This is a genomic window from Mesorhizobium sp. PL10 (assembly GCF_053714315.1).
In genome coordinates, this window is the sequence record NZ_JBSKBR010000007.1 from 167,042 (window position 1) to 220,596 (window position 53,555).

At 62.8% G+C, this 53,555-nt stretch carries 60 protein-coding genes, 1 tRNA gene and 2 pseudogenes (2 of these 63 running past the window's edge); 37 read left to right on the forward strand and 26 right to left on the reverse strand.

The annotated features are described in order from the left end of the window. The 4 genes from ACWGTO_RS13790 to ACWGTO_RS13805 form a co-directional block, all read right to left on the reverse strand. Nucleotides 1-600, reverse strand: partial view of a M48 family metallopeptidase gene (locus ACWGTO_RS13790; protein ID WP_454575373.1) — the 5' portion only. It extends 159 nt beyond the left edge of the window; the window shows 600 of its 759 coding nt (coding positions 1-600); its start codon is at nt 598-600; the stop codon falls past the left edge of the window. 118 nt (nt 601-718) lie between these two features. Further along, the gene (locus ACWGTO_RS13795) at nt 719-1,204 is read right to left on the reverse strand and encodes a DUF2852 domain-containing protein (protein ID WP_454575374.1); all 486 of its coding nucleotides are present in this window, start codon (nt 1,202-1,204) and stop codon (nt 719-721) included. A 117-nt stretch (nt 1,205-1,321) separates the two neighbouring features. After that, nucleotides 1,322-2,464, reverse strand: coding sequence for a benzoate/H(+) symporter BenE family transporter (locus ACWGTO_RS13800; protein ID WP_454575375.1), 1,143 nt, complete (start codon nt 2,462-2,464; stop codon nt 1,322-1,324). Between the two features lie 17 nt (nt 2,465-2,481). Then, nucleotides 2,482-3,252, reverse strand: a complete 771-nt coding sequence (locus ACWGTO_RS13805; RefSeq protein ID WP_454575376.1) for an alpha/beta hydrolase — start codon at nt 3,250-3,252, stop codon at nt 2,482-2,484. A gap of 219 nt (nt 3,253-3,471) precedes the next feature. On the opposite strand from ACWGTO_RS13805, the gene infC reads away from it, so the two are divergent. The 8 genes from infC (at nt 3,472) to ACWGTO_RS13845 (ending at nt 10,469) form a co-directional block, all read left to right on the forward strand. Beyond that, a complete protein-coding gene (gene infC, locus ACWGTO_RS13810) occupies nt 3,472-4,008 on the forward strand; it encodes a translation initiation factor IF-3 (protein ID WP_112559872.1) in 537 nt (178 codons plus the stop codon). Nucleotides 4,009-4,180: 172 nt separating this feature from the next. Further along, on the forward strand, nt 4,181-4,810 hold the full coding sequence (locus ACWGTO_RS13815; protein WP_454575377.1) for a methyltransferase family protein: 630 nt from the start codon (nt 4,181-4,183) through the stop codon (nt 4,808-4,810). Nucleotides 4,811-4,992: 182 nt separating this feature from the next. Next, nucleotides 4,993-5,196 (forward strand): 50S ribosomal protein L35, encoded by a 204-nt coding sequence (gene rpmI, locus ACWGTO_RS13820; RefSeq protein ID WP_006201248.1) that lies wholly within the window; start codon nt 4,993-4,995, stop codon nt 5,194-5,196. A gap of 37 nt (nt 5,197-5,233) precedes the next feature. Continuing rightward, nucleotides 5,234-5,635, forward strand: coding sequence for a 50S ribosomal protein L20 (rplT, locus tag ACWGTO_RS13825; RefSeq protein ID WP_027053776.1), 402 nt, complete (start codon nt 5,234-5,236; stop codon nt 5,633-5,635). Between the two features lie 254 nt (nt 5,636-5,889). Then, nucleotides 5,890-6,987: a phenylalanine--tRNA ligase subunit alpha gene (pheS, locus tag ACWGTO_RS13830; protein ID WP_454575378.1), complete on the forward strand. Its 1,098-nt coding sequence runs from the start codon at nt 5,890-5,892 to the stop codon at nt 6,985-6,987. Continuing rightward, complete coding sequence (locus ACWGTO_RS13835; protein ID WP_454575379.1) at nt 6,984-7,418, forward strand: GFA family protein; 435 nt, start codon at nt 6,984-6,986, stop codon at nt 7,416-7,418. The genes pheS and ACWGTO_RS13835 overlap by 4 nt, the downstream gene beginning before the upstream one ends. Continuing rightward, nucleotides 7,418-9,826 carry a phenylalanine--tRNA ligase subunit beta gene (gene pheT / locus ACWGTO_RS13840; protein ID WP_454575380.1) on the forward strand — a complete coding sequence of 803 codons (2,409 nt, stop codon included), beginning with the start codon at nt 7,418-7,420 and terminating at the stop codon, nt 9,824-9,826. Before ACWGTO_RS13835 ends, pheT begins: the two co-directional genes overlap by 1 nt. Nucleotides 9,827-9,866: 40 nt before the next feature. Next, nucleotides 9,867-10,469 (forward strand): nucleotidyltransferase family protein, encoded by a 603-nt coding sequence (locus ACWGTO_RS13845; protein WP_454575381.1) that lies wholly within the window; start codon nt 9,867-9,869, stop codon nt 10,467-10,469. 231 nt (nt 10,470-10,700) lie between these two features. On the opposite strand, the gene ACWGTO_RS13850 is transcribed toward ACWGTO_RS13845, so the two are convergent. Then, nucleotides 10,701-11,696, reverse strand: coding sequence for an aldo/keto reductase (locus ACWGTO_RS13850; protein WP_454575382.1), 996 nt, complete (start codon nt 11,694-11,696; stop codon nt 10,701-10,703). Nucleotides 11,697-11,792: 96 nt separating this feature from the next. Between ACWGTO_RS13850 and ACWGTO_RS13855 the strand changes: the two genes are divergently transcribed. The 4 genes and pseudogenes from ACWGTO_RS13855 (at nt 11,793) to ACWGTO_RS13870 (ending at nt 15,119) form a co-directional block, all read left to right on the forward strand. Beyond that, entirely contained in the window at nt 11,793-12,680 is an 888-nt protein-coding gene (locus ACWGTO_RS13855) for a LysR substrate-binding domain-containing protein (RefSeq protein ID WP_454575383.1), read from the forward strand. Nucleotides 12,681-12,798: 118 nt separating this feature from the next. After that, a complete protein-coding gene (locus ACWGTO_RS13860; protein ID WP_454575384.1) occupies nt 12,799-13,377 on the forward strand; it encodes a cytochrome b in 579 nt (192 codons plus the stop codon). Between the two features lie 67 nt (nt 13,378-13,444). Further along, nucleotides 13,445-14,019, forward strand: a pseudogene (locus ACWGTO_RS13865) (YceI family protein). A 113-nt stretch (nt 14,020-14,132) separates the two neighbouring features. Next, nucleotides 14,133-15,119 (forward strand): Gfo/Idh/MocA family protein, encoded by a 987-nt coding sequence (locus ACWGTO_RS13870; RefSeq protein ID WP_142868665.1) that lies wholly within the window; start codon nt 14,133-14,135, stop codon nt 15,117-15,119. A gap of 188 nt (nt 15,120-15,307) precedes the next feature. Here the strand turns inward: ACWGTO_RS13870 and ACWGTO_RS13875 are convergent, their stop codons facing one another. Continuing rightward, complete coding sequence (locus tag ACWGTO_RS13875; RefSeq protein WP_454575385.1) at nt 15,308-15,673, reverse strand: VOC family protein; 366 nt, start codon at nt 15,671-15,673, stop codon at nt 15,308-15,310. Nucleotides 15,674-15,824: 151 nt separating this feature from the next. Here ACWGTO_RS13875 and ACWGTO_RS13880 point away from each other — a divergent pair, with 151 nt between their 5' ends. Both ACWGTO_RS13880 and ACWGTO_RS13885 read left to right on the forward strand, forming a co-directional pair. Continuing rightward, nucleotides 15,825-16,133, forward strand: coding sequence for a hypothetical protein (locus ACWGTO_RS13880; protein WP_210285023.1), 309 nt, complete (start codon nt 15,825-15,827; stop codon nt 16,131-16,133). 32 nt (nt 16,134-16,165) lie between these two features. Next, complete coding sequence (locus tag ACWGTO_RS13885) at nt 16,166-17,056, forward strand: sigma-70 family RNA polymerase sigma factor (RefSeq protein WP_454575386.1); 891 nt, start codon at nt 16,166-16,168, stop codon at nt 17,054-17,056. 19 nt (nt 17,057-17,075) lie between these two features. Here the strand turns inward: ACWGTO_RS13885 and ACWGTO_RS13890 are convergent, their stop codons facing one another. Then, nucleotides 17,076-17,786, reverse strand: a complete 711-nt coding sequence (locus ACWGTO_RS13890) for a GntR family transcriptional regulator (protein ID WP_454575387.1) — start codon at nt 17,784-17,786, stop codon at nt 17,076-17,078. A gap of 101 nt (nt 17,787-17,887) precedes the next feature. Between ACWGTO_RS13890 and ACWGTO_RS13895 the strand changes: the two genes are divergently transcribed. Further along, nucleotides 17,888-18,439, forward strand: coding sequence for an autotransporter (locus ACWGTO_RS13895; protein ID WP_454575388.1), 552 nt, complete (start codon nt 17,888-17,890; stop codon nt 18,437-18,439). An 87-nt stretch (nt 18,440-18,526) separates the two neighbouring features. Here ACWGTO_RS13895 and ACWGTO_RS13900 read toward each other — a convergent pair whose 3' ends face one another. Further along, complete coding sequence (locus ACWGTO_RS13900) at nt 18,527-19,564, reverse strand: YihY/virulence factor BrkB family protein (protein ID WP_454575389.1); 1,038 nt, start codon at nt 19,562-19,564, stop codon at nt 18,527-18,529. 42 nt (nt 19,565-19,606) lie between these two features. After that, nucleotides 19,607-20,086 carry a pyridoxamine 5'-phosphate oxidase family protein gene (locus ACWGTO_RS13905; protein WP_454575390.1) on the reverse strand — a complete coding sequence of 160 codons (480 nt, stop codon included), beginning with the start codon at nt 20,084-20,086 and terminating at the stop codon, nt 19,607-19,609. Between the two features lie 296 nt (nt 20,087-20,382). Here ACWGTO_RS13905 and ACWGTO_RS13910 point away from each other — a divergent pair. The 4 genes and pseudogenes from ACWGTO_RS13910 to ACWGTO_RS13925 all read left to right on the forward strand — a co-directional run. After that, a pseudogene (locus tag ACWGTO_RS13910) lies at nt 20,383-20,547 on the forward strand (ATP-dependent Clp protease adaptor ClpS); the annotation flags it as partial. A gap of 231 nt (nt 20,548-20,778) precedes the next feature. Continuing rightward, nucleotides 20,779-22,008: an AAA family ATPase gene (locus ACWGTO_RS13915; RefSeq protein WP_454575511.1), complete on the forward strand. Its 1,230-nt coding sequence runs from the start codon at nt 20,779-20,781 to the stop codon at nt 22,006-22,008. Nucleotides 22,009-22,103: 95 nt separating this feature from the next. Further along, a complete protein-coding gene (locus ACWGTO_RS13920) occupies nt 22,104-22,508 on the forward strand; it encodes an ArsR/SmtB family transcription factor (RefSeq protein WP_454575391.1) in 405 nt (134 codons plus the stop codon). After that, complete coding sequence (locus ACWGTO_RS13925) at nt 22,508-23,017, forward strand: SRPBCC family protein (RefSeq protein ID WP_454575392.1); 510 nt, start codon at nt 22,508-22,510, stop codon at nt 23,015-23,017. Before ACWGTO_RS13920 ends, ACWGTO_RS13925 begins: the two co-directional genes overlap by 1 nt. A gap of 69 nt (nt 23,018-23,086) precedes the next feature. Here ACWGTO_RS13925 and ACWGTO_RS13930 read toward each other — a convergent pair. Together ACWGTO_RS13930 and ACWGTO_RS13935 are read right to left on the reverse strand one after the other, a co-directional pair. Then, a tRNA-Arg gene (locus ACWGTO_RS13930) sits at nt 23,087-23,163 on the reverse strand. A 148-nt stretch (nt 23,164-23,311) separates the two neighbouring features. Continuing rightward, nucleotides 23,312-24,829: an ATP-binding protein gene (locus ACWGTO_RS13935; RefSeq protein WP_454575393.1), complete on the reverse strand. Its 1,518-nt coding sequence runs from the start codon at nt 24,827-24,829 to the stop codon at nt 23,312-23,314. Nucleotides 24,830-25,128: 299 nt separating this feature from the next. On the opposite strand from ACWGTO_RS13935, the gene rpmH reads away from it, so the two are divergent. The 6 genes from rpmH to yihA all read left to right on the forward strand — a co-directional run bounded on the left by rpmH (nt 25,129) and on the right by yihA (nt 30,058). Further along, nucleotides 25,129-25,263 (forward strand): 50S ribosomal protein L34, encoded by a 135-nt coding sequence (gene rpmH / locus ACWGTO_RS13940; protein WP_008833937.1) that lies wholly within the window; start codon nt 25,129-25,131, stop codon nt 25,261-25,263. Between the two features lie 16 nt (nt 25,264-25,279). Next, nucleotides 25,280-25,633, forward strand: coding sequence for a ribonuclease P protein component (gene rnpA / locus ACWGTO_RS13945; RefSeq protein ID WP_112392939.1), 354 nt, complete (start codon nt 25,280-25,282; stop codon nt 25,631-25,633). A 14-nt stretch (nt 25,634-25,647) separates the two neighbouring features. Beyond that, nucleotides 25,648-27,468 (forward strand): membrane protein insertase YidC, encoded by a 1,821-nt coding sequence (gene yidC / locus ACWGTO_RS13950; RefSeq protein WP_454575394.1) that lies wholly within the window; start codon nt 25,648-25,650, stop codon nt 27,466-27,468. Between the two features lie 389 nt (nt 27,469-27,857). After that, nucleotides 27,858-28,424, forward strand: a complete 567-nt coding sequence (locus tag ACWGTO_RS13955) for a fasciclin domain-containing protein (RefSeq protein WP_454575395.1) — start codon at nt 27,858-27,860, stop codon at nt 28,422-28,424. 339 nt (nt 28,425-28,763) lie between these two features. Continuing rightward, entirely contained in the window at nt 28,764-29,402 is a 639-nt protein-coding gene (locus tag ACWGTO_RS13960; RefSeq protein ID WP_454575396.1) for a CatB-related O-acetyltransferase, read from the forward strand. Then, nucleotides 29,399-30,058: a ribosome biogenesis GTP-binding protein YihA/YsxC gene (gene yihA, locus ACWGTO_RS13965; protein WP_454575397.1), complete on the forward strand. Its 660-nt coding sequence runs from the start codon at nt 29,399-29,401 to the stop codon at nt 30,056-30,058. The genes ACWGTO_RS13960 and yihA overlap by 4 nt, the downstream gene beginning before the upstream one ends. Before the next feature lie 9 nt (nt 30,059-30,067). Here the strand turns inward: yihA and ACWGTO_RS13970 are convergent, their stop codons facing one another. Next, the gene (locus ACWGTO_RS13970; protein ID WP_454575398.1) at nt 30,068-30,805 is read right to left on the reverse strand and encodes a TetR/AcrR family transcriptional regulator; all 738 of its coding nucleotides are present in this window, start codon (nt 30,803-30,805) and stop codon (nt 30,068-30,070) included. 146 nt (nt 30,806-30,951) lie between these two features. Between ACWGTO_RS13970 and ACWGTO_RS13975 the strand changes: the two genes are divergently transcribed. Next, nucleotides 30,952-32,136, forward strand: coding sequence for an HlyD family secretion protein (locus ACWGTO_RS13975; RefSeq protein WP_454575399.1), 1,185 nt, complete (start codon nt 30,952-30,954; stop codon nt 32,134-32,136). Between the two features lie 22 nt (nt 32,137-32,158). Further along, on the forward strand, nt 32,159-33,760 hold the full coding sequence (locus ACWGTO_RS13980; RefSeq protein WP_454575400.1) for a DHA2 family efflux MFS transporter permease subunit: 1,602 nt from the start codon (nt 32,159-32,161) through the stop codon (nt 33,758-33,760). A gap of 89 nt (nt 33,761-33,849) precedes the next feature. Here the strand turns inward: ACWGTO_RS13980 and ACWGTO_RS13985 are convergent, their stop codons facing one another. From ACWGTO_RS13985 to ACWGTO_RS14005, 5 genes are all read right to left on the reverse strand, one after another. Next, complete coding sequence (locus ACWGTO_RS13985; protein ID WP_454575401.1) at nt 33,850-35,394, reverse strand: FAD-dependent monooxygenase; 1,545 nt, start codon at nt 35,392-35,394, stop codon at nt 33,850-33,852. Nucleotides 35,395-35,548: 154 nt separating this feature from the next. After that, entirely contained in the window at nt 35,549-36,049 is a 501-nt protein-coding gene (msrB, locus tag ACWGTO_RS13990; protein WP_454575402.1) for a peptide-methionine (R)-S-oxide reductase MsrB, read from the reverse strand. A gap of 215 nt (nt 36,050-36,264) precedes the next feature. After that, on the reverse strand, nt 36,265-36,822 hold the full coding sequence (locus tag ACWGTO_RS13995) for a fasciclin domain-containing protein (protein ID WP_454575403.1): 558 nt from the start codon (nt 36,820-36,822) through the stop codon (nt 36,265-36,267). Between the two features lie 221 nt (nt 36,823-37,043). Then, entirely contained in the window at nt 37,044-37,772 is a 729-nt protein-coding gene (locus tag ACWGTO_RS14000) for an anti-sigma factor (protein ID WP_454575404.1), read from the reverse strand. Further along, entirely contained in the window at nt 37,769-38,308 is a 540-nt protein-coding gene (locus ACWGTO_RS14005; RefSeq protein ID WP_454575405.1) for a sigma-70 family RNA polymerase sigma factor, read from the reverse strand. Before ACWGTO_RS14005 ends, ACWGTO_RS14000 begins: the two co-directional genes overlap by 4 nt. A 117-nt stretch (nt 38,309-38,425) precedes the next feature. On the opposite strand from ACWGTO_RS14005, the gene ACWGTO_RS14010 reads away from it, so the two are divergent. Next, nucleotides 38,426-38,644, forward strand: coding sequence for a hypothetical protein (locus ACWGTO_RS14010; RefSeq protein WP_454575406.1), 219 nt, complete (start codon nt 38,426-38,428; stop codon nt 38,642-38,644). A gap of 145 nt (nt 38,645-38,789) precedes the next feature. Further along, nucleotides 38,790-39,683, forward strand: coding sequence for an acetylglutamate kinase (gene argB / locus ACWGTO_RS14015; RefSeq protein ID WP_454575407.1), 894 nt, complete (start codon nt 38,790-38,792; stop codon nt 39,681-39,683). Nucleotides 39,684-39,707: 24 nt separating this feature from the next. Here the strand turns inward: argB and ACWGTO_RS14020 are convergent, their stop codons facing one another. The 3 genes from ACWGTO_RS14020 to ACWGTO_RS14030 form a co-directional block, all read right to left on the reverse strand. Then, a complete protein-coding gene (locus tag ACWGTO_RS14020) occupies nt 39,708-40,106 on the reverse strand; it encodes a RidA family protein (RefSeq protein WP_454575408.1) in 399 nt (132 codons plus the stop codon). A 146-nt stretch (nt 40,107-40,252) separates the two neighbouring features. Beyond that, nucleotides 40,253-41,800 carry a magnesium-protoporphyrin IX monomethyl ester anaerobic oxidative cyclase gene (gene bchE, locus ACWGTO_RS14025; protein WP_454575409.1) on the reverse strand — a complete coding sequence of 516 codons (1,548 nt, stop codon included), beginning with the start codon at nt 41,798-41,800 and terminating at the stop codon, nt 40,253-40,255. Between the two features lie 112 nt (nt 41,801-41,912). Then, nucleotides 41,913-42,389: an Lrp/AsnC family transcriptional regulator gene (locus ACWGTO_RS14030; RefSeq protein ID WP_112392922.1), complete on the reverse strand. Its 477-nt coding sequence runs from the start codon at nt 42,387-42,389 to the stop codon at nt 41,913-41,915. A 138-nt stretch (nt 42,390-42,527) separates the two neighbouring features. On the opposite strand from ACWGTO_RS14030, the gene phhA reads away from it, so the two are divergent. Further along, nucleotides 42,528-43,364 carry a phenylalanine 4-monooxygenase gene (phhA, locus tag ACWGTO_RS14035; RefSeq protein ID WP_454575410.1) on the forward strand — a complete coding sequence of 279 codons (837 nt, stop codon included), beginning with the start codon at nt 42,528-42,530 and terminating at the stop codon, nt 43,362-43,364. Between the two features lie 15 nt (nt 43,365-43,379). On the opposite strand, the gene ACWGTO_RS14040 is transcribed toward phhA, so the two are convergent. Then, complete coding sequence (locus ACWGTO_RS14040; protein ID WP_454575411.1) at nt 43,380-43,868, reverse strand: MarR family winged helix-turn-helix transcriptional regulator; 489 nt, start codon at nt 43,866-43,868, stop codon at nt 43,380-43,382. 93 nt (nt 43,869-43,961) lie between these two features. On the opposite strand from ACWGTO_RS14040, the gene ACWGTO_RS14045 reads away from it, so the two are divergent. Next, the gene (locus tag ACWGTO_RS14045) at nt 43,962-44,129 is read left to right on the forward strand and encodes a hypothetical protein (RefSeq protein WP_185970491.1); all 168 of its coding nucleotides are present in this window, start codon (nt 43,962-43,964) and stop codon (nt 44,127-44,129) included. 199 nt (nt 44,130-44,328) lie between these two features. Here the strand turns inward: ACWGTO_RS14045 and ACWGTO_RS14050 are convergent, their stop codons facing one another. The 3 genes from ACWGTO_RS14050 to ACWGTO_RS14060 all read right to left on the reverse strand — a co-directional run bounded on the left by ACWGTO_RS14050 (nt 44,329) and on the right by ACWGTO_RS14060 (nt 46,873). Then, nucleotides 44,329-45,768 (reverse strand): GMC oxidoreductase, encoded by a 1,440-nt coding sequence (locus tag ACWGTO_RS14050; RefSeq protein WP_454575412.1) that lies wholly within the window; start codon nt 45,766-45,768, stop codon nt 44,329-44,331. Beyond that, on the reverse strand, nt 45,765-45,935 hold the full coding sequence (locus ACWGTO_RS14055) for a hypothetical protein (protein ID WP_454575413.1): 171 nt from the start codon (nt 45,933-45,935) through the stop codon (nt 45,765-45,767). The genes ACWGTO_RS14050 and ACWGTO_RS14055 overlap by 4 nt, the downstream gene beginning before the upstream one ends. Nucleotides 45,936-46,111: 176 nt before the next feature. Continuing rightward, the gene (locus ACWGTO_RS14060) at nt 46,112-46,873 is read right to left on the reverse strand and encodes a GGDEF domain-containing protein (RefSeq protein WP_454575414.1); all 762 of its coding nucleotides are present in this window, start codon (nt 46,871-46,873) and stop codon (nt 46,112-46,114) included. 175 nt (nt 46,874-47,048) lie between these two features. On the opposite strand from ACWGTO_RS14060, the gene ACWGTO_RS14065 reads away from it, so the two are divergent. After that, a complete protein-coding gene (locus tag ACWGTO_RS14065; protein ID WP_454575415.1) occupies nt 47,049-47,756 on the forward strand; it encodes a pyrimidine 5'-nucleotidase in 708 nt (235 codons plus the stop codon). A gap of 31 nt (nt 47,757-47,787) precedes the next feature. Here the strand turns inward: ACWGTO_RS14065 and ACWGTO_RS14070 are convergent, their stop codons facing one another. Then, the gene (locus ACWGTO_RS14070; protein WP_454575416.1) at nt 47,788-48,627 is read right to left on the reverse strand and encodes an LOG family protein; all 840 of its coding nucleotides are present in this window, start codon (nt 48,625-48,627) and stop codon (nt 47,788-47,790) included. Between the two features lie 145 nt (nt 48,628-48,772). Here ACWGTO_RS14070 and dapD point away from each other — a divergent pair, with 145 nt between their 5' ends. From dapD to ACWGTO_RS14090, 4 genes are all read left to right on the forward strand, one after another. Beyond that, the gene (dapD, locus tag ACWGTO_RS14075; RefSeq protein WP_454575417.1) at nt 48,773-49,627 is read left to right on the forward strand and encodes a 2,3,4,5-tetrahydropyridine-2,6-dicarboxylate N-succinyltransferase; all 855 of its coding nucleotides are present in this window, start codon (nt 48,773-48,775) and stop codon (nt 49,625-49,627) included. 72 nt (nt 49,628-49,699) lie between these two features. Beyond that, nucleotides 49,700-50,062, forward strand: a complete 363-nt coding sequence (locus tag ACWGTO_RS14080; protein ID WP_454575418.1) for a DUF805 domain-containing protein — start codon at nt 49,700-49,702, stop codon at nt 50,060-50,062. Next, nucleotides 50,040-50,426, forward strand: coding sequence for a DUF805 domain-containing protein (locus ACWGTO_RS14085; protein ID WP_454575419.1), 387 nt, complete (start codon nt 50,040-50,042; stop codon nt 50,424-50,426). Before ACWGTO_RS14080 ends, ACWGTO_RS14085 begins: the two co-directional genes overlap by 23 nt. A 20-nt stretch (nt 50,427-50,446) precedes the next feature. Further along, nucleotides 50,447-51,217 (forward strand): hypothetical protein, encoded by a 771-nt coding sequence (locus ACWGTO_RS14090; protein WP_454575420.1) that lies wholly within the window; start codon nt 50,447-50,449, stop codon nt 51,215-51,217. 17 nt (nt 51,218-51,234) lie between these two features. On the opposite strand, the gene ACWGTO_RS14095 is transcribed toward ACWGTO_RS14090, so the two are convergent. Beyond that, on the reverse strand, nt 51,235-52,248 hold the full coding sequence (locus tag ACWGTO_RS14095; RefSeq protein ID WP_454575421.1) for a 2-dehydropantoate 2-reductase: 1,014 nt from the start codon (nt 52,246-52,248) through the stop codon (nt 51,235-51,237). Nucleotides 52,249-52,363: 115 nt separating this feature from the next. Here ACWGTO_RS14095 and dapE point away from each other — a divergent pair, with 115 nt between their 5' ends. Continuing rightward, a protein-coding gene (gene dapE / locus ACWGTO_RS14100) for a succinyl-diaminopimelate desuccinylase (RefSeq protein WP_454575422.1) crosses the window boundary here: on the forward strand, nt 52,364-53,555 show its 5' portion. The gene runs 2 nt beyond the window's last position; only the first 1,192 of its 1,194 coding nucleotides appear in the window; its start codon is at nt 52,364-52,366; only part of the stop codon is in view: it crosses the right edge, with 1 base visible at nt 53,555.

Here is a 53,555-nt window from a genome sequence, read left to right on the forward strand (position 1 = left end):
GACAGGCGTCGGCGCCATCATGATGCGCCAGGAAAAGGACAGGTTGCCGTCGGAGGTGCAGGAGCCCCAGCGGCTCGATGTGTCCTTGAAGCGGATCGCCTTGGCGCGCTTGCCGAGCGCCTCGGTGTGTTTGATCACCAGCTTCTCGATCTCCTTCTTGGCCTCGCGCTTGAGGAAATCGGCGATGCGGCGCGGCAGATGAATGCGCTCGCCATGCACGATCAGCAGCGGGCCGCGCTCGTCGCGCGACACGGAAACGGTGCCGCGCTTCGACGGTTCATGGACAATGCGATGCGCCACGCCGCGAATCGGGACCTTGATGCCGGGGCGCACCTGCGGCCGTGTCGGCACCTTGGCCAGCCGCTGCTCCAGCCAGTCCTGGTGGCGGTGCAGGAACTTTTCCACCTCGCCGCGGCGCAGGCCCGGCGGCACGGTGATGCGCAGGCCCTGGCCGCCGGAATCGATGCGAAGTGTGAGCCGCCGTGCCCGGGCGCTCTCGACGATCCTGAGCGGCAGCGTGCGGCCGGCAACGACATGCTCTCGCTCTTTGACAGGCGAGGGCTTGGGCTTGGTCAGGTTGCGAAAGAAGCCGAAGGACATGGCTGAACGATACGCGATTCGAGGAAAACGACCAGTAGAGCGAACGCCAAAAGAGAACAAAAAAGAAACGGCGCCGCTTGCGCGACGCCGTCATCATACCTTGGCCTGTCGCGCGGCCTCAGTCGTCGAGCAGGTTCGAGCCCTTGCGCTTGGGGGTCGCCGGCTTGGTCGATTCAGTTGTTCCGGTTGTGGTCGGAGCAGTCGACTTGTTGCGGTTGGCCATGAAGCGGTCGAACTCGTCCTGGTCCTTGGCACGGCGCAATTCGCGGGCATAGTCGTCGAACTCACTCAGCATCTCGTCGAGCTTGCGGCGCTCCTCGGCGAGGCGCTCGAGTTCCTTCTCGCGCCAGTCGTCGAATGCGACGTTGCCGGTGCGAGCTGAACCATGGCCCCAGCGCGCGGCCTTGTCGGAACTGCGGCGGCAGCCGGCGAAGATGCCATCGGTGGCGCGGTTGACGTCGCGCTTGAAGCCGTCAAGACGGTCGCCCCAGATGATGTAGGCGAGCATGGCGAAGCCGAGCGGCCAGAACACCATGAAGCCGATCACCATCAGCGCGATGGTCGCCGGCGTCCAGGCCGGGCGGATCAATGCGGATGTGTTCATTTTCTCCCAGTCCTTCAGTTGGAGGCAGCCGGGTCCGGCTGCGTGGATTCGAAATGGGATGGGAAAAACGACGATTCAAGACAATACCGGCCAAAACCGGACAAGGGTCTGAAATGATTATTTCTTTTTGAGCGCTTCGAGGAAAAGCACGACCAGCCCGGCGACCAGGCCCCAGAATGCAGCGCCGACACCGAACAGCGTCAACCCTGAAGCGGTGACCACGAAGGTGACCGTGGCGGCCATGCGCTGGTCCTCGTCCTTGAGCGCGATCGACAGCGCGTTGGCGAGCGACCCCATCAGCGCCAGACCGGCGACCAGCACGATAAGGCTCTGCGGCAGCACGGCGAAGATCGCCACCAGCGAGGCGCCGAAAATCGCGAAGACGAGATAGGCGAGCGCATAGAAGGGTCCGGTCTTCCAGCGCTCGGCGGGATCGGGATGGACGTCCGGCCCGGTGCAGATCGCCGCCGAAATCGCAGCCAGATTGGTGGTCGAGCCGCCAAACGGTGCTGACAGCAGCGAGAACAGGCCGGTGACGCCGATCAGCGGGCCGGGTTCGGGGTGGTAGCCGGCGGCGCGCAGCACGGCGAGGCCCGACAGGTTCTGCGAGGCCATGGTGACGAGGTAGAGCGGCAGCGCCAGGCCGATAATGGCGGCGGCGCTGAAATGCGGCGCTATCAGCGTCAGCGTCGACAGTTCCGGCGCCGGCAGGCCGCCGACGCGGCCGGTGAGGAAGGCGGCAGTGCCGCCGCCGATCAGCACCGCCAGCACCGACAGCGCCGGGTTGAACAGGCGGATGACGAAGAAGGCCGCCATCAGCGGCAGGATCAGCCAGGGGTCGACGGGAATGGTCTTGACGGCATTCAGCGCGAAGGTGACGACGATGCCGGCCAGCATGCCGGACGCGACCGACGCCGGTATCCTCGATATCAGTTGGGTCAGAGGCTTGAACAGGCCGGTGGCGATCAGCAGGATGCCGGTGACGATGAAGGCGCCGACCGCATCGGCCATGGTAAAGCCGCTCGACGCCGCCATCAGCGCCAAGCCGGGTGTCGACCAGGCGGTGATGACAGGCATTTTCGTGCGCCAGGACAGCCACAGGCACTCGATCGCCATCGCCAGGCACAGCGCCGTGACCCAGCTCGCGGTCTCGGCCTGGGTGGCGCCAACCGCCTTGGCGGCGGCAATGACGACGGCCAGCGTACCGCCAAAGCCGACGATTGCCGCGACAAAGGCGGATATCGGGATGGAAATGCGCATTCTGCCTAGCTCGCCCCCTACTTTGCCCGCTCGACCATGTCGCCCGCTGCCCTGAGCAGCATGTCGAGGTCCTGCGGCCGCGACAGGCGGTGATCGCCAGCAGGGATGAGCGACAAAGTGACGTCATCGGCCGGCAGCAGGGAGACCAGCTTCAGCGCATGGCTCGCCGGCACGTCGGCGTCGGCCAGCCCCTGCAGGATATGGACGGGGCAATGGGTGTCGATCGGCCCGGTCATGACCCGATTCGCCCTGCCGTCCTCGATCAGCGCGCTTGTGTAGATGTAAGGCTCGGCCGAATAGTCCGATGGCTCCTCAAAAAAGCCCTTCTTCTTGAGGTCGCGCTTCTGTGCCGCGGTCAGCGCCGGCTCCACCAGCTCGGTGGTGAAATCCGGCGCCGGCGCGAGCAGCACCAGGCCAACGACATTGCCGTCGCCGGCCTTGCGCAGCTCCTGTACCATGCGCAGCGCAATCCAGGCTCCCATCGAGGAGCCGACCAGCACCTGCTTTCCCTTGGTGAAACGCCGGAAGACGGCGAGGCTCTCGCCAAGCCATTTCGAGATGGTGCCGTCGGCAAAGGCGCCGCCGGATTCGCCGTGGCCGGAATAGTCATGACGCAGGAAAGCTCGGCCTTCGCGGGCTGCCCAATCAGACAGCGTCTGCGCCTTCGTGCCCAGCATGTCGGATTTGTAGCCGCCGAGCCAGACGATGCCGGGCGTCGCGCCCGAGGAATGGCGCACCGCGATGCTGATTCCCTGGACATCCAGAAGGATTGGGGTGGTCGCGGTCATGGCGGTCTGTCAGTCCTGATTTTGCTGACCGGTCTTTTGGCACAGGCAAAGGCGAAGCGGAAAGTGCCCGCTATATCCTTTGTTTGGTGCAGGCCTGCGTTCAGGGTGATTTTCCGTTAGCGCTGTGCTATTGACTCCGCCCGCGCGCTCACCACATTGGCGCGTCCTGAATATTCTAGATTTGAAACCCTGAACGAAACGGCCAAGGAGACCACGACCATTCGCAGACCTTTCAAAGCAGCGGCGCCCACCAAGGATGGCCCGCGCTCCAACCGTGATATCCGGGTCCCCCGGGTCCAGCTCATCGACGCCGAAGGCCAGAACCGAGGCGATGTCTCCATCAACGACGCATTGCTGCTCGCCGAAGAGGCCGGGCTCGATCTGGTCGAGATATCGCCCAATGCGGTGCCGCCCGTCGTAAAAATCCTCGATCTCGGCAAACTGAAATACGCCAACCAGAAGAAGGCGGCCGAGGCGCGCAAGAACCAGAAGGTCATCGAGATCAAGGAGATCAAGATGCGCCCGAACATCGACAGCCATGACTACGAGACCAAGATGAAGGCCGTGCGGCGCTTCTTCGAGGAAGGCGACAAGGTCAAGCTGACGCTGCGCTTCCGCGGCCGCGAAATGGCGCATATGGAACTCGGCATGCAGCTCCTGAACAAGGTGCGCGAGGAAGTGTCTACCATCGCCAAGGTCGAAGCGGAACCGAAGCTCGAAGGCCGCCAGATGATGATGGTGCTGGCGCCGCGCTAGGTGTCTTTAGGTAATGCGATTATCGGCTCAGGCGTGGTGACAGCGCTTAAATCCGCCTGAATCCAGTTCCAAGGCGTCCCGGTGATCGACGGGACGCCTGTTTTCTTGCCCGGCGGTTCCGCACCGCCAAGGACGTATTTCTTTGCCCCAAACGCCTCGAATGGATTCCGCTATGGCCAACCGTGAAGCCGAAAAGGGCCTTGGCGGCTATCAGCACATGCGCCGCATGGTGCTTGCCGTGCTGGTGGTGGTGCTGTTTGCCGCACTCCTGTTCGGTCAGTCGACCTTTCCACCGGACACCCCGGTGCACGAGACGATCGAGATGGTCGGCGTGCTGTTGATTTTCCTCGGTGTCGTTGGCCGTCTGTGGTCGACCCTTTACATCGGCGGCCGCAAATCCTCCGAAGTGGTGATCGGCGGACCCTATTCGATCACCCGCAACCCGCTCTATGTCTTTTCGACTGTCGCGGCAGCCGGCGTCGGAGCGCAGATCGGCTCGTTCTCCGGCATCATCCTGTTTGCGCTTTTGTGCGCCGGCGCCTTCCACATCGTCATCCTGCGCGAAGAGAAGTACCTCAAGGAACTGCTCGGCGCCCCTTACCAGGCCTATCTGGCGCGGGTGCCGCGTTTCTTTCCCAATCTGTCGCTCTACCAGGAAGGCGATACCGGCAGCTTCAAGCCGCGGCTTTTGCTGACCACCTTGCTCGATGGGCTGGTGTTCCTGGTGGCGTTGCCGGTGTTCGAGTCCATCGACGGCGCCCAGCAATCGGGCATTCTGCCCGTGTTGTTCCGGCTGCCCTGATCCCGGACAGAGCGTCGCAGCCCTTCGGGTGTTGCGCGCGCGCCTGCTTTGACGTATAGGACCGCGTTCCAAAAAACCGCCCGGCAGGGCATGCCGTGGCGGTTTCATTTGCTTTTCGGGCTTTTGGTCCGCCCGAAGTGAACAAGAAGCGCGATTGTGCGCCACCAATACGGAGTAGCAAAATGCCCAAGATGAAGACCAAATCGGCCGCCAAGAAGCGGTTCAAGATCACAGGTACGGGTAAAGTCCTGTCGGCTGCGGCCGGCAAGCGTCACGGCATGATCAAGCGTTCCAACAAGTTCATTCGAAATGCCCGCGGCACGATGGTTCTGGCTGAACCGGATGGCAAGAAGGTCATCAAGAATTTTCTGCCGAACGGCCTCTAAGGCATTCGGTCCGGACACGTTTTAAGGAGATCATGACATGGCACGCGTAAAAAGAGGCGTTACCGCTCACGCCAAGCACAAGAAGGTCCTGAAAGCCGCGAAAGGCTTCTATGGCCGCCGCAAGAACACCATCCGCATCGCCAAGCAGGCGGTGGAAAAGTCGCTGCAGTACGCTTACCGCGACCGCAAGAACCGCAAGCGCTCGTTCCGCGCGCTGTGGATCCAGCGCATCAACGCCGCGACCCACGAACACGGCCTGACCTATGGCCGCTTCATCGACGGCCTCAACAAGGCCGGCATCGAAATCGATCGCAAGATCCTGTCCGACATGGCCATCCATGAGCCGCAGGCGTTCGCCGCGCTGGTGGCCAAGGCCAAGGTCGCGCTCGAATATCTGAAGAACACGACGCCGAATGCTTTTGAAAGCGCTGTCGCCTAGAGCATGATGCCAAAAAGTTTCTGACTTTTTGGACAACATCATGCTCCAGGGGAATTTAGCGAGGAGCGCGATCTTTTCCGAAAAGTCTGCAACTTTTCGGGATCGGGCTCCGAGCCCAGCGCTTCCCAAGCTATTCAATATCTGATTTGGGGAACCCGCGCTGGCACGGCTGGCGCGGGTTTTTCTTATGCCCGCTGTAACCAAAATGGTGACGCACCGAACCACGGTGGCCACCCGACCAAGAGAGTTTCGCCGTGAACGCCACCGCTGGAAATCTTGATGCCCTGGAAGGTTCGTTGCTCGCCGAAATCGCGGCGGCCTCGGATGAAACCGCGATCGAGGCCGTGCGTGTCTCGGCGCTGGGCAAGAAGGGCTCGGTGTCCGAGATGCTGAAGACGCTGGGCGCGATGAGCGCCGAGGAGCGTCAGGTCAAGGGCCCGGCGATCAACGGGCTGAAGAACCGCGTCACCGAGGCGCTGACCCAGCGCAAGGCCGAACTGAAGGACGTGGCGGTCACAGCACGGCTCGCCGCCGAGACGGTCGACGTCACGCTGCCGGTGCGGCAGTCGCCGGCCGAGCGCGGCCGCATCCATCCGATCAGCCAGGTCATCGACGAGATCGCGGCGATCTTCGGCGATCTCGGCTTTGCCATTGCCGAAGGCCCTGACGTCGAGAGCGACTACTACAATTTCACCGCGCTGAATTTCCCTGAAGGGCATCCGGCGCGCGAGATGCACGACACCTTTTTCTTCCAGCCGGACGAGAAGGGCGAGCGCAAGCTGTTGCGCACGCACACCTCGCCCGTGCAGATCCGCACCATGGAGAAGCAGAAGCCGCCGATCCGCATCGTCATTCCAGGGAAAACCTACCGGCAGGATTCAGACGCCACCCACTCGCCGATGTTCCATCAGGTCGAGGGACTGGTGATCGACAAGTCGGCCAATGTCGCCAACATGAAGTGGGTGCTGGAAGAGTTCTGCAAAGCGTTCTTCGAGGTGCCGCAGGTGAAGATGCGCTTCCGGCCGTCCTTCTTCCCGTTCACCGAGCCGAGCCTCGAGGTCGATATCCAATGCGACCGCTCCCGGCCCGGCGAAGTGCGCTTCGGCGAAGGTTCCGACTGGATGGAGATCCTCGGCTGCGGCATGGTGCATCCCAATGTGCTGCGCGCCGGCGGGCTCGATCCCGACGAGTATCAAGGCTTTGCCTGGGGCATGGGCATCGACCGCATCGCCATGCTGAAATACGGCATGCCGGATTTGCGGGCCTTCTTCGACGCCGATGTGCGCTGGCTGTCGCATTACGGCTTCCGGCCGCTGGACATGCCGACGCTGTTCGGAGGGCTTTCTGCATGACTGCTCCCCATACAGGGGGATGCCGTTGCGGCGCGGTGCGGTTCGAGGCTTCGGCCGAACCGCACCATGTCAGCTATTGCCATTGCGGCGATTGCCGGCGCGCCAGCGGTGCGCCGGTGTCTGCCTTTGTCGGCTTTCTGACCGAGCAGGTGGCTTTCACCGGCAAGGCGCTGAAGATGTACGAGAACGGACCGGTGACGCGCTCGTTCTGCGGCATTTGCGGCTCGCCGATCGCCTATGTCGACGAGCGGCTGAAAGACCACATCTATTTCATGCTCGGGACCATGGACATGCCGGCCTATTTCCGGCCGACGCACCATGCCTATGTGCGCGAGCAGCTGCCTTTCCTGCATATGCCCGACGACCTGCCGCGCCATTTGAAGACAAGCGTGCCCAGACCTGACGGGTACAGACAAAACGGAACACAGTGATGAAACTCACCCTCTCCTGGCTCAAGGATCATCTCGAGACCGACGCCACGCTCAACGAGATCGTCGAGCGGCTGACCTCGATCGGCCTCGAAGTCGAGCATGTCGACGACAAAGCCAGCCTGAAGCCGTTCGTCATAGCCAAGGTGCTGACGGCGGTGCAGCATCCCGACGCCGACCGGCTGCGGGTGCTGACGGTCGACACTGGCAATGGCGCGGCGCCCATCCAGGTGGTGTGCGGCGCGCCTAACGCCCGCGCCGGCCTGATCGGCGCTTTCGCGGCGCCCGGCACCTATGTTCCCGGCATCGACGTGACGCTGACCGTCGGCAAGATCCGCGGCGTCGAGAGCCATGGCATGATGTGTTCGGAGCGCGAGCTGGAGCTGTCGGACGAGCACAACGGCATCATCGACCTGCCCGCCGACGCGCCGGTCGGCACCAGCTTTGCCGCCTACGCCCATCTCGACGATCCGGTGATCGAGATCAATCTGACGCCGAACCGTCCCGACGCGACCAGCATTTACGGCATCGCCAGGGATCTGGCGGCGAGCGGGCTCGGCCGTCTCGTCGGTGGGGCGATCATGCCGCATGCCGGCAGCGGCATGTGCCCGGTGAAGGTCACGATCGAGGCGCCTGAGCTCTGCCCCGGCTTCGCGCTTCGGCTGGTCAAGGGCGTGAAGAACGGCCCGTCGCCGAAATGGCTGCAGCAGCGGCTCATCGCCATTGGCTTGAGGCCGATCAGCGCGCTGGTCGACATCACCAATTACGTCACCTTCGACCGCGGCCGGCCGCTGCATGTGTTCGACGCGAAAAAGGTCGCCGGCAACCTCACCGTACGCCGCGCGCGCGACGGCGAAAAGGTCATGGCGCTCGACGGGCGCGAATACACGCTGACGCCGGAGATGTGCGTGATCGCTGACGAGGATGGCGTCGAATCGATCGCCGGTATCATGGGCGGTGAGCATTCCGGCTGCGACGAGAACACGACGGACGTGCTGATCGAGTCCGCGCTTTGGGACCCGATCACCACGGCCCGCACCGGCCGGACGCTCGGCATCATCACAGATGCGCGCTATCGGTTCGAGCGCGGCGTCGACCCTGAATTCATGGTTCCGGGCGTCGAGCTGGCGACCAGGCTGGTGCTTGATTTCTGCGGCGGCACGCCGACGGAGATCGAAGTGGCCGGCTATGCCGGCCACACACCGAAGATCGTCGCCTTCCCACTGTTGGAAGTAAAGCGGCTGACCGGCATCGAGGTGCCGAAAGCCGAAAGCCTCGACATACTGTCGCGCCTCGGCTTCAAGCCGCAGGGCTCGGGCGATGTCGTCGATGTGGCGGTGCCGTCCTGGCGCCCGGATGTCGACGGCAAGGCTGACCTGGTCGAAGAGGTGATGCGTATCCACGGCGTCGACAACATCGCACCGCAGCCGCTGGGCGCGCATGATGCGGTCAATTCCAGGATCCTGACCACGCTGCAGGTGCGCACCCGCACGGCCAAGCGGTCGCTCGCCGTGCGCGGCATGATGGAGGCGGTCACCTGGTCGTTCATTCCGGCCAGGCACGCCGAACTGTTCGGCGGCGGCCAGACGGCGCTGAAGCTTGCCAACCCGATCGCTGCCGACATGTCCGACATGCGGCCCTCGCTGCTGCCGGGTCTGATTTCTGCCGCGCAGCGCAATGCCGACAAGGGCATTGGCGATGTCGCGCTATTCGAAGTGTCCGGCACCTATGAGGGCGATCAGCCGGACCAGCAGCGGCGTGTTGCCGCCGGCGTGCGGCGCGGCACGGCCAAGCTCGAGGGCTCCGGCCGCAACTGGGCCGGCAATTCCGGCCCGGTCGGCGTGTTCGACGCAAAGGCCGATGCGATCGCGGTCCTTGAAGCCTGCGGCGCGCCGGTCGACCGGCTGCAGATCGAGCCCGGCGGCCCGGCCTGGTATCATCCCGGCCGCTCCGGCACGATCAAGCTCGGCCCGAAGACCGTGCTCGGCACATTCGGCGAATTCCACCCGAAGACGCTGGAGGCGCTCGACGCGTCCGGACCGATCTGCGGCTTCGAGGTTTATATCGACGCGGTGCCGGAGCCGAAGGCCAAGCCGACGAAAACCAAGCCGAAGCTGGAGCTTTCCCCCTTCCAGGCGGTGAAGCGCGACTTTGCTTTCGTCGTCGACAGAGGAGTCGAGGCCGGCACGCTGGTGCGCGCAGCGCTCGCCGCCGACAAGAAGCTGGTCACCGGCGTCTCGGTGTTCGACGTCTTCGAGGGCGCTTCGCTGGGTGCCGCCAAGAAGTCGATCGCCATCGAAGTCTCGATCCAGCCGGTCGAAAAGACGCTGACCGACGAGGATTTCGAGGCGCTGGCCAAGCGCATCGTCGACAATGTCGGCAAGCAGACGGGCGGTGTGCTGAGGACGTGAGGGGATTGCCGAGCGATGGCGAATCGCTCTCCAAAGGGCGATGGACCATCTGCGCTATTCCGGGCTGCCGTTCGAAGCTCAGCGAGCGGCGTTCTTCGCGATCGTCACGGCCGATCCGCTGGTCCGCGAGGCGCTGGAACGCGTACGCGCGCTCGATCTGCCGGACTGGCTGGTGGTTTCGGGAGCGCTCTATAATTCCGTCTGGAACCATCTGACCGGCAAGCCGTCGGGTTGCGGCATAAAGGACGTCGATCTCTTCTACTTCGATGACAGCGACCTGTCCTACGAGGCCGAGGATGTGGTGATTCGCCGGGCGGCGAAACATTTCGAGGGGATGACGCTGCCGGTCGAGGTGCGCAACCAGGCGCGGGTGCATCTTTGGTATCCGCAAAAGTTCGGGCGGCCCTGCCCGCGCTATACGAGTTCAGCCGAGTCCGTCAGCCATTTTGCCTCGAAGACGCATGCGGTGGGCGTGCGGTACGATGCTGACGGACAGCTGGAACTGGTGGCGCCGTTCGGGCTGGACGATCTTTTCTCGTTCCGCATCACGCCGAATAGGGTGACGGATAACCAGCGCACGCATGAAGTGAAGGGGGCGAGGGCGAAGGAGTGCTGGCCGGAGATTACGGTGGTGCCGTGGTGAGGAAATGGAGATGTCGGCGCGAGGCACCCCCCTCTGCCCTGCCGGGCATCTCCCCCGCAAGGGGGGAGATCAGATGTCGCCGCGGGTTTCGCCAATCACCAACGTTGCAGGAGGAGCGAGGCGCCGGAACTGCTGATCTCCCCCCTTGCGGGGGAGATGGCCGGCAGGCCAGGGGGGGTGCTTCGCGCCAAGCCTCTCAATAGAAAGGGCGACGAAGCGCCCTTTCCATCTCTACCCATTCACCAGTGCCAGCAGTTCCTCCGGATAGCGCTTGCCGACCACCTTGTCCGGCGACAGCGCGTCACCGATCGCCGCCACCTCGGCCGCACTGAGCTCAATCCCGGCCGCCGCCGTGTTCTGCTCGAGATGGCGGATTTTTCTTGCGCCGGGGATTGGCACGATGAAATCGCCCTGGTGCAGCACCCAGGCCAGGGCCAGCTGCGCCGAGGTCACGCCCTTTTGCGCCGCCAGTTTCTCCAGCGTCGCAATGACCTTGGCATTGGCCGCCATGGCATCGGCCTGGAAGCGCGGCAAGGTGCGGCGCCAGTCGTCGTCGCTCAAGGTTTCGGGCTTGGCGATGGTGCCGGTGAGCAGGCCTCGGCCGAGCGGGCTGTAGGGGACGAAGCCGATGCCGAGTTCGCGGCAGACGTCGAACACCTCGTCTTCCGGATCACGGCTCCACAGCGAATATTCGCTCTGGACGGCCGCGATCGGATGCACGGCGTGCGCCCGGCGGATGGTGGCGGCACTGACCTCCGACAGGCCCAGCGCCCGCACCTTGCCCTCGCGCACCAGCTCGGCCATGGCGCCAACCGTATCCTCGATCGGCACATTGGGATCGACACGGTGCTGGTAGTAGAGGTCGATGACATCGGTATCGAGCCGCTTCAGCGAGGCTTCCGCCACCGCCTTGACGTGTTCAGAGCGACCGTCGAGGCCGACCATACGCTCGATGCCTGAGCCTTCCTCGGAGATCTTGAAGCCGAATTTGGTGGCGATCGTGACCTTGTCGCGCACCGGCTTCAGCGCCTTGCCGAGCAGGATTTCGTTCTCATAGGGACCGTAGACCTCGGCCGTGTCGAAGAAGGTGACGCCAATTTCGACGGCGCGACGCAAGGTGATATTCGCTTCTGCCTCTGCCTGACCGCCATAGGCGAAGCTCATGCCCATGCAGCCGAGGCCGACGGGGAAGACTTCGAGTTCAGTTCCTAGCTTGCGGGTTTGCATCACGTGTCTCCTTGTTGTGATGCGGCTGAGGTAATGCCTTGAACCATGTTCGATAATCATCTCTTATTCGTACAGGCTGTTCCAAGAGATAGATCAATGAATCGCACTCACCTTTCGCAACTGGCGGTGCTGGCCACCGTCGCCCAATGCGGCAGCTTTCGCGGCGCCGCCAGGGAACTGGCCATTGCGCCCTCGGCCGTCAGCCATGCGGTGTCCAGCCTGGAGGCGCGGCTTGGCGTGCGGCTGCTGGCGCGCAGCACACGCAGCGTTGCGCCGACCGAGGCAGGGGCGCAGTTGCTGGAGCGGCTGCGGCCGGCACTGTCGGAGATCGACCTGGCGCTGGAAACAGCGATCGAGGCGCGCGACCGGCCGGCCGGCAATCTGCGGCTGACCGTGCCGCGCACCGCGGCCCACCTTACGCTGACGCCCAGACTTGGCGCCTTTGCATCGGCCTATCCCGACATCGTGCTGGAAATCGTCATCGAGGACCGCTTCACCGATGTCGTCGAAGGCGGTTTCGATGCCGGCGTGCGTCTCGGCGAAAGCCTGCAGCGCGATATGATCGCGGTGCGCATAGGACCAGACCTTCGCGGCGCCGTCGTCGGCGCGCCGTCCTATTTCGCGACCATGCCCAGACCGCAGCATCCGCGCGATCTTGCCGATCACCGCTGCATCCGCTTCCGTTTTTCCAGCGGCATTCTCTACCGCTGGGAATTCGAAAAGGATGGCGAAGAGATCGAATTCGCCGCTCAGGGGCCGCTGATCCTCGACGAAGACCATCTGATCGCCCAGGCGGCCATTGATAGCGCCGGGCTTGCCTTCGTCTTCGATGATTATGTGCGGGTGCCGCTCGCCGACGGACGGCTGATCCGCGTGCTCGACGACTGGTGCCCGCGCTTCGACGGTTTCTTCGTCTACTATCCCAGCCGCCGCCAGATGCGCCCGGCGCTGCGGGCTTTTGTGGATTTCTTCAAGGTGGGGTGAGAAGTGGTTCGCGTAGCGGACGCCTGAGCCTGTGAAGGGCCGGGCTGATAACTGCGGCGAACCGGCTGCTCCACCCCAGGAGGTGGAAGAAAGCGGACCCGCCGTTCGTTTATTTGCCATGCCGGCATCGATCACAAACAGCACGACCCGCTACGGTTGGGTGGCGATCATCCTTCACTGGCTGATCGGCATCATCTTCATTGGCCAGTTCGCACTTGGCTTCATCATGGTGCGGTTGACCAGCCAGCGCACCGCCTTCGAGCTCATCCAGCTGCACAAATCCTTCGGTTTTCTGCTGCTCGGTCTCATCATCCTGCGCATCGCCTGGCGGCTCGGCAATGCGGCGCCGGATCTGCCGGCATCGACCGGAGCGCTGGAGCGTCGCACCGCGCCGCTGGCGCATCTGGCGCTTTATGCCTTCCAGCTCGCGCTGCCGCTGTCCGGCTGGGCGCTGGTCTCGGTGTCGATGCTGGAGATACCCAGCATGCCGTTCAACCTGTTCGTGATGCCGAACCTGCCGCTCGGCCTGTCCGACGCGGCGGAAAGCTTCTGGGCAGCAACGCACTGGTATCTCGCCTATGCCGGCATTGCGCTGGTCGCGCTGCATGCGCTGGCGGCGCTGCGCCACCATTTCTGGCTGCGCGACAGCGTGCTCACGCGCATGATCACGCCTTCGTCAGATGGCGATGTGGAATAGGGCGTGCCGCGTATTCGTTCATGGAGGGAAGACGCAGGACTTTGCCTGCCCCAGAAGGACAAAACCCATGTATGCGCGTATCTTCGGATTGGCGGCTGTCGCCGCTTGCCTTGCCATGCCAGTCTTGGCGGCGGTGGACCTTACGACGCCGCCGGCAGTTACACGGTGAACCCGGCCAGCTCCAGCATCCGCTTTTCCATCGGCAAGGTCGGTGGCGGCGGGCTGAACGGCGCCTTTGGCCGGTTCAAGGGCTCGATCCGCATCGACAACCGTGATGTCGGACGTTCCCAAGTCAATTTCACCATCTATCCCGAAAGCGTCGGCACAGGGCAGGGCCGCATCGATGCCTTCCTGCGCTCCGACGCGGTGTTCGATGCCGCCAACAATCCGGAAATCCAGTTCCGCTCGACCAGCGTGACGCGCACCAGCGACACCACGGCGCTGGTCAGCGGCCGGCTGACGGCGCGCGGCAAGACGTTTGCGGAAAAGTTCACCGCCGAGCTCGGCGGGCTGAAGGGCGGCACGATCAAATTCCATGTCACCGGCAAGGTGCTGCGCTCACGCTATGGCATGGACGTCGGCACGCCGATCTATTCCAACATCGTCGATTTCGACATGACGCTAACGGGGAAGAAGGGCTAAGCGGCTTTTTCTCGCCCGCTTTGCGGGGGCGAGGAACTGGCGCCATCATCAATTGGCTTTTCCCCCAAATTCGGGCAAACCTCCTCGCCTGTAAAATCGATAGGAGAAGCCAGATGTTCCGATGGGGTGTTTTGTCGACGGCCAAGATCGGCCGCGAGCAATTGTTGCCGGCAATCGTCGAGGCCGAGAATGGCGTTCTGTCGGCCATCGCCAGCCGCGACCTGTCGAAGGCCAAGGCTTTAGGCGAACGTTTCGGTGCCCGCCATGCCTTCGGCTCCTATGAGGAACTGCTCGCTTCGAAAGAGGTCGACGGCGTCTACATCCCGCTGCCGACCTCGCAGCATGTCGAATGGACCGCCAAGGCCATCGAAGCGGGCAAGCATGTGCTGGTGGAAAAGCCGCTGGCGCTCGATGCCAAGGACATCGCGCCGCTGATCAAGCTGCGCGACCAGAAGAAGGTGCTGGTCTGCGAAGCCTTCATGGTCATCTACCATCCGCAATGGATCAAGGTGCGCGACCTCATCGCCGACGGCGCCATCGGCCGGCTGCGCCATGTGCAGGGCGCGTTCTCCTATTACAATGTCGACCCGACAAACATGCGCAACCAGCTTGATCTCGGCGGCGGCGCGCTGCCCGATATCGGCGTCTACCCGACCGTCTCGACACGGTTTTCTACCGGCAAGGAGCCTAGCCGAGTTCAGGCGACGATCGAGCGCGACAAGAAATTCGGCACCGACATCTACTCCTCGATCCGCGCCGATTTCGGCGATTTCGAACTGTCCTTCTATCTGTCGACGCAGATGGCCGCGCGGCAGGTGATGGTGTTCCACGGCGAGAAGGGTTTCATCGAAGTGTTTTCGCCGTTCAATGCCGGGCTCTACGACCACCACCGCATCGAACTGCACAATCAGAACCACACCGAGGCACAGGTGTTCCGCTTTCCCGGCACGCAGCAATACCGGCGCGAGGTCGAGACGTTTGCCAGGGCGGCCGAGGGCGGCAAGGAGCGCGTCTTCACGCTGGAGGAATCCGTGCTCAACCAGAAGGTTATCGACGCCATCTTCCGCGCCGGCGGCAAGGAAGGCTGGGAGGCTGTCTGATACAGCAATGTTAGCCGGTTAATTTTATGAAAGAAGGGCGTCCGCATCATGCATCGGACGCCCTTCCTTGAGCTGACAGTCTCACGCGCCAAGGCTGGCGCCCGGTACTTTCAGCGTCGACGAATGGGAGGCCATGTCCATCTCTCCTGCTGTTCTCCTGTCAAAGTTCGGCTTTGCGCTGGTCCCGATCATTTGCTGGCGACAACCATGCGGTTGCCCTCGCTGTCGCGGAACTCGGCGACGGTGCGGCCCGGCTGCCATGGCGCCTCCTGCGGCTCGGTGATGATTTCGACGCCGCGCGCCTTCAACGCGGCAACGGTTGCCTCGACATGGTCGTCGACCAGGACCATAACGGGTTCGGCGCTCGGCGCGTCATCGGCGCGTCTGACGAAATGCAAATTGGTAACCCCGAAGGGAAACGCCAGTTCGATCCAGCGCCAGCCGCCCTCACCCATCGGCTGGTCGGCTATGAGCTGGCAGGCAAGGTGCTCGGTGTAGAAGGCCTTGGCGCGGTTTTGGTCAAACACCGGCAACTCGGCAAACTGAATGTGCATGATGGGACTCTCCTGCTCCTCGATGGCTGCCGCGCAGCCGTCCACGGGGGAAAGACGATCCGGGCGATCGAAAAGATTCGCGGCGGCGGAGAATCCTTTCGAGGCCGCGAAGCGTCTTCTCCGTGCAGACTTGAAAAACAGGAGACGACACATGGGCTACAATCTCATCCGCTACGGCGTGAAGGATGAAAGCATCGCCGAGAACCGTATGCTGGTTGCAAAGGTGTTCGAGGCGCTCGACGAGACCAAGCCGCAATCCGTGCGCTACCTCGTCCTGGAGCTGGAGAATGGCGAGTTCGTCCATCTTGTCAGCCAGGACGGCGACGGCCTGACGGGGCTCGCCGCCTTCAAGGCTTTCAGCGCCGATCATGCCGGGCGGCGCTCGACGCCGCTTGCCAGATCGCCGGCAAAGATCGTCGGCAATTACCGTATGCTGGCCGGCGAGGTCGTGCCGGCCTGATTGCAAAGACCGGCGTTTAGGGAATGGACAGGATGAACACAGCAAAACTCGACCGCGTGGCGCTGGAGGCGATGCTTGGCTCCTTGCGGCCGAAGTTGCACCGCTACTGCGCCCGCATGGCCGGCTCGGTGATCGATGGCGAGGACATCGTCCAGGAGACACTGATCAAGGCGCTGCAGGCCATTGACGGCGACGCCTCTGTCGAGCGGCCCGAGCAATGGCTGTTCCGCATCGCCCACAATGCAGCACAGGATCATCTGCGCCGGCGCCAGCGGGAGCAGGCGCGCATGAGCGAGACCGACATGACGACGATCGAAGACCCCTTGGCAAACGCCGATGCCAGGCTCGCCGCCGCCGCCAGCCTGCGCAGCTTCATGCAGCTGGCGACGGCGCAGCGCAGCGCCGTGATCCTGGTCGACGTGCTTGGCCTCAGCCTGCACGAGACCTGCGAAGTGTCAGGCGCGACGCTGGCGGCAACCAAGGCGGCGCTGCATCGCGGGCGAGCGCAGCTGCGGCTGCTGGCGGCACAGGACGAACAGACGCCTGCCCCAAAAATCGACGCCGACGACGAGCAACGCCTGCGCCGCTATGTCGACCTGTTCAACGCGCGCGACTTCGATGCCGTGCGCGCGCTGATCGCCGAGGACATTCAGCTCGAAGTCGTCAACCGCACCCGCATGCGCGGCAAGACGCAGGTTTCCAACTATTTCGGCAATTACGACCGCGTCAGCGACTGGGCGCTGTCGCTCGGCTTTGTCGACGGCCGGCCGGCCATCCTGATCCGCAACCCGCAGGCAGGGGACGATGCCGTGCGCGGCTTCATGCTGGTCGACTGGCAGGACGGAAAGGTCAGTCAGATCAGGGATTTCCGCTATGCGCCCTATTGCATTGCCGATGCGGAGGTTCGCATCATCGACGAATGAGCGCGGACGGCCTGTCGCTTCAGGCAAAGCTCTGGAGGTTGGCGTCCTGCAGTTTGGAGCCGGCGAGCAAGGCTTCGAGCACCTGTTTCTTGAGCAGCAGGCATTGCGAACGGGCAAGCTTTGCAATGGCCGAGACCTCGGCCACCTCGCAGGCAAGGACAAGCTCCTTCTGCTGGCCGATGATCACGTCCGTGAAGTCGCGCGATTTGAAGCCGAGATGGAGGACGCGCTCCGACTGGTCGAGGATCTGGTCGAGCAGGCGGGCCAGGCGCAGATTGCCCGAAAGCTCGGCCAGTGCCAGGCGAAAGGCGCGGTCGGCGGCAAGAAACGCGACATGGCTGCGCAGCGTCTCCGGCTTCAGCACCTTTCGCGCCGCCAGCCTGATGTCCTCGAGTCCGCGCTCGGTGAGGTTGGCCGCGGCCGCCCTGAACACTTCCGGCTCGATCAGGCTGCGGACATCGAAAATCTCGTTGACGTCGCGCAGGCTGAGCGGCGCCACGACATAGCCGCGCCTGGGCTCGCTCTTGATCAGCCCTTCCTGCGTCAGCCGGGCGAGTGCGGAGCGGATCGTCGCCTTCCTGATCTGGTAGCGATCGCCGATCTGCTTTTCGGTGAGGCTTTCGCCGGGGCGCAGCACGCAGGCGACGATGTCGCTCTTCAGCTGCTCGTAGGCCTCCTCGCTGCGCAATATGTCGGCGGTCGATGGGGAGGCGGATTTCGGGGCGATCATGTCAGGTCTTCCTGGGGCCATGCGGTTGACGCTGGTTCCGGCATTCGCTAGCCTGAGCATCTCAGTTATTGGTATTAAGCTTCTTAAGGGGGATAACTGACATGCCTCTTGCCGCCAATTCGCCTCTCTACGCCGTAACCGCCGATATCGTCAACGCAGCCAAAGGTGCCGATGCCTTCGAACGGGTCAAGGCGGTGCTGCGCGAACACACGGATCGCTTCCATGCTTCCGGGGTGCTCGCCCATGAGGAAGACGACGACGAAGTGCTTCTGCATGCTGGCCCGGATCTGACGATCTACCACATCACCCTGTCGCCCGGCCTGCAGTATCCCGCACACAACCATCTGATGGACGCGCTTATCGGTATCTACAAGGGCAGCGAGACCAACTTTATCTATCCCGTCGACGGCTCAGAGATCGATACCCCGGAACGGCAGGACATTTCCGCACCCGCCGTCGTGCACATGACCCCGGACACTGTGCATGCGGTCGCCAACACGGGCGCCGCGCGCTCGGGGGCGCTGCATGTCTATCTTGGCAATCTGACGGAGATTGACCGGCATATGTGGAGCCCGGACAGCACCCAGGCCGAGCCGTTCGACAACAAGCGGTATCTGGCTGGGGCGAGGCCGATTGGGCAGGCCGGTTCCTGATCGGAAAAGGGCGAAAGCAGGCTGCGTCGATCTCCACCTGCTCTCGCGCATTGCACCGGCTCTTTGCCCGGTAGGCGATCCAGCCACTTAGTCAGCCGTTTTGCCCAGAGTGTCGGCAACCACCGCGCCACGCTCTCCCATTGGCAGGGCAGGACCCGTGGTCGAGTCGATTGCAGTCTGGTGTTCCATCTCGGCATTGATTGCGGCGCCGGCGATGAGGATGATGACGGAAATCCATGTCCACATCATCAAGCCGACGACAGCGCCCAGCGATCCATAGGTGGCATTGTAGTTGGCAAAATGCTGCAGGTAGAACGAGAACAGCCACGATGCTGCGATCCACACGACCGTCGCGATAAAGGTTCCCCAGCTCAACCATCGCCACTTGGCATGTTCGCGGCTCGGCCCGAAACGGTAGAGCAGGGAAATACCTGTAAGCATGAAGCCTGTCAGGATCGGCCAGCGAGACACCGCAACAAGGGTCTCGGTCCAGGCGTCAAGATAGAAGAAGCGCAACAGTGCCGGGACAACGCCAACGGTCAGCAACAGCACGATGCCGATCACCAAGGCGCCAAGCGTGAACAGGATCGACATCAGGTTCAGTGTGATGAAGCTGCGCTTCTCGCTTTCCTCATAGGCGATGTTCATCGCATCGAAGAGCGCCTTCATTCCGCTGTTGGCGCTCCACAGTGCGATGCCGAGACCGATGAAGAAACCTGTTCCGAGAGCCCCCGGTTTCTGACTGGCCAAAGCCTGCAACTGTCCGCGAATGATATCCAATCCCCCTGACGGCAGCAATCCGCCGAGATAGGCGACATGGTCCGCGACTGTAACAGGATCGGCGACGAAGCCGTAGATCGAGATAAAGGCGGCCAGCGCTGGAAACAGCGCCAGCAGCAGATAGAAAGTAGCGCCGGCCGCGACCAGCAAAACCCGGTCCTTGTTGAACTCTTCCCATAGCCGCCAGAAGATGTCCTTCCAGCCGAGTGCAGGAATCTGTGACGGCCAGGCCGCATCGCGACCACGGCCCCCATCCTCTGCCCTTATGGCGGCCTTGCTGGTTTCCGACGTGGCCAACGCACGATTGGCCGCTTCGGTATCGATCAACGAGGACTTGGTGTCCATCGCTCAACGGCCCTCGCTCCGCATCGCCAGGTTTGCGTCTCCTTAGAGGGACACCTTGGCGACCTTGTCCTTGTATTCCTCTTTCGGATCGAACCCGAGCAGCATTTTGATGCCCGCCGTCACGCTTGAGCTATCGAGCCAAATCTCTGCGTCCTTTGGGTCGAAACGGAGCAGTGCCAGCTTCGGGTCGTCCTTCCCGCCTTCGAACCAGGCCGCGACAAAGCGATTCCAGAGCCGGTCGATGACCACCGGGTTGTTGTTCAGAAAAAGCTTCCCTTGCACCGTGGCGAACAGATCGTGACCCTTGGATGTGAAGGTAGCCGTTGCGCTAGCGCCATCTTTCAGGCCCTGGACAAGTTCGGTATCGGTCGCCGTGAAAAACCAGATGGGTCCGTTTTGATTCTCAATCTGAGCGGTCATCGGACGCGGGATGACCTTCGATCCATCGAGGCCGATCATCATTGTCATGTCGGATTTCAACGATTTCCAGAACTTGGCTTCGAGTTCGGCGGGGGTGGGCATCTGAACCTCCTTTCAGATGGGCGAAAGAAGACAAAACGGCAGCCGGCTGCATCTGTTCCAATGGATTCATGGAAAGATCTTGCTTGGGGCACCGGCCCAAGGCGCAGGTAGCATACCTCGACGCCTATATCGAACCAGCTTCGCGGCAAGCCTGAACAAGCGGCAGCGAGCTGACCATCTATCGCATCAGGGGCGGCGGGTCGTTAACAATTCATGCAACGTGGCGAAGATAGTGTGGCTTTGCAGCAATCCGAAAGCGAGCCGTTCCATTGCGCAATACACCCGCCGAAGCAATCTTGCAGCTTGTCGTTCACAATGACGATCAGACCCCGTGGGAGTTTGTCGTCGATCTCGTCCGTTCGGTCTTCGATCGATCGGCTGCGGAGGCCGAGACCTTCGCCGCGACCGTGTCGCAGGAGGGAAAGGCCGTGTGCGGCAGCTACCCATTTGCGGTTGCGAAGGCGATGCTGGATACGGCGCAGCAGCGCATCAATGCGGCCGGCCACCCGCTTCGCATCACCGCCGCTCCCGGCGAAACAGAAAGCGCGGCCATAGCCGGCCATTCCGCACAAGCTCCGCGCGACAAAAAGTTCAAATATGCCCACGAGGCGATTGCCTGGCATTTTGGCGGACTGGCGCATGACGAGATCATCGCGACCTCCCGCCAGTTCCCCGGCCACATGCGAGCCGACGTGCAGGTGGCGCTCAACAAGCTGTTCTCAGCCGCGCCCATTCGCTTCTTCGGCCTCTACGAGCAGCATCGCTACGAGACGCTGACTTATGCCGCGCTGACGAAGGAAGGACAGTTCGCCGTTACCATCTCGGCTGCGCAATATCAGGACGTCGATATCGGCGAAATCGAGCCGATAAAGTGTCTCAACAACGGTTTGTGGCTCAACCGGGACGGTGGCCTGCACTATGCAGTCGTGCTGTCCTTCCACCGCGAGTACGGTCGCGAGTCCGGGACCTGCGTGGAGATCGCCGTACCGGCCGGCGAAGATGGCGTTGCCCTTGTGGACCGTTGCTTCTCGCAACTTGAGGCGGCCATCAATGCTGCGCGATCTTACCGCGGCAAGGTTCTTTCCCTCGAAACGGAAGGGGATTATCAGGGCCGGTCCAAAGGTGTGATGGTTCATCGCTTGCCGCCGGTGCCGCGCGAAGCGATCATTCTGCCGGAACAGACCCTGAAGCTTCTCGACCGCAACGTGATCCGGTTCATCGAGAGCCGGGACGCGCTGAGGCGGCTTGGACAATCGACGCGCAAGGGCATCTTGCTCTACGGCCCCCCGGGCACCGGCAAGACACACACCATTCGCTACCTCGCTGCCAATCTCCCCGGCCATACCACGCTCATCATAACGGCCGGTCAGATGGGTATACTGTCGCAATACATGACCCTGGCACGCCTGCTGCAGCCGTCCACCGTGGTGATCGAGGACGTGGATCTGATTGCCCGCGACCGCGAGAACATGGGTGGTCCGTGCGAAGAATCCCTCCTCAACACGCTGCTCAACGAAATGGACGGACTAAAGGACAATGCCGACATCCTCTTCGTCCTGACCACCAACCGGCCGGAACAGCTTGAAGTTGCGCTGACAGGGCGGCCGGGCCGTATCGACCAAGCCATCGAGGTGCCGCTGCCAGACGACGACTGCCGCGAAAGGCTGGTGCACCTTTATGGCGGTGGACTGAAACTTTCCAACAAGATCATGGCCGAGGCCGTGGCGCGGACGAAAGGCGTCAGCGCGGCCTTCATCAAGGAGCTTATACGTCGTTGCGCGCAAACGAGCATTATGCGGGGCGACGGAGAGGTCGTGACCTCCAAGGATCTCGCCGAGGCCCTGGACGACATGCTGTTCACCGGCGGCCGGCTCAACGTCAGATTGCTTGGCGGAGCAGCCGACGGACCGTCAAGCTACTGAGCAGGCGCTTAATTGCGGAAGGCGACGGCGGCTTCGTTGCCTTGGACCTCGCAGAAGATACCCGAGGCTAACCAAATCTACCACGCTCAAACCTGATGTCGGGCGGCGAGAGCTCGGTCGAATGGCTTGACCCGGAATATGCATGTATATACATATGCATCGTGATGCAACAAAGCGTGTTCCAGACATTGGCCGACCCCACGCGGCTTCGCATCGTCGAAGCGCTGGCAGGCGGCGAGCAGGCGGTGGGTGACTTGGTTCGCGCCGTCGACATCGATCAGTCCGGCGTTTCGCGGCACCTGCGGATCCTCGGCGAAGCTGGCTTCGTCGCGATGAGGCCTGATGGGGCGCGGCGTCTCTATTCGCTCCGACCTGAGCCGTTCGGGATGATCGACGACTGGGTGCGGAGCTATCGCAAGCTTTGGGAAAGCCGGCTCGATCGCTTCGACGCAGCCCTTGCGCGACGGAGCAGCGTGCGGCAACGCGAGGGGAAGAAGTGATGGCCATCGAGCCGGAGGCGGGCACCATCAGGTTCGAGCGGGTCTACGACGCCTCGATCGAGGACGTCTGGGCGCTGTGGACCACGAAAGAAGGGCTCGAGGAGTGGTACGCGCCTGAGGGAATGCACGTCGAGGTGCTGGCCCTCGAACTGCGGGTCGGTGGTGCGTTCGAACACGTGATGACCGCGGTGGGCGCCGACCAAGTCGCCTACCTTGCGAACGCCAACATGTCGACGACGGCGCGGGTGAGCGGTCGATTCGTCGAGATGGTGCGCCACCGGCGACTGCGGATTCGCTTCGACATCGACTTCGTCCCTGGCGTCGAGTCGTATCCCTACGACATGATGGTCGAGCTCCACGCCGAGGCTGGGCGAGTTCGGATGATCGTGACGGCCGATCGTCACCCGGACCCCGAAATGACACGCGGCGCAATCCTTGGACTGACCAGCCAGTTGCAACGATTTGACTTGGCCATAGCGGCAAGAGCGACAAGAGACAAACGACCGTGAAAACTGAGCTGCTGCGGACACTTGTGGCCGCTGTGGCGTAGAATCGGCAGCTACTGGCGTTTGCAGAAGTGGCGCGCCCGAAGAGATTCGAACTCCTGACCCCCAGATTCGTAGTCTGGTGCTCTATCCAGCTGAGCTACGGGCGCGCAACAGGCCATGCTTTGCATAGCCCCGCGATCCGGTCCTGGCGACCGGCCGCGACGAGACGTGTTCCCTAACGACTGAATTTCCGAAAAGCAAGCCGATCCGGCAAAAGTTTTGTCGCAGGCAGATCGAGCTATGCGGGGATTCCGCTCAGGCGGGGCGGCGCAGGCCGTTGCGGGCCTGGTCGAGGCGGACGGGCTGGTCGGGGATGGTGACGGCGAAGGTGGTGCGGCCGCCGATCGATTCGACCAGCTCCACCGTGCCGCCATGAGCGCGGATCAGCTCGTGGGCGATGGCCAGGCCAAGGCCTGTGCCGCCGCTGCGGGCCGAGCCGCGAAACGCCGCGAACAGGTTTTCGCGCGCCTTGGGCGGCAGGCCGGGGCCGGTGTCGGTGACGATGATGCGGCTGACGCTGCCCATGCGCTCGGCCGACACGGCGAGCCGGCGCACCAGGGCACTTTCGGCATCGGCCGCCATCGCCTGCACGGCGTTGCGGCACAGATTGGTGAGCACGCGAAACAGCTGGTCGGAATCGGCATCGACCTCGAAAGCGAGCTCGACGGCGTTGACGAATTCGATGCCGTCCTCGATGTCGAGCAGGCCGTGGACGTCGTCGACCAGCTGACGCAGCCGCAAGCGGCGGCGCGAGGGCGCCGGCTCCTGGGTGCGGCCATAGGCCAGCACGCCTTCGGAATAGGACACGGCGCGGTCGAGCGCGCGCAACAGCTTTGGCGCGAAGGCCTGCACGGTCGGGTCCTTTACCAGGCGCAGGCGGTCCGACATCAGCTGCGCCGAGGCCAGGATGTTGCGCATGTCGTGGTTGATCTTGGAGACGGCGAGGCCAAGATCGGCGAGATGCTTCTGCTCGGCCAGCATCTTTTGCAGCCGCTCCTGCATCTGCGACAGTTCGCGTTCGGCAACGCCGATTTCATCGGCGCGGGCGGCAGGGTGGATGATACGCGAGGGGTCGTCCGGCGCCTCGGAGAAGGACAGCATCGAGCGCGTCATGGTGCGGATCGGGCCGATCATGATCAGGTCGATCGCCGCATAGACCAGCATTGCGGTGAACAGCGAGATCAGCAGCGAGACGAAGGCGACGTTGCGCGAATAGCGCAGCATGGCGTTGCGCAGGGAATAATCCGGCATGATCAGCTCGAATTCCTTGTCGCTGTCGCCGACCGGGCCGAAGACCCTGAGCATGCGCTTGCCGCCGAAGAACAGCGTATCCAGCGCCCCGGTCATGCCCTTGATCATGCCGACATTGGCGATGTCGATATGCTCGTCGACCTGCGGCGGCATTTCGGCCACCACCAGAAGGCGCGAGACGCCGCCGTCGCGCACCGCGATCGCCTTGGCGCCGATTGCCATCAGCACGTCGTTCTGGGCGGTACGGGAGAGCGAATTGGGCTCGCCCTGCACCAGCACAATCGACACGGCGGCAGCGGTGCTTAGCCGCTCCTTCAACCAGGCCAGGCGGTAGCTGGCGATCCAGGGCAGGAAAATGAGGACTTCGGCCAGGAGCACGAAGACGATGGTGAGCAAGAGCAGTTTGGTCGACAGGCCGCGCGCCAAGGATACCGAGCGGCTTGGAACGGGGCGAACAGACGCCGGGCCGGCATCGGCATTCGCCGGGCCGGTTCCTTCATCCGCTGAGGCAACGTCGCTCATTAAGGCCTGTCTTCACAAACGCTTGATCGGTTGAGATTAGGCGATTGCGGCTTTTTTGCCAATTTCATCCTTCGTTGGACGATGGTACCCGCAATAAAAACGCGTCGAACTGATCGTTCGCGCCGTGACGAACTGTTCGTTCACGCCGGATTGACTCCCAAAACCCTTCTTTCTATAAGCCGCTCACGCTCGGGCCATTCGTCCCGGCGCGGTTTCGATCGCGCCAAAGCCGGCCCGGCAAAGCTCCTGTTACACAGTGACAGAATCAAGAAGGGCCGCACCCCGCGGTATTAAAACAAATGAAGCGTACCTACCAACCGTCCAAACTCGTCCGCAAACGCCGGCACGGTTTCCGTGCTCGCATGGCCACCAAGGGTGGTCGCGGCGTCGTCGCAGCTCGCCGCAACCGCGGCCGCAAGCGGCTCAGCGCCTGAACGGAAGACGAGATCGTTGCCCGCAACCGGCAAGCCAGTGGGACCAAACCCCAAGCGGCTTCTGAAACGTGCGGAATTCCTGGCCGTCCGCCGCGGTGAAAAGCGGCGCGGGCGGCTTTTTCTCGTTGAAGTTCTCGACCGCAATGACGGCCTGTCGCCGCGCGTCGGCTTCACCGTCACCAAGAAAGTCGGCAATGCTGTCGTGCGTAACCGCGTCAGGCGGCGGCTGAAAGAAGCCGTGCGCACCCATGCCGCAAGTGACATGGCGCCCGGCAATGACTATGTCATCGTCGGGCGTGAAGACGTGCTTACCATTCCGTTCGGCCAGTTGAAGGCCGAGCTCTCCCGCCGACTGCGCGGAACACGATAGGCCAAGGGCTTTCGATGGAAAACAACCGGAACTTCTACATCACCATCGTCTTGTCGGTGCTGATCCTCGGGCTGTGGCAATATTTCTACGTGCTGCCGCGCAGCGAGCGGCAAGCCGAAGCCACGCGCATCGAAGAACAGCGGGCGGCGGAGCAGAAGAAGGCTGCCGAGGCCGCAAATCCCGGTGGCACGACGGCGCCCGCGGCGCCCGGCGCCATTCCTAACGCGCCCGGCGGCGACACTGTGAGCCCGGCCAGCCGCGAGCAGGCGCTGGCGGCAACCAGCCGCGTCAAGATCGACACGCCGAGCCTGGAAGGCTCGATCAATCTGACCGGCGCGCGTCTCGATGACCTCAAGCTCAAGCACTATACCGAGACGGTAGACAAGAACTCGCCTGAGATAAGCCTGCTCAACCCGCAACCGCTGAAGGACGGCTATTTTGCCGAGATCGGCTACAGCAGTGGTAATCCAGAGCAAACGGGTGCTTTGCCTAGCTCGGGCACCATCTGGACGGTCAACGGCAATGCGACGCTGACACCGGCAGCGCCTGTCGAACTGACTTACACCAATGACAAGGGCCTGACTTTCAAACGCACTTTCTCGGTTGATAACAATTATATGTTCACCGTTACGGACACGGTGCAGAACTCGGGGAGTGCCGCTGTCTCGCTGTCCAATTACGGGCGCGTAACCCGCTTCGAAAAGCCGGCCGTCGCCAGCACCTATGTGCTGCATGAGGGCCTGATCGGCTTCACCGGCACCGAGGGTCTGCAGGAACACAAATACGCGGCGATCGAGAAGGACAAGCAGATCCAGCCAGGCAAATCGACGGATGGCTGGCTCGGCATAACAGACAAATATTGGGCTGTGACGTTGGTGCCGACCGAGAAGCAGCCCTTCCAGCCGCGCTTCGGCTATTACGAAGATGGTCGACCACGTTGGCAGTCCGACTTCCTGACCGACGCGATCAACATCGACGCCGGCAAGTCGGTGACCATAGAATCGGAAATCTTCGCCGGCGCCAAGGAAGTCGGCAAAATCAACGCCTATGCCGAAGAACGCCATATCAAACGGTTCGACCTACTTATCGACTGGGGCTGGTTCCATTTCATCACCAAGCCGATGTTCTGGCTGATCGATACGCTCTACAAATTCTTTGGCAATTTCGGCCTGGCCATCCTGGCCACCACGGTCGTCGTCAAAGGGCTGTTCTTCCCGCTCGCCAACAAATCCTACGCGTCGATGGCGAATATGAAGAAGGTGCAGCCCAAGATGCTCGAGATCCGCGAGAAATACGCGGACGACAAGATGAAGCAGCAACAGGCGATGATGGAGCTGTACAAGACCGAGAAGATCAATCCGCTGGCCGGCTGCTGGCCGGTGGCGCTGCAGATCCCGGTGTTCTTCTCGCTCTACAAGGTGCTCTACATCACCATCGAGATGCGGCACGCGCCGTTCTTCGGCTGGATCCAGGACCTGGCCGCGCCCGATCCGACCTCGATCTTCAACCTGTTCGGCCTGCTGCCCTTCGCGCCGCCGGCATTCCTGCCGCATATGGGCGCCTGGGCGGTGGTTATGGGCATCACCATGTTCCTGCAGATGCGCATGAACCCGACGCCGCCGGACCCGACGCAGGCGCAAATCTTCACCTGGATGCCGGTGATCTTCACCTTCATGATGGGCAGCTTCCCGGCCGGCCTCGTCATCTACTGGGCATGGAACAACACGCTGTCGATCCTGCAGCAGGGCGTGATCATGAAGCGCCAGGGCGCCAAGATCGAATTGTGGGACAATCTGGCCGCACTCTTCCGAAAGAAACCGTCGCCGGCGGAGTAGCCGGCGCCTCCCTTTTCGAAGACCTGAAAAGCCCCGCCAGCGGGGCTTTTTTGTTGCGCTCGAACATTCCAGAGGCGCGAGGCATCACGGTTCGGTGAGCGGCGAAACTTCGGCGTGCTCCGGGCCGTTACTGCTTGCGTTGCCATTCCCGGAGGACGATTGGAATGGCGTTATTCACATAGCCAGCATGGTGCTCGAACACGGTTGCTGCCGCGGCCGGATATCCTCGTGACGCTGTCGCGGGGATAGCTGTCGTGGCCGCAGGAAATTTCATCTAACCGTTTGCTTTTGTTACTCTTTTTTCCATTGAAAACGAAACTATCCTGATTCCTTGGCGTAACTCTTGCGGCAATCGAATTAACCTTTGCCTCAATCAAAAGGGTTCTCCAATGGCACAGTCCATCCTGAAAGCAATCTGCATCTCGGCCGTCCTCGCTGCTTCCGGCCTTACCGCCACGACCGACTGCACATTCGCCAACCCCGCCGTCGGCGGCGCGGCGATGTCGACCACGAAGAACATCGTCGAGAATGCCGTCAACTCGCCGATCCACAGGACGCTGGTGGCAGCCGTCAAGGCCGCCGGTCTTGTCGACACGCTGCAGAGCGCCGGTCCCTTCACCGTCTTCGCGCCGACCGATTCCGCCTTCAAGAAGCTGCCCGCCGGCACCGTCGCCACGCTGGTGAAGCCGGAGAACAAGGACAAGCTGACCAAGATCCTGACGGCGCATGTCGTTGCCGGCAATATCTCGGCCAAGGAAATGATGACCAAGGCCAAGGCGATGGGCGGCAAGTATGAGATGAAGACCGTTTCCGGTGACACGCTGACCGCCGAGGTCAAGGGCGGATCGCTCTACATTGTCGACGAGTCCGGCGGCGCCGCCAAGGTGACGATCGCCGACGTCAACCAGTCAAACGGCGTCATCCACGTCGTCAACAAAGTGCTGTTGCCGAAGTAACGGCTTCCGGAAAAAGGGGATGACGGCAAGTCCGTGACGGCTTTCTCGGCTTGCCATCCCGCCTCATGACGAGGTGCCATGTGTTGCGGAAGCCGCCTTCGACACGACCGGGGTCCTGCTTGTCCTTCGCGGGGCCCCGGTTTCGTTTTAGCGGGTGAACCGCTCCGGATCCCCGCACGGTTCCGATCCGATCGGGAACCGCCGCTTCACTCCATCGAGCAAGGCTGATAGCGAAGGCTCGCGCATCGGGCGATTGGTGCTATAGGGCGGATCAGGCTATTTTGAACGACGCGGCAGGTTTCGCTTGCGCCCGGCTGCCACTCTTCGACGGACCTCGCCATGGACGGACCCAACCCAGACATCAAGCACCCGATCCCGATGCACACCCGGGTCGGCTTCCTGAAGCCGCTGGTCACTGCGCCGAATATCGAGATCGGCGACTTCACCTACTATGACGATCCGGACGGACCAGACAAATTCGCCGAGCGATGCGTGCTGCATCACTACCCCTTCATCGGCGACAAGCTCATCATCGGCAAGTTCTGCGCCATCGCCGAGGGCGCGCGCTTCATCATGAACGGCGCCAACCATGCAATGTCCGGCTTCTCGACCTATCCGTTCAACATTTTCGGCCATGGCTGGGAACAGGGCTTCGATCCGAAAACGTGGTCGCAGGAAGTGCGTGGCGACACGATGGTGGGCAATGATGTATGGATCGGCATGGATGCGGTGATCATGCCCGGCGTGTCGATCGGCCATGGCGCCATCGTGGCGGCGAAATCGGTGGTGACGCATGACGTTCCGGCTTATGCGATCGTCGCCGGCAATGCGGCAAAGGTGGTGAAGATGCGCTTCGACGACAGGACCGTGCGGCGACTGCTTTCCGTGGCATGGTGGAATTGGCCGGTGGACAAGATCGGCCGCAACCTCAATGCCATCAGGGGCGCCGATATTTCCAGGCTGGAGGCAGCGGTTTGAACGCGTTGGGCAACACGGTTATCGGCGTCGAGTTGTTCACCAAGGGTTGGATCTTCATCCGCGGCGTGCCGGCGATGAAGTTTTTGCCGCCGGAAGGGCCGCCGGAAATCGCCTTTGCCGGCCGTTCCAACGTCGGCAAGTCGTCGCTGATCAATGCGCTGGTCGGCCATAATGGGCTGGCACGCACGTCCAACACGCCGGGGCGCACGCAGGAGCTCAACTATTTCGTGCCGGGCGGATTTTCCGGGGAAGGCGCGGACCTGCCGCCAATGGCGCTGGTCGACATGCCGGGCTACGGCTATGCCAGCGCGCCGAAGGAGAAGGTCGACGACTGGACCAAGCTGGTCTTCGACTATCTCAAAGGCCGCGTGACGCTGAAGCGGGTCTATGTGCTGATCGATGCCCGCCACGGCATCAAGGCCAAGGACGACGAGGTGCTGTCGCTGCTCGACAAGGCGGCGGTGTCCTACCAGATCGTGCTGACCAAGACCGACAAGATCAAGGCAGGGGGCGTACCGCGACTGATCGAAGAGACGCTGCAAAAGATCAAGAAGCGGCCGGCGGCGTTTCCGTTCGTGCTCGCCACATCTTCGGAAAAGGGCGAAGGTCTTGAGGAATTGCGCGCGGCGATCGTGCTGGCCGCCAATGGCGGCTGAGCGAGCCAGCTAGGCCTTGGCCTTCGCCTCCAGAGCGATCAGCTGGTGGCTTTCTTCCTCGGCAAGCTTTTCGGTGCCGTAGTACTTCAGGAACAGGCTGACGCCCGACCGGACGATGTGGTCGATCTCATCCTGGCTCGGCGCCTTGGTGCGGTAGGCGAAGATGCACTGGCGGAACAGGCCGGCCAGGCACAGTTCGGTGAATTGATAAGCGGCAAGATCGACATCGTCGATCTTGAGCAGGCCGCGGTCGACGGCGGCATTGAGGAACGCCGCCACCTTGTCGTGGCCGCGTTTGGGGCCGCGTTCGTAAAAGCGGGCGCCCATGTCGGGTATCCTGTCGGAGGCGCCGATGACCGTGCGCTGTGCCTGGATGACCTTGGCCGAGGTGATCTTCATCGACAGCACCTTGCCGAACTTCACCAGCGTCTGGCGCAGGTCGTCGGCGCGGTCGAGCATGTCGTACATGTTCTTGAAGATGGTGCCGCGCTCTTCCTCGATCAGCGCCTCGAACAGCTCTTCCTTGTTGGCGAAGTACACATATATCGTGCCCTTCGAGACGCCGGCCTCGCGGGTGATGTCGTTCATCGACGCCGCTTCGAAGCCCTTGTCGATGAAGACGCGACGCGCGCCCTCGATGATCTGGCTGCGCTTGACCGGATCCTGGCCCGCTGCCGGGCGGCCGCGACGCGCACTGTCCAGCGCATCGCACAGGTCAATGTCAGCATCGGGTAGCGTATCGGCCATCAAAGTCACACCTCGCAAAATAATTCGAACCGCTCGGTTCGATTACCCTTGATATGGGCTCCTTTTAGCGCTATGTCAACGTCCACATCGAACCGAACGGTTCAGTATAACACGATTTCCTTATATAGCGACAGTAGCGAGATATCATGTCCTCGAACACGCCAAACACGACCGCCGAAGTCCGGCCCTTTCCCACCGCCAAGGTTTCGCCGGTCATCGAAGCCCCGGAAGCGCCTCCCAAGCCTGCCGCCGAAGTTCTGGCCGAGGCCCCCGCCAAGAAGAAGCGGTCGGCACGCTCCCTGATGCTGCCGATCATCGGCCTGGCTCTGCTCGGCGCCGGCGCCTGGTATGGCTATAACTACTGGACCGACGGCCGGTTCCTGATCTCCACCGACGACGCCTATGTCCAGGCCGACATGTCGTTCGTTTCGCCGAAGATTTCCGGCTATGTCGACCAGGTCAAGGTCTCGGAGAACCAGCAGGTCAAGGCCGGCGACCCACTGCTGACCATCGATGACGGCGACTACAAGATAGCCGTTGCGCAGGCCGAGGCGCAGATCGCCACGCTGGCCAAGACGCTCGATCGCATCGACGCGCAGACCAAGGCCGCGCAGGCTTCGCTGCAACAGGCACAGGCGCAGAAGGTCGCCGACCAGGCAGCCGCCGCCAACGCCGCCCGTGCCCAGCAGCGCGCCACGCAACTGGTCAAGACCCGTGTTGGCACGCAGGCGCAGCTCGATGACGCCCAGACCGCTCTCGACCAGGCCAATGCAGCCCTTGTCGGCGCTGATGCGCAGATCGCCGCGGCGCAGGCCAATATCGGCGTGTACGAGGCGCAGCGCGCCGAGTCGGCCAGCACGCTGGCCTCGCTGCAGCTGAGCCGCGACAAGGCCGCGCGCGATCTGTCCTTCACCGTACTCAAGGCGCCTTATGACGGCGTCGTCGGCAACCGCTCGGTCGAGCAGGGCGATCTCGTCAGCCCCGGCCAGAAGCTCGCCGTGGTGGTGCCGATGGACAAGCTCTATATCGTCGCCAACTTCAAGGAGACGCAGCTGGCCAAGCTGGTGCCCGGCGAGAAGGTCCGGATCTCGGTCGACGCCACCGACGGCCATGATTTCGAAGGAACGGTGTCGTCGCTGGCGCCGGCTTCGGGCGCGGTGTTCTCGCTGCTGCCGCCGGAAAACGCCACCGGCAACTTCACCAAGGTGGTGCAGCGCGTCCCGGTTCGCATCGAAGTGCCGGCCGACGTGTTGAAGGCAGGCAGGCTGCGCGCCGGCCTGAGTGTCGTCGTCGCCGTCGACAGCCGTACGGCTCCGGCCGCGGCGAACTGAGCGGCCGCAAGGGGATAACGCCATGGCAACCGCAACCATAACAGCAGGAGCGGCGCCGGCGCCTGCCATGCCGGCGCTGCCGACAACGATCTCGACGCGCCGCCTCATCGCCTTCCTGGCGATGGTGTTCGGCATGTTCATGGCGATCCTCGACATCCAGATCGTCTCGGCCTCGCTGGCCGAGATTCAAGCCGGCCTCAGCGCCAGTTCCGATGAGATCCCGTGGGTGCAGACCGCCTATCTGATCGCCGAGGTGGTGATGATCCCGCTGTCCGGCTTCCTCAGCCGGATGCTGTCGACGCGCGTGCTGTTTGCAGGCGCCGCGGCCGGCTTCACGGCGGCCAGCGCGCTGGCGGCAACCGCCACCAACATCGACCAGATGATCGTCTACCGCGCCATCCAGGGCTTTATCGGAGGCGGCATGATCCCGAGTGTTTTCGCCGCTGCCTTCACCATCTTCCCGCCGTCGCGCCGCGCCATGGTGTCGCCGATGATCGGCCTCGTGGCGACGCTGGCGCCGACCATCGGCCCGACCGTCGGCGGCTATATCAGCCACGCCCTGTCATGGCACTGGCTGTTCCTGATCAATGTCGTGCCCGGCATTCTGGTGACGGCCACGACCTGGTCGCTGATCGATTTCGACAAGCCCAATCTCGGCCTGTTCAGCAAGTTCGACTGGTGGGGACTCGCCGGCATGGCGGCTTTCCTCGGCTGTATGGAATATGTGCTCGAGGAAGGTCCGAACCATGACTGGCTGCAGGAACAGGCGGTGTTCATCTGCGCCATCATCATGGTTGTCGGTGCGGTGCTGTTCTTCTGGCGCGCCTTTACTGCCGAGGAGCCGATCGTCGATCTCAGGGCCTTCACCAACGTCAACTTTGCGTTCGGCTCGCTGTTCTCCTTCGTCATCGGCATCGGCCTCTACGGCCTGACCTATCTCTATCCGGTGTTCCTCGGGCGCATCCGCGGCTACGATTCCTTGATGATCGGCGAGGCGCTGTTCGTCAGCGGCCTGGCGATGTTCGTCACCGCGCCGATTTCCGGCATCCTGTCGAGCAAGATGGATTTGCGCATCATGATGATGATCGGGCTGCTCGGCTTTGCCGCCGGCACCTGGTGGATGACGCATCTGACGGCCGACTGGGATTTCTATGAACTGCTCATCCCGCAGATCCTGCGCGGCTCATCGATGATGCTGTGCATGGTGCCGATCAACAACATTGCGCTCGGCACCTTGCCGCCGGACCGGCTGAAGAACGCGTCAGGCCTGTTCAATCTGACCCGCAACCTCGGCGGCGCGGTCGGCCTTGCCATCATCAACACCGTGCTGATCGATCGCAACGCCTTCCACTATGCAAGGTTGGCCGAACATGTCGAATGGGGCAGTGCAGCAGCGCAGCAGAAGCTGCAGAACATGACGCTCGACTTCCAGCAGACCCCCGGCCTCGACGCCACCAAGGCGGCGATCTCCAAACTGTCTGGCATGGTCCAGCAGCAGGCGTCGCTGCTGTCGTTCATGGACGTGTTCACCATGCTGACCGTGCTGTTCGCGACGATGGCTCTGTTCACCCTCGTCATCGCCAAGCCGGCGCCGCCTGCGGGCGGCGGCGGCGGAGGCCATTGAGCGCGCCGGACTCCCCCGCCTGGCGCCCTCATACATGACCCCGGAAATCACCCCCGATTTCCGGGGTCATGCTTAAGCATCAATCGCTTTCAATTGCTCTGTGTCGTAGCCGGTGGGCCGAACCATCTGGTCAACGCGTCGGCCAGTCCAGCCGATCCCCCGTCGCCAACCCAGGCCACATGGCCGTCGGGCCGGACCAGCACGGTGCCGGGAGCTTCGACCGCACCCAGCACCGGAAGCTCCCATGCACCATCGTAGCTGGCATCGACCGACCGAACGCGATCCGCCCATGGGCCGATGTCGAAAGCGCCCGGCTGGCCGAAGTTGAGCAGCAGCGGTCGCGCCTCGTGCAGCAGCCCAAAGACCGGTTGCCGGCCGGCATCGGTGACGAGGTCGAGATCCGGCATGCGACATCCCAGCAGTTCGTGGCCTTCGCCAAGGTCGTAGCGGATGTCCAGGCCGGACATCATGCCGGCAAAATGCTTGCGCGGCTCCTCCATGGCAAGAAGCCCCGACACCAAGTCTCGCAGCGCCTTTATGCGTTCGTCTTCACGACGCAGCACGACCGCCGCCATGGTGTTTTGCAACACCCTGGCAGCAACCGGATGACGCTCTGCCTGATAGGTATCGAGCAGGCTTTCCGGCGCCGTCTTCTTGACCACCTGGGCGAGCTTCCATCCGAGGTTGACCGCGTCCTGCACGCCAAGCTGCATGCCCTGTCCGCCGTCTGGCGGATGCACGTGGGCGGCGTCGCCCGCCAGCAGCACCCGCCCCTTGCGGTATGACGCTGCCTGCCGGACCATATCGGTGAAACGGGAAAGCGATGCCGGATTGTGGACGCCATAGTCGGTGCCGAAGACGGCAATGAGCGCGTCGCTCAGATCGCGCAGCGTGGGTGGCGCGACAGCCCCGACCTCGCGTTCGGTCACCATCACCCGCACGGTCCCATCGTCCAGCTTGCTGAGACCATGAATGCCTGTTGCATCGCGGTGGATGCCCCAGTTCGGCTCCTCTGTTATTTCGACCTCGCCAATCAGGTTACTGGTCGTCGGATCCGAGCCCGGGAACTCGATGCCCGATGCCTTGCGCACGAGGCTTCTGCCACCGTCGCAGCCGACGAGGTAATCGGCGCGAAGCGACCGACCATTGCTGAGCGCGACGTCGACACTACTCTCGTCCTGGGCGAAAGCCGTCACCTCGCAGCGACGGTAGATCGTGACGCCAAGCTCCTCCACCCAGTCGGCAAGGATGCGCTCTATATGCTTCTGCCACAAAGCGAGCCCGTAATTGTGGCGAGTGGGAAAGTCGCTGATATCGAGCGAAACGCCGGCAAAGCCAGCGACCTGGGCAGTCCGCCCTTGCGTCAGAAACCGGTCGGCAATGCCGCGCTGGTCGAATATCTCGATGGTTCGTGCGTGCAGACCGCCGGAGCGCAACCCTTCGACCTCTTGTCCAGCGCGCCGCTCGACGATGGCGGCGTCGACACCGGCCAAGGAAAGCTCGCCGGCCAGCATCAGTCCGGTCGGCCCACCTCCGACGATCACCACAGGATGGGAGATTTGCGACCGGTCGGCATCTCCGCGACCTGTCGATTTGCGCTCGCCCTGGCGAGCGTGTTCTTGCACTCGTTGCATAGGTTCAGGCCCTCTCGATAAGGGCTGCGGAATCTACGCATAAAAAGCCGTCTGCCAATTCTTGAAATTAAGTGTTTTCGCCCCATTTCAAGAGATAGGAGGCGGTTTCACGCCGCCTCCCAAATTCTCCACATCGCCAAGAGACACTGGACGGTCAGGCAGTCGCTGGCTTGAAGCTGAGCGCGACGCCGTTGATGCAGTGGCGCAGACCGGTCGGCGCCGGGCCGTCGTCGAAGACGTGGCCGAGATGGCCGCCGCAGCGGCGGCAGTGGACCTCGGTGCGGGTCATGCCCAGCGACCGGTCCTCGGTCTTGCCAATGCCGTTGGCAATCTCCTGCCAGAAGCTCGGCCAGCCGGTGCCGGAATCGAACTTGGTCTCCGAGGGGTAGACCGGCAGGTCGCAACCGGCGCAGGCGAAGATGCCCTTGCGGTGTTCGTTGAGCAGCGGGCTGGTGCCGGGATATTCAGTTCCTTCCTTGCGCAGCACGTTGAAGGCTTCGTCGGACAGGATGGCGTGCCATTCGGCGTCGGTCTTGGTGACCTCGAAGGTTTCGGCAGCTTTGGCGGGTTGAAGCCCGCCCATGCGCAACGTTGCCACCGCGCCGGCAACGGCCGCAAAGGCGACGCCGCTGAGAAGTAAATCGCGACGGTTCATGACAGAAATCCTCCTGCAGGTTGTTTTGCCAAATTTGGCCGCCACAGCAAATCAAAAGCCGGTGACGGGTTGCCCTGCAAGCGAACGCTCCACACCGGTTTCCGCACTTGCGCGGACGGGATGGAGCGCTCGGTAGGTTGCGCGGCCCAAGGGGAGCGGAGCCGCGCAATCTGCAGGGAGCCTTGACCAGCAGTTCGCCGGCGGCAGGCGCTTTGTTACATCTTCGGCAGCAGAACCTTGTCGATGACATGGATGACGCCGTTGGACTGCTCGACATCGGCGATCGTCACATTGGCGACATTGCCGTTCTCGTCGGTGACGGTGACCTTGCCGCCATCGGCCTTGAGCGACAGCTCACAGCCGCCGACCGTCTTGACCTTGTGGGTGCCGCCGTCGGCCTTGGCCATCGCGGCGACATCAGCGCCCATCGCCTTGGCGCCGATGACGTGGCAGGTCAGGATCTTGGTGAGCTTGTCCTTGTTCTCGGGCTTGAGCAGCGTTTCGACCGTGCCCGCCGGAAGGGCGGCAAAGGCGTCGTTGGTCGGCGCGAAGACGGTGAACGGACCGGCGCCCTGCAGCGTCTCGACCAGACCGGCAGCCTTGACGGCCGCGACCAGCGTGGTGTGGTCCTTCGAATTGACGGCGTTCTCGACGATGTTCTTGTCGGCGAACATGGCGGCGCCGCCAACCATCGGATTCTCGGCATAGGCAGCAGTGGCGAGGGCGGATACGGCAATGGTACTGGCGAGCAAAAGGGTGGCGAGTTTACGCATAGTGTTCGGTCTCCTCGGGTTATTGTTCCTCTTTCGGGAACATATGGAGATACGGAACAGAATCGCTTAAGTTTCGGCGCGTCGACGAAAATTTTTCTTTACTTTGTCAGCAAACTAAATTTCTGAGTTCCTTTTTAATTTTCCACAACGCAGATAAAACGAAAACAACGGAAGATGTACTTCCGCTGTTCTTCATGATCACGTCATGACCTTGATGTCTATCAGATACCCTTCAGATCGCCCGCGGCAACGACCGGTCCGGTCGGCTGTCCGGTCGGCGAACCGCCGGTGGGCTCGACGCTGACGGCGAGCACGGCGCCTTGCGCCAGCTTCTGCTGCACCGCCGGTGCAACGGGAATGTGCGCGGTCTGGCCGGCGGGAATGACACCCATCGAGACCGGCGGATTCTTGCCTTCGATCATCCAAAGTTCGAAGTCCTTGCCGGCGGCGCGTTGGCCCGACACCAGCGACAGGCCGACATCCTTGCGTCCGGCGTCGTAGACGACGAGGTATTTGACATCGCTGCCATCTGCAGCCAGCGAGGCGACCAGGCGCTCCTGCGGCACGACGACCGGCGGAGCCCTGAAGAGTGGCACGGCAGCGTAGAGCACCAGGGCTGCCAGAGCCGCCGCGGTGAGACCGCGCCAGAAGGCAAGGCTCGCCCAAAGGCTGCCGCTCGGCGCCGCGGCAGTCGACGCTGCGGTGGAGGAGAACAGCCGGCGATCGATAGCCGGCTTGATCGTGGCCGGCGGCTCTACTTCCGCATAAGCGGCGGCCATCGGCGAAAGGTGAACCTCCCAGGAATCGACCAGACGGGCAAAGCCGGTCTCCGCGTCGATACGTCCGGAGGCTATCTGGCGTTCGTCCGCTGGCAGAACGCCGAGAACGTATTCGGCTGCGAGCAGGTCGTCGCCTCCACGTTCCGGTCCATTTTCTTCTGCGAGCGTCATCTTTCCAGACATTCTCTAAGTTTCAACAGGCTGCGCCGCAGCCATGTCCGCATCGTGTTGAGCGGGACCTTGTGACGCTCCGCCAGGTCGGCGTAACTTTCGCCGTTCAAATAAGCGCCCCGGACGGCTTGCGCCCGGTCTTGTTCCAACTCGTCGAGGCACTGGTAGATGCGCTCGGATTCACCGCCCGCAACAACCATGGCCTCAGGCCCCGGACCCGGGTCAGCCACGTCAAGCGCGGCATCGATATCGGCAGCAGGCTTGCGCCGTGATCGGATGCGATCAATCGCATGATTGCGGGCTATGGCCACCAGCCAGGAGATTGGGCTGAGATCAGAAACGGCGAAACGATCCGCCTTCGTCCAAACTTTGACGAAGACCTCCTGCAGCGCTTCTTCCGCATCTCCGCGGTCCCTCAATACACGAAGGCAAACGCCGAAAAGTTTCGCGCTGGTTTGTCGGTACAGGAGATCAAACGCAGCCCGGTCCTTCATCGAGGTCCGGACAATCAGGGTGGAGATGTCCTGCGGCGTCATGCCGACAAGCTAGGCGATTGCGATTTATTTGCAAAGGCGGAAATGTTGTTGTCTACGCCGTCGATGTCTGCGCTTCCCCGCCAGTAATCGTCGGTCGTGCCAAGGAAATCACCTGTCGTGCTGCTGAAACTGAAGCCACTGTTCCGGCAGCTGATGGACAAGAGCCTGGTTCACCCACTGGCCGGCGATCCAGAATGTCAGCGGCCAGCCGTCGATCGCGCTGCCTGTCCGTGTCACCGATGCCGGCCTGCCGCTCGCGTCCAGGCCGTCGGCAGGTCCAACGACGAGGAGACGCTTCTGTCGCAGGCCGCGCAGATGGAAAAGATTTCGGGTTGACTGACGCGACGGGCGCCGCTGAAGGTGCCTGACTAGAGTCTCGCGCCCTCGCCGATTTTATGATTGTGACAGCAAAGCTGTTTGCCCCTTGCGCCAATTCCCGCTAAGACGCCGCCGTCCTTTCCAGCAAGCCGGGAACCTACCGATGACGGAGATCACCGCCACTGCCGAAATGCAGGCCGCCCTGCTGTCGCGGGCGCTGCCCTACATGCAGCGCTACGAGCACAAGACGGTCGTGGTGAAATATGGCGGTCATGCCATGGGCGATATCGAGCTCGGCAAGGCCTTTGCCCGCGACATCGCGCTGTTGAAACAATCCGGCGTCAACCCGATCGTCGTCCATGGCGGCGGCCCGCAGATCGGCGCCATGCTCTCCAAGATGGGCATCGAATCGAAGTTCGAAGGCGGGTTGCGCGTCACCGATCAGAAGACGGTCGAGATCGTCGAGATGGTGCTGGCCGGTTCGATCAACAAGGAAATCGTGGCGCTGATCAATGCCGAGGGCGAATGGGCGATCGGCCTGTGCGGCAAGGACGGCAACATGGTGTTCGCCGAAAAGGCGCGCAAGACCATGATCGATCCGGACTCCAACATCGAGCGGGTGCTGGACCTCGGCTTCGTCGGCGAACCGGTCGAAGTCGACCGCACGCTGCTCGACCTTTTGGCGCGCTCCGAGATGATCCCGGTGCTGGCGCCGGTGGCGCCCGGCCGCGACGGCCATACCTACAACATCAACGCCGACACTTTTGCCGGCGCCATTGCCGGGGCCTGCCAGGCGACGCGCCTTTTGTTCCTGACCGATGTGCCCGGCGTGCTCGACAAGAACAAGCAGCTGATCGATGAACTGACGGTGGCCGAAGCCAAGGCGCTGATCAAGGACGGCACGGTGTCGGGCGGCATGATCCCCAAGGTCGAGACCTGCATCGAAGCGATCGAACGCGGCGTCGAAGGCGTCGTCATCCTCAACGGCAAGACGCCGCATGCGGTGCTGCTGGAACTGTTCACCGAACACGGCGCCGGCACGCTGATCGTGCCCTGAACCCGGCCGCCCACTGCCCCTCGATCAGGCCGGCTCGGGCAAGCGCGCGATGACCTTTATCTCGAAGTCGAAGCCGGCTAACCAATTGACGCCGACCGCCGTCCAGTTGGTATAGGGCGGTTCGCCAAACACCTTCAGCCGGACGGCGTCGATGGCGCCCCATTGCGCGGCCGGATCTGTGTGGAAGGACGTCACGTCGACAATGTCGTCGAACGTGCAGCCTGCAGCTTGCAGCACCGCGGCCAGATTGTCGAAGGCGAGCTGGACCTGCTTTTCAAACACCGGCTCAGGCGAGCCGTCCTCGCGGCTGCCGACCTGGCCCGAGACGAACAGGAAGTCGCCGGAGCGGATCGCCGCCGAATAGCGGTTGATCTCGTAGAGAGCCTGCCGACCGGCAGGGAATATCGCGTCACGTTTGGTCATTTTTACTCCGTCTGGACAAGGCAGGCTCTCAACGATCTCGGCCTGCCGTGGTCGTTTACATACGCCCCGTATGTCCAGGATGGGTTCATACGTCGCGTATGTCAATACATATACGCAACGTATATTTGTGATGGCAACTGAACCCGTCAGGCGCCGGGCGAGATCGCGGCGGCCGTTTCGGCCGCCTTGCGAGGCGGCCGCATGACGACCATCGATTCCTCTTCCTGGTCCTGCGGCGCGCCCCAGAATTCGGCCAGCGTCGGGCCGTCCTTGAGGCGGCGATCCAGGGCCAGAAAGCCCCAGACCTCGCGGAACCAGACGCGGCGGCCCATCTGCGTGTACCAGCGCATCGAGTGTCGCTGTTCGGGATCGGGATGGAAGAGAATGCGCGCCAATGCCCTCGGCCGGGACTGCACCGCGACCTCGATCAGCTTGACCGAGAAGAACAGCATCCACGGTTTCAGCCGCGTCATCTGCAGCACCTGGTGCTTGTAGTCCCATAGCCGGGCGTCGGTCTGGATCACCTTGCGGTCCTGGGCGATGCGGAAGAACGGCGTCCAGCGGTGCGGGGTGACGTAAAGCGCCTGGATCTGGTCGGGGTCATAGGCAAGCAGCTGGCGGAAACCGCGCCACAAATCGCGAAAAGTCTCGTCCTCGAAGCCGGCCACCCAGGTGGCCATCGACAATATGCCATGCTGCCTCAGCAGACGGATCGCCTCGCGGTCGGACCTTGTGCTACCGCCCTTGCGGATCAGGGACAGCGTTTCCTCGTCGGTGTTTTCCATGCCGAGCAGCCAGCGGATGACGCCCGCCTTTCGGTAGAGGTGCATAATGTCGGCGTCGCGCACGATGTCGTCGGCGCGGGTCGAGCCCACGATCAGCACCGGCACATTCTCGGCAATCAAGGCGTCCAGAAAGGCGCGCCACGCTTTCTTCGACACCGTCGGGTTCTCGTCGGCGAGGTTGATCAGTTCGACGCCGTGCTCGCGGTGCAGCCAGGCAATCTCCCTGGCGAATTTGACTGGATCGCGGTGCCGCCAGCGGGTCCAGAAGCCGCGCTGGCCGCAATAATTGCACAGATGCGGGCAGCCGCGCGAAAACTGCATGACCACCGCGCGCTTGCCGCCCCAATAGCTGTAGCGGCGGTGATCGATCAGCTCCCAGCCGACGCGATAATCGTCGAGGTTGGCGATTGTGCCGGCCGGCCGCGTGGCGAAGGGACGGCCGAGATCGTCGCGATAGGCGATGCCTGCGACATCTGCCAGCGGGCGGCGATTATCCAGCGCCTCGATGAGAGCGACAATGGTCGCCTCGCCCTCGCCGCGCACGATGAAGTCGAAAACATCCGTGGCCGCCAGTATGTCGCGCCAATGATAGGTCGGGAACACGCCGCCATAGATTACCAGCGTCGCCGGCTCGAGCGCCTTGACCATGCGGGCAATGATGAGTGCCGTCGGATGTGCCGAGGTCGAGCCGGAATGGCCGATCAGGATGCAGTCGGGCTGAGCGCCTAGAGCATCGCGTACCAGCGTGTCCAACGGCATCGGCCCGAACTCGGCATCGACCAGCCGCACCGCATGGCCGGCATCGATGAGCGGCCCGCCGATTGCAAGCAGGCCGAGCGGTGGCAGATGGTCGTCGGGGACGCGGCTGCCGATGGCGGTGTGCGGCGGATTGATCAGGACGATGTTCATGACGGACCTCTGCAAGTCGGTCCGCATGGCGTAGCCGGTGTTTCAGACCTGGAATTGGGCTCCGTTCAGCAGTTTGCGTGCAGCTTTTCCGCAGAAATGGCGATGCCGAGCCTTACCGCCTAAGATGGGCGAGCGGCACGTGGCCCGGGCCCTTGATGTTCTGCAGCACCAGTTGTGTGTGGACGTCGCGCACACCCGAAAGCCGCATCAGCCGGTGCATGACGAAGGCATTGAGTTCGTCGACCGAAGGCACCATGACATGCAGCAGGAAATCGTGGTCGCCGGTCATCGTCCAGCAGGACGACACTTCGTCCATGCGCTGCACGGCGGCGATGAAGGTTTCGGGCGAACCATCGCTGTGGCTGACCAGCCGTACCTCGATGAACACCTCGACCATCAGGCCGACGGCGCGGCGGCTGAGCACGGCGGCGAACCCCTTGATGATGCCGGCCTCCTGCAGCGCCTCGAAGCGGCGCGCGCACGGCGTCGTCGACAGGCCGATTTCCTGCGCCAGTTCGGAGACGGGCTTGCGCCCGTCACGCTGCAGCACATCCAGCATCTTGATCTCGAAATCATCGAACTGAGGCATTTTCACTCCTCTGAGACAGTTATTGAGGGATGTTATCTCGAAATATCTGTCTGAGCCATCATCAAAACCGATTTGCCTCGGAAAACCGGGTTAGCCTTCAGGCACGTCAGCCGTTAATGATTTGCAGGGAGAAGAGCCATGACGACGATGAGCGTTGCCGAATATGCCCGCGATTGCGCGGCGCAAGGGTTGCGCGGCGACTATTCGGTTTGCCGTTCCGATTTCACCGTGGCGCAAGGCTATGATTACAGCGCCGAGGAGCAGGCGGTGTGGCGCACGCTGTGCGACCGCCAGACCAAGCTGACGCAGAAACTGGCCCACCATTCCTATCTCGATGGCGTCGCCACGCTCGGCCTGCTCGACAAGATCCCGGATTTCGACGCGGTCTCAGACAGGCTGCGCAAGCTGACCGGCTGGGAGATCGTCGCCGTTCCCGGCCTCATTCCGGCTGCGCCCTTCTTCGACCATCTCGCCAACCGGCGCTTTCCGGTAACAAACTGGCTGCGCACCAAGGACGAGCTCGACTACATCGTCGAGCCGGACATGTTCCACGACTTCTTCGGCCATGTGCCCATTCTGACGCAGCCGGTGTTCGCCGATTTCATGCAGATGTATGGCGAGAAGGCCGAGAGCGTGATTGCGCTGGGCGGCGACGAGATGATCACCCGCCTTTACTGGTACACCGCCGAATACGGACTGATGCAAGAGAAGGGCCACCCCTTGAAGGCGTTCGGCGCCGGGCTGATGTCGTCCTTCACCGAATTGCAGTTTGCCGCCGACAGCAAGGACGCACATCACGTGCCCTTCGACCTGGAGACGGTGATGCGCACCGGCTACGAGATCGACAAGTTCCAGCGCGCCTATTTCGTGCTGCCGTCGTTCGACGTGTTGCGCGATGCGTTCCGGACCGCCGATTTCAAGGCGATCGTGGCGCGTCGCAAGGATCAAGCCGCGCTCGACCCGGCGACAGTCTAACCCCCGGAACCGCTCTCAGGCGTTCTGCCCCTCGGCCTTCAGCCGGGCCAGCTGGTCGCGCTGCAGCTCAAGTGCGGCGTGGACGAAGCGCGATATTGTGGCCAGTTCCGCGTCGCTGAAGGCGGCGACGACTTTCTCGCCTTCCCGCGCGATGGCGCCGTAGTAACGCGCCGACAGTTCGCGTGTCGTCTCGGTCGCCTCGATCACCACCTTGCGCCTGTCCTCCAGGCTGCGGGTGCGCGTCAAAAGCCCGCGCGCTTCCAGCCGGTCGATCAGCGCGGTCACGGCAGCCGGCGTCAGGCCGGTCGCTATCGCAACGGCGCCGGCCGATTGCGGGCCGCCATAGAGCAGCCCGATGCAATGGCGTTCGGCCATGTTCAGCCCGAGCCTTGCCCCCACCGCTTCGTCATAGGCCTGTGTGGCGTCCTGCCACTGCATGATGGCCAGGCCGATGGCCGTCGTCATGTCCTCGCGATTCTGGGTTGACGAATTTATTTCTATCATCTAACTATCAATCCGTCTAACATTTAGACCATTGCATCAATATGCGGCAACGGCCCGGACATAGCAAGGCCTGCCGCCGACAAGGAGTGAAAAATGAGCTTGATTCAACAACGCGCGCCGCTCTCCCACGAGGAAGAGTACAAATATGCCGAGATGGCGATGAAATGGTATGGCTGGGGCTCGCCTATCGGCCTCGGCATCCTGCTGGTGGCACTGGCGGCCGCGGCTGTGCTGGTGCGCGTCGCCGTCTACGGCCTTTAGAGGCTGTTCCATCCCGATGAATCGGGATGACGCTTACCTTCGGCTGGAGCGTGACCCTTCCGAAAACCGGTTTCGGAATCACGCTCCGGTCCAGATCTGAATCCACCCAAAGGAGCCAGGGCGGCGCCGACAGCAATCCTGCCGGCGCTGTCCGCTTTTGGCGGTCAGATGGTGGTGACTAGGTCAAACCGGGACCGCGTCACACTGTGACGACCTTGCTCAAATGACTACCAAGCCGGCAGGCAAGGGCAGTGATCGTCGTCGTCGGGTTGCATTCGCCCGAGGTGCAGAACACCGAGGAGCCGCCGATATAGAGATTGTCCATGCCGTGCACCTTGCAGTTGGCGTCCACCACGCTTTTGGTCACATCCGTGCCCATGCGGGTGCCGCCCATATGGTGGTGGCCGGCCAGTTCCTCATCGGTCGGGTAGTCCTGGCCATTGGCAAGCCAGTCCATGATGCGGACGCGGCCGAGGTTCTTCTCGATCAACGTCCTGCCGAACAGTTTGAGCCCCTCAAGAATGGTGCGGCGCTCCAGCGGCGACTTCTTCCAGTGCAACTCGATGCGCGGCACGCCGGCATGGTCGACATCGGTTTTCGACAATTCGATCTGGTTCGAAGCCAGCGGCGCCTGTTCCCAGGCGACATAGAGCTGGGCGGCACAGCGCAGATTCTGGCTGAGCTGATAGGCTACCCACTCGGCAGCATCGGGCGCGGTGCAGGCAAGGTCGGCAATCAGACTCTTGATCCCGGCATAAGGGGTTTCGATCAGGCGGATGCCGAAATTCATGATCTGCAGCCGCTCCATGGCGGCAAGCGTCGGCGAGAAGAAGGCCTCGTTGACGGCGTCGACCTCGAACTCGCTGTAATCGGCCAGGATGGCATTGCCGCCCTCGAAGGTCGGGTGTTCCATCCAGTAACGGCCAAGCGCCGTGGCGTTCGGCACCACGCCCCCGTTCGAGCGCTGGTTCGACCATAGAAGCAGTCGTGAGTTCTCCAGCCCGCCGGTGCAGACGATGAAATAATCGGCGCTGAAGGCGCCGGCATCCTGGCCGTTCGACCACAGCCTGGCGCCAGTCACTCGCTTGCCGTCACCTGCAAGTTCGGTGGCATAGGTGTTGAGCACGACGGCGATGGCCTTGCTCTTGTCGAGCTCATCGGCAAATTTCTCGCCAAAGCGCACGGCCGGGCTCTTGATCAGCTGTATCCAGCGTATGTCGTCCGAAATCGGCACATCTGGCCGGAAGTCCGGAAGGTCGAGTATGTCATGCACCTCGGACAGATAGGGCTCGATGTCGGCGCGGCTGATCGGCCAGCCCGTGTCCGGCGCCCACGCCTTGGGTTCGAAATCCTGCTTGTCGAGCACCCGGCACCAGCCGGCCCAGTGGTTCGACGACCCGCCCATGAACCGCAACCGGGTGATGTCGAGGTCGAAATAGGGATCGCCGACGGTGGTGCCGCGGTAGAAATCCTGCGACTCGTCGCTGAATTCGCGTGAGCCGGCTTCCAGCACCACGACCGGGATGCCGGCGGCGCCAAGCTTCCTGGCAATGGTGGTGCCGGCAGGCCCGGAGCCGAGAATGCAGACCTTCGGCTTGAACTCCGAGGCGCGATACGCCTCATAGCTGTCGAAGATCATGCCAGGTCGCTCCGCTTCAGGATCCAGCCATTGACCTCGACGATCTCATCGGGGTCGGCATGGGGGCGGTCGCTGTCAGGCAGCTTGCGAAACAGCTGCAACGCCGGCATCGCAATCAGCGCCTGCACGATGGCGCGGCGCGATATTTTCTTGATGAAGAAGCTCATGACACGTCTCTCGATGGGGGCTTCGATCCACGCATGGCGTTCCCTGAACGGCACACGTGCCGGCCAGACAGGCCATTTCCGTGCCAGTCCTATCGGTAAACGGCTTACAACCGGGTAAACGGCGCGGTTGCGCTGCAACAATGTCAGCAAATCCTTGGCAAGTATGGGCGGGAGCCTCAGGCGGCCTCGGAAATGTCCCGGTCCAGGATCGACAAATTGCGGCCACGGTGCTTGGCCTCATAAAGCCGGAGGTCGGCAGCGCGCATCAGTTCCGAAACATTGGCGTCCTCACCGCAAGTGATGCCGCCAATGCTGACGGTCAGCGGCACCGTCCGCTCGTCGACCGGGCGGAAGCGGATCAGCTCGACTTCCCTGCGGATGCGCTCGGCGACGCGCCTGGCTTCCGCGCCGGTGGCGCCGACCAGGAAGGCGCCGAACTCCTCGCCGCCGATGCGGCCAAGGACGTCCCCGCTGCGCACGCCGCGCTCGATGGCGCTGGCGATCAGCAGCAGCGCGTCGTCGCCGGTCAGATGGCCAAAACTGTCGTTGATCGCCTTGAAATGGTCGGCGTCGATGATCAACAGCGCGCCGCGATCGGATTTGCGCCGCGAACCGTCGAGGGCGGCAAAGAAGCTCTCGCGGTTAAGCATCCCGGTCATGTCGTCGCGGCTCGCCTTCTCCGACAGGCGCCGGTGCGCGGCGGCGAGCTGGGCATGCGCGCGGGCAAGGTCGCGATGCGCGCCTTGCAGCCGGTCGCTCTGCCAGAAGGAGCTGGCGCAGGCGATCCAGGCGAGCGCCAGCGGGCACACGGTCGATGTCAGCCAGATGGTGCGACTGACCGGAAAACCCATGGCGGGAACGATAATCAGCGTCAGCAAAAGCGAGACGGCTACCGAGCCGAACGCAACGGCGGCGGACTTCAAAACTATGCGACTCATCGCTGGCTCCCACTGAACCGTCTCTGTGCCAGCAAGCCCTGAAGGCCACCTTTCGGGGATGGTTAAAATTTGAATGGAGAGCCCATTTTTACAACTCTAGATGCATCTAGGTTGTGGATAAGCCAGACATCAGAAAGTGGTTCGAACGGCAGATATTTCGTGCCATAAGGACGCCATGACCACGTCGCCCGATCCCGCCCGCTTCGCCCATGTCACCGACTGGGTGTTCGACCTCGACAACACGCTTTATCCGCACCATTCGAATCTGTTTTCGCAGATCGACGTCAAGATGACGGCCTATGTCGGAGAATTGCTGACATTGCCGCGTGACGAGGCCCGCAAGCTGCAGAAGGAACTCTATCTGGAATATGGCACGACGCTGAACGGGCTGATGACCCGCCACGGCATCGACCCCGACGACTTCCTCGAAAAGGTGCACGACATCGACTATTCGTGGCTGGTGCCCGATCCGGTGCTCGGAACCGCCATCCGCCAGCTTCCCGGGCGCAAATTCATCTTTACCAATGGCGATCGCAAGCATGCCGAGCGGACCGCGCGCCAACTCGGCATACTCGACCATTTCGACGACATATTCGACATTGTCGCCGCCGGGCTGACGCCGAAGCCGTCGCGCCAGACCTACGAGAAGTTTGCCGAACTGCACGCCGTCACCGGCCACAATGCAGTGATGTTCGAGGATCTCGCCCGCAATCTGGCGGTGCCGAAATCGCTTGGCATGACCACGGTGCTGGTGGTGCCGCGCAATTTCGAGCCGACCTTCGCCGAGATCTGGGAACGCGACCCGGCCAATGAGGACGATGTCGATTTCGTCACCGACGATCTCGCCACATTCCTGACCGCGATCGTCGAAGTTACGGCCTGAGACGATCAGCCGGCAGCGGACGGGACCCGCTCTACAGGTTGTAGAAGCGGCTGACGATGCCCCAGGCCTCGTCGGCGGTGTCGACGAAGTCGATTATGTCCTGGTCACCGGGCGTGATGGTGCCCTGTTCCGCCAGGAAATCGAGATCGATCGCCCTTTTCCAGAACGCCTTGCCGAACAGGATCACCGGGACGCGCTCCATGCGCCCGGTCTGGATCAGCGTCAGCGTCTCGAAAAACTCATCCATGGTGCCGAAGCCGCCCGGAAACACAGCGACGGCCTTGGCGCGCATGACGAAGTGCATCTTGCGGATGGCGAAATAGTGGAAGTTGAAGCACAGCTCCGGCGTCACATAGGCGTTCGGCGCCTGCTCGTGCGGCAGGACAATGTTGAGGCCGATCGACGGCGCGCCAACATCGTCGGCGCCGCGATTGCCGGCTTCCATGACGCCTGGCCCGCCGCCGGTGACGACGACGAATTCGCGGTAATAGGACGTGGCCGACTGCTGCGAGCAGAGGCGGGCGAACTTGCGCGCCTCCTCATAATATTTGCTGTTTTGCTCGAGGTTCTTCTTCTGCGTCTCGTTCTTGGCCGCCCAGGCCTCGCCCCCGGGTTCGGGAATGCGTGCGCCGCCGAACAGGATCACCGTCGAGCTGATGCCGCGTTCGGCCAGGATCATTTCGGGCTTCAAGAGTTCCAGCTGCAAGCGCACCGCGCGCAATTCGCGACGCGTCATGAAATCGGGATCGTTCCAGGCGAGACGGTAGGTGTCGGCGCGCGTCTGCGGCGTATCGGGCACGCTTTTCGAGCGTTCCAGATCCTCGTCCGAATGCGGCAGCGGCGTCCACCCCGCCTTTTCCATAGGAGTCATATGCTTTACCCGTCCCAACAGTTCAGTTGCGCCGTCCCATGGCGCACGTGCGATTGACCCCCTATACGCCTTAACATAGGGTCCGCGCGATTTTCAAAACAAGGTTAAGGCGATGGCCTTAACAGCGTGGTAACGGAGCGAATTCATGTCGAAGCCTGATCTGGCAAGCCTCGAAAAGACCATCGAGAAGGCCTTCGAGGAGCGCGACACGATTTCGACCGCGACCCGCGGCGAAACGCGCGACGCCATCCAGTCCTCGCTCGACCTGCTCGACCGCGGCACGGTGCGCGTCGCCGAACGCCAGGCCGACGGCAAGTGGCATGTCAACCAGTGGCTGAAGAAGGCCGTGCTCTTGTCGTTCCGCCTCTATCCGATGGAGATCATCAAGGGTGGTCCCGGCCAGGCGGTGTGGTGGGACAAGGTGCAATCGAAGTTCGACGGCTGGAGCGCGGTCGATTTCGAGAACGCCGGCTTCCGCGCCGTACCGTCGTCGATCGTGCGCCGCTCGGCCTATGTCGCGCCCGGCGCGGTGCTGATGCCGTCCTTCGTCAATGTCGGCGCCTATGTCGATAGCGGCACCATGGTCGACACCTGGGCGTCGGTCGGCTCCTGCGCCCAGATCGGCAAGAACGTGCACCTGTCGGGCGGCGTCGGCATTGGCGGCGTGCTGGAGCCGATGCAGGCCGGCCCGACCATCATCGAGGACAATTGCTTCATCGGCGCGCGCTCGGAAGTGGTCGAGGGCTGCATCGTGCGCGAGGGCTCGGTGCTCGGCATGGGCGTCTTCATCGGCCAGTCGACCAAGATCGTCGACCGCGCAACCGGCGAGGTGTTTTACGGCGAAGTGCCGGCCAATTCCGTCGTCGTCGCCGGCTCGATGCCAGGCAAGGCCTTCCCGAACAACGAGCCGGGTCCCGGCCTCTACTGCGCCGTCATCGTCAAGCGCGTCGACGCCAAGACCCGCTCCAAGACCTCGATCAACGAATTGCTGCGCGATTGATCTTTTCTGCAAACGGACGCACCTTCCGCCGGCGCGACATTCCGTCGCGCCGATTCAGCATGGAGGGGTGACATGGACTGGAAATACCTTCTGACCAGCTTTGACGGCCGCATCAATCGCGCCAAGTTCTGGGCGGCGATCGGTGTTTTTTTCGTGATCGGCATCATCGCCTTGATCCTGGATTCGATCCTGGGCACACGCATGGATCTCGGCGGTGGCGGCGAAATCGGTATTATCGGAATCATCGTTTCGCTGGCGTCGATCTATTTCGCCCTCGCGGTTTATGCCAAGCGCTGGCATGATCGCAACAAGTCGGGCTGGTGGTCCCTGATCCTGTTTGTGCCTTTAATTGGTGCGATCTGGTTCCTCGTAGAATGCGGCATCCTCGAAGGCACTCGAGGCGCCAATCAATATGGACCGGATCCGCTTGCCTGAAAAAACAGACCTCATTTGGCTTTTCTTCAAAACCTCAGGCCGCGTCAGCCCCAGTGCGTATGCGCTGGCCGGCCTGCTTTTGCTGCTTGCCCAGTTTTTCCCGCTCTACCAGTTTGCCAGACTGGAGCCCGGCACCGCAAATAGCCAGGTGTGGGCAATTGTGTTCTGGACCGTGCTGCTGATTTCGACCTGGTCGAGCTTCGCTGTGACGGCGAAGCGCTTCCATGATTTCGGCAAGCCGACCTACTACGCGTTGATCTCTCTCATCATCGGCCCGATTCTTCTTCTCATTCTAGCCTGCTTCAGAAGTGATCCCGGACCCAATCGCTACGGCCGGCATACCAATTCTCCCGCACAATCCTGAGGGCGACCGGATATCTCGCCATGCGCTACCGCACGCTTGATCCGAAACTGATCATCGACACCGCCGAGCGGCTGGAAGGACGCGTCGCCGAGCGTTTTCCCGACGCCGGCCTGCGCGGCGTTGCCGCCGAACTGGTGTCGCTGTCGCGCGATCTGGCCAAGGCGGCGCAGGCTCTCGAAGCGCCGATCTGGTGGCTGCGCGGCGCCATCGTCGCAGCCGTTGCCGCCGGCGCGCTGATCTTCCTGTTCGTCGGCACCATCCTGCCGCTCATCCATATCTCGCAGGCAGACGACGCGGTGCAGTCGGTGCAAGGCATCGAAGCCACGATCAACATGATCATCCTTGCCGTGCTCGGCCTGCTGGCGCTGATCCGCACCGAGGAGCGCATCAAGCGCAAGCGGGTGTTCCGCCAGCTGCATGGGTTGAGGTCGCTGATCCATGTCATCGACATGCACCAGCTGACCAAGGATCCGGCAGCATTGTCTGCCAATTTCAGGCCGACAGCGCATTCGCCGGCGCGTATCACCAATGCCGCGGACCTGGCGCGCTACCTCGACTATTGCTCGGAAATGCTGTCGATCACCGGCAAGATCGCAGCGCTGTTCGCGCAGTCGGTCAATGACGACGTCGTCATCGACGGTGTCAACGACGTCGAGAACCTGGCATCCAACCTGTCGCGCAAGATCTGGCAGAAGATCACGCTGATCGAAAACCATCCGGCGGCGCAGCCACTGCCGGCGCCAGGCCCGGCGAGCAAGGCGCCGGCTCCGAGGCGCGCACCAAAGGCCTGACGCTCGCGGCGAGTAGCCTATCCGGTGACAGCTTCCGGCGTCAGGCCGGGCGATCCGCGCTTTTCCCGCTCGGCCTGCCGAACCAGCGCGGTGACCCGCCTCAGCAACGGCGCCGCCGTGCCGGCCTTTTCGGCGAGGCCCAGGACCGTTCCCTGCAGCTCGCCTATTTCGGTTGGCCGGCCGCGCTGGAGGTCGTCCCACATGGACGAGCGCGCCTGCGGGTCGACGGCGAGCATGCGCCGGGCCACCAGCTGGAACAGCCAGTCCGGCAGCCGGAGCAGTTTCGGCAGCAGGCCGGGGCGCAGGCCGCCGATCCGCGCCGGAGCGGTGTGTGATGCCTTCATCGCCGCCAGCGCCTCGTCGATCTGGCCGGCCAGGATCAGCCGCCAGCGGTGATCGGCAAGTTCTGTCGCCAGCGGCAGGCCGGACAGCGCGACGAGCGCATTGTTGAGGTTAATCAGCAGCTTGCCCCACTGCACCGCCTTGATGTCGGCATCGGTTTCGACGGCAAGGCCTTCGACATCGAGAAGGCCGGCAAGGCCGGCCATACCGTCCTCGATCAGCACCTTGCCGTCGCTGGCGCGATGCACGTGAAGCGGCACGTTGCCTTCGGCCGACTGGACGACATTGAACGGAACCATGCCGGCCAGCACCGGCCGAGGGCCCAGCCCGGCGCGCAGCCGGTCGGCATTGCCGACGCCGTTCTGCAGGCTGACCACCATCACATCGCCGCGAGCGTGTGTGGCAATAAGCGCCGCCATCTCCTCGGTGGCGCCGTTCTTGACCGTCACCAGCACCACGTCGGCGCTGGCCAGGGCGGCGGCCGGATCGGCAGTGACGGACATCGGCTTGATGGATCGGTCGCGACCGTCGAGGTCGGTGACGCGCAGCCCACCGCCCAGCAAGGCCTCCGCGATGCGCGGCCGCGCCAAAAACACCACCTTGCGTCCGGCCAGCGCCAGGCAGCCGCCGACATAGCAGCCGATGCTGCCGGCGCCGGCAATGACGATGGTCTTTTCGGCATTGGCCAAGCGATGGTCCCGTGTTGGCCTGCACTATACGACATGAAAACCATAATGTCGGCGACGGGACCGGTCATCATCTCTGGCCGTGACAGGCCTTTCGCTTTCGATTATCGCTTTGCCCATGAACCTGCCGACCGATCCCGCCGCTAACCTCGCGACCCTCATACGCTGCGCTTCCGTAACACCCGATGAGGGCGGTGCGCTGGCCGCGCTGGAAGGCATGCTGAAGCCGCTTGGCTTTTCCGTCGAACGCCCGGTGTTTTCCGAAGACGGCACGCCCGATATCGAGAACCTTTACGCGCGCCGCTCCGGCAATGGGCCGCATCTGATGTTTGCCGGCCATACCGACGTGGTGCCTGTGGGTGACGAGGCCTCGTGGACACACCCGCCCTTCGCCGCCGAAATCGCCAAGGGCGAGATGTTCGGCCGCGGCGCCGTCGACATGAAGGGCGGCATCGCCTGTTTCATCGCCGCGGTGGCGCGCCATGTCGAAAACAAGGGCGGCCCGAAGGGCTCGGTCTCGCTGCTGATTACCGGTGACGAAGAGGGCCCGGCCATCAACGGCACGACAAAACTGCTCGACTGGGCGGCGGCCAAAGGCGAGAAATGGGACGCCTCGATCGTCGGCGAGCCGACCAACCCGGACGCGCTCGGCGACATGATCAAGATCGGCCGGCGTGGCTCGATGTCGGGCAGCGTCACCGTCAACGGCCGCCAGGGCCATGTCGCCTATCCCTTGCTTGCCGACAATCCGGTGCGCGGTCTGATGAGCCTGGTCGAGGCCTTGCTCCACCCCGTCTTCGACAAGGGCACGAAGGATTTCCAGCCGACCAATCTGGAGGTGACCTCGATCGATGTCGGCAACCCGGCGACCAATGTCATTCCGGCCAAGGCGACAGCCACCTTCAACATCCGCTTCAACGACAGCTGGACGGCCGAGACGGTGCAGGCCGAGATCCACAACCGCCTCGACCAGGCGGCCAAGCGCAAGAAATACCGGACCGGCAAGAAGAGCCCTGTCGACTATGAGCTGGTCTGGCGCGACCGGCCGAGCCATGTCTTCCTGACACGCGACGACAAGCTGATCGACACGCTGCGCGGCTCGATCAAGGCGGCGGTCGGCAGGGAGCCGGCGCTCTCCACCTCCGGCGGCACCTCGGACGCCCGTTTCATCAAGGATTATTGCCCGGTGGTCGAGTTCGGACTGGTCGGGAAGACCATGCATATGGTCGATGAACGCGTCACACTGGCCGATCTCGAAACGCTGACCCAGATCTACCAGCGCTTCATCGACGACTGGTTCGAGCAGGGCT

Coding starts and splice junctions, on each gene's coding strand:
- ACWGTO_RS14060 (WP_454575414.1), bottom strand. CDS start 46,873: ATGAGTCGCATAGTTTTGAAGTCCGCCGCCGTTGCGTTCGGCTCGGTA.
- ACWGTO_RS13985 (WP_454575401.1), bottom strand. CDS start 35,394: ATGCAACGAGTGCAAGAACACGCTCGCCAGGGCGAGCGCAAATCGACA.
- ACWGTO_RS13995 (WP_454575403.1), bottom strand. CDS start 36,822: ATGCGTAAACTCGCCACCCTTTTGCTCGCCAGTACCATTGCCGTATCC.
- ACWGTO_RS13850 (WP_454575382.1), bottom strand. CDS start 11,696: ATGCAAACCCGCAAGCTAGGAACTGAACTCGAAGTCTTCCCCGTCGGC.
- ACWGTO_RS14005 (WP_454575405.1), bottom strand. CDS start 38,308: ATGACGCCGCAGGACATCTCCACCCTGATTGTCCGGACCTCGATGAAG.
- yidC (WP_454575394.1), top strand. CDS start 25,648: ATGGAAAACAACCGGAACTTCTACATCACCATCGTCTTGTCGGTGCTG.
- ACWGTO_RS13935 (WP_454575393.1), bottom strand. CDS start 24,829: ATGAGCGACGTTGCCTCAGCGGATGAAGGAACCGGCCCGGCGAATGCC.
- ACWGTO_RS13960 (WP_454575396.1), top strand. CDS start 28,764: ATGGACGGACCCAACCCAGACATCAAGCACCCGATCCCGATGCACACC.
- ACWGTO_RS14055 (WP_454575413.1), bottom strand. CDS start 45,935: ATGAGCTTCTTCATCAAGAAAATATCGCGCCGCGCCATCGTGCAGGCG.
- ACWGTO_RS13975 (WP_454575399.1), top strand. CDS start 30,952: ATGTCCTCGAACACGCCAAACACGACCGCCGAAGTCCGGCCCTTTCCC.
- dapD (WP_454575417.1), top strand. CDS start 48,773: ATGTCGAAGCCTGATCTGGCAAGCCTCGAAAAGACCATCGAGAAGGCC.
- bchE (WP_454575409.1), bottom strand. CDS start 41,800: ATGAACATCGTCCTGATCAATCCGCCGCACACCGCCATCGGCAGCCGC.
- ACWGTO_RS14065 (WP_454575415.1), top strand. CDS start 47,049: ATGACCACGTCGCCCGATCCCGCCCGCTTCGCCCATGTCACCGACTGG.
- ACWGTO_RS13890 (WP_454575387.1), bottom strand. CDS start 17,786: ATGATCGCCCCGAAATCCGCCTCCCCATCGACCGCCGACATATTGCGC.
- argB (WP_454575407.1), top strand. CDS start 38,790: ATGACGGAGATCACCGCCACTGCCGAAATGCAGGCCGCCCTGCTGTCG.
- ACWGTO_RS13980 (WP_454575400.1), top strand. CDS start 32,159: ATGGCAACCGCAACCATAACAGCAGGAGCGGCGCCGGCGCCTGCCATG.
- ACWGTO_RS13955 (WP_454575395.1), top strand. CDS start 27,858: ATGGCACAGTCCATCCTGAAAGCAATCTGCATCTCGGCCGTCCTCGCT.
- ACWGTO_RS13875 (WP_454575385.1), bottom strand. CDS start 15,673: ATGCACATTCAGTTTGCCGAGTTGCCGGTGTTTGACCAAAACCGCGCC.
- msrB (WP_454575402.1), bottom strand. CDS start 36,049: ATGAACCGTCGCGATTTACTTCTCAGCGGCGTCGCCTTTGCGGCCGTT.
- ACWGTO_RS13805 (WP_454575376.1), bottom strand. CDS start 3,252: ATGACCGCGACCACCCCAATCCTTCTGGATGTCCAGGGAATCAGCATC.
- ACWGTO_RS13885 (WP_454575386.1), top strand. CDS start 16,166: ATGAACACAGCAAAACTCGACCGCGTGGCGCTGGAGGCGATGCTTGGC.
- phhA (WP_454575410.1), top strand. CDS start 42,528: ATGACGACGATGAGCGTTGCCGAATATGCCCGCGATTGCGCGGCGCAA.
- ACWGTO_RS13815 (WP_454575377.1), top strand. CDS start 4,181: ATGGCCAACCGTGAAGCCGAAAAGGGCCTTGGCGGCTATCAGCACATG.
- ACWGTO_RS13800 (WP_454575375.1), bottom strand. CDS start 2,464: ATGCGCATTTCCATCCCGATATCCGCCTTTGTCGCGGCAATCGTCGGC.
- ACWGTO_RS13895 (WP_454575388.1), top strand. CDS start 17,888: ATGCCTCTTGCCGCCAATTCGCCTCTCTACGCCGTAACCGCCGATATC.
- ACWGTO_RS13845 (WP_454575381.1), top strand. CDS start 9,867: ATGGACCATCTGCGCTATTCCGGGCTGCCGTTCGAAGCTCAGCGAGCG.
- ACWGTO_RS13880 (WP_210285023.1), top strand. CDS start 15,825: ATGGGCTACAATCTCATCCGCTACGGCGTGAAGGATGAAAGCATCGCC.
- ACWGTO_RS14090 (WP_454575420.1), top strand. CDS start 50,447: ATGCGCTACCGCACGCTTGATCCGAAACTGATCATCGACACCGCCGAG.
- ACWGTO_RS14000 (WP_454575404.1), bottom strand. CDS start 37,772: ATGACGCTCGCAGAAGAAAATGGACCGGAACGTGGAGGCGACGACCTG.
- ACWGTO_RS13835 (WP_454575379.1), top strand. CDS start 6,984: ATGACTGCTCCCCATACAGGGGGATGCCGTTGCGGCGCGGTGCGGTTC.
- ACWGTO_RS13795 (WP_454575374.1), bottom strand. CDS start 1,204: ATGAACACATCCGCATTGATCCGCCCGGCCTGGACGCCGGCGACCATC.
- ACWGTO_RS13855 (WP_454575383.1), top strand. CDS start 11,793: ATGAATCGCACTCACCTTTCGCAACTGGCGGTGCTGGCCACCGTCGCC.
- rpmH (WP_008833937.1), top strand. CDS start 25,129: ATGAAGCGTACCTACCAACCGTCCAAACTCGTCCGCAAACGCCGGCAC.
- pheT (WP_454575380.1), top strand. CDS start 7,418: ATGAAACTCACCCTCTCCTGGCTCAAGGATCATCTCGAGACCGACGCC.
- ACWGTO_RS14030 (WP_112392922.1), bottom strand. CDS start 42,389: ATGCCTCAGTTCGATGATTTCGAGATCAAGATGCTGGATGTGCTGCAG.
- ACWGTO_RS13925 (WP_454575392.1), top strand. CDS start 22,508: ATGGCCATCGAGCCGGAGGCGGGCACCATCAGGTTCGAGCGGGTCTAC.
- ACWGTO_RS13970 (WP_454575398.1), bottom strand. CDS start 30,805: ATGGCCGATACGCTACCCGATGCTGACATTGACCTGTGCGATGCGCTG.
- ACWGTO_RS14050 (WP_454575412.1), bottom strand. CDS start 45,768: ATGATCTTCGACAGCTATGAGGCGTATCGCGCCTCGGAGTTCAAGCCG.
- ACWGTO_RS14070 (WP_454575416.1), bottom strand. CDS start 48,627: ATGACTCCTATGGAAAAGGCGGGGTGGACGCCGCTGCCGCATTCGGAC.
- ACWGTO_RS14080 (WP_454575418.1), top strand. CDS start 49,700: ATGGACTGGAAATACCTTCTGACCAGCTTTGACGGCCGCATCAATCGC.
- ACWGTO_RS13860 (WP_454575384.1), top strand. CDS start 12,799: ATGCCGGCATCGATCACAAACAGCACGACCCGCTACGGTTGGGTGGCG.
- ACWGTO_RS14040 (WP_454575411.1), bottom strand. CDS start 43,868: ATGATAGAAATAAATTCGTCAACCCAGAATCGCGAGGACATGACGACG.
- ACWGTO_RS13920 (WP_454575391.1), top strand. CDS start 22,104: ATGTCGGGCGGCGAGAGCTCGGTCGAATGGCTTGACCCGGAATATGCA.
- ACWGTO_RS14045 (WP_185970491.1), top strand. CDS start 43,962: ATGAGCTTGATTCAACAACGCGCGCCGCTCTCCCACGAGGAAGAGTAC.
- ACWGTO_RS13900 (WP_454575389.1), bottom strand. CDS start 19,564: ATGGACACCAAGTCCTCGTTGATCGATACCGAAGCGGCCAATCGTGCG.
- ACWGTO_RS13905 (WP_454575390.1), bottom strand. CDS start 20,086: ATGCCCACCCCCGCCGAACTCGAAGCCAAGTTCTGGAAATCGTTGAAA.
- ACWGTO_RS14085 (WP_454575419.1), top strand. CDS start 50,040: ATGGACCGGATCCGCTTGCCTGAAAAAACAGACCTCATTTGGCTTTTC.
- rpmI (WP_006201248.1), top strand. CDS start 4,993: ATGCCCAAGATGAAGACCAAATCGGCCGCCAAGAAGCGGTTCAAGATC.
- ACWGTO_RS14020 (WP_454575408.1), bottom strand. CDS start 40,106: ATGACCAAACGTGACGCGATATTCCCTGCCGGTCGGCAGGCTCTCTAC.
- ACWGTO_RS13870 (WP_142868665.1), top strand. CDS start 14,133: ATGTTCCGATGGGGTGTTTTGTCGACGGCCAAGATCGGCCGCGAGCAA.
- rplT (WP_027053776.1), top strand. CDS start 5,234: ATGGCACGCGTAAAAAGAGGCGTTACCGCTCACGCCAAGCACAAGAAG.